Origin of the sequence: Streptomyces sp. col6 (assembly GCF_008042035.1) — a bacterium.
Taxonomy (GTDB): Bacteria; Actinomycetota; Actinomycetes; order Streptomycetales; family Streptomycetaceae; genus Streptomyces.
This window is the reverse complement of the sequence record NZ_RDBL01000028.1, coordinates 1-55,460: the sequence shown is the minus strand read 5'-3', so window position 1 is coordinate 55,460 and position 55,460 is coordinate 1. Positions and strand designations below refer to the sequence as shown.

Below are 55,460 nucleotides of genomic sequence, written 5' to 3'. Positions count from 1 at the left end.
TCCCGGAAGCCGGCCAGCCGCTCCTGCACCGCGGGCACGTCGAGCGGGCCGGTGATCGTCGCGATACGGCGGCACCCCCGGGCCAGCAGATGCTCGGCGGCCAGTCGCGCGCCGTCCTGGTGGGCGACGTCGACATAGCTGATCCGGGCCGCGCGGGCGGGCCGCGCGTAGAGCACGGCCGGCAGCCCGGCGTCCGTCAGCATGCCCGGCAGCGGATCCTCCGCGTGCGTCGAGACGACGAGCGCACCGTCCGCGCTGCCCTGGCGCAGGAACGCCACCACGTCCTCGCGGGCCCGTGACGTCTCGGCGAACATCAGGACGGGGTGCATCCCGCGCGGCCGCAGGTAGTTGACCACCCCGGTGACCACCCGGCCGAAGAAGGGGTCGGCGAAGACCTGCCCGGTGAACGACGAACCGTCGCTCCCCTCCGCGTCCTCGGGGGACATGCCCTCCTCCGGCTCCGTCTCGGTTTCGACGCCCGCGCCGGAGACCACCAGTGCGATGGCGTCGGTGCGCCGGGTCACCAGCGAGCGCGCCGCGCGGTTGGGCGCGTAGCCGGTGGAGGCGACCGCCCGCCGCACGGCCTCCTGGATCACCGGGTCGACATTCCGTACGCCGTTGATCACCCGGGAGACGGTGGCGCGGGAGACACCGGCCGCCCTCGCCACGTCCTCAAGGGTGGGTGTTCCGGCCGGTCGCAGATCATCCGTCATGAGCGCATTTATAGCATCAGCGGAGAGCGCTCTCCATCGTGCTCCGAACCGTTACCGGATCCTTTCCCGGCCGAGTCCGGGCCCGGCAGCGCCACGACCTCCGCGGTGAGCGGCAGATCACCCGCCGAAGGGCCGCCGAGCAGCGTGAAGGCACCCGGCTCCGTCTCCCACCCGTGGCGTGCGGGCGACCAGTGGGCCAGGGCCCGCCCGTCCACCCGGACCACCGCGACCACGCTCTCCCCGGGCTCCGCCTCGACCGCCGCGTACCCGATGAGCCCGCGCACCGGCCGCTCGACGGCGGAACCGCTCCGGGCCAGATAGACCTGGACCACCTCCCGGCCGCGCCGCCGCCCGCTGTTGCGCACCCGCACCCGCACGTCGAAGGGCTCTCCGGGCCGCACCGGCTCCGGGGCGGTCAGCTCCTCGTACTCCCAGGCCGTGTATCCGAGCCCGTGGCCGAACCAGTACGCCGGAGCGCCCCCGGACCGCAGCCAGGCCCGGTACCCGATGTGCGGGCCCTCCGCGTAGTGCAGCCGCCCGTCGGCGCCGGGGGCGGTCCCGAGCACCGGTACGTCGTCCTGGGCGGCGGCCCAGGTGGTCGGCAGCCGGCCGCCGGGCTCGGCGCGCCCGAACAGCACGTCGGCCAGCCCGTCCCCGGCCTCCTGGCCCGGGAACCAGGCGAGCAGCAGCGCGGGCACCCGCTCGTGCCAGGGCAGGGCGACCGGGCCGCCCGCGTTGACCACCACGACGGTGCGCGGGTTGGCCCGGACCACCGCCCGCACCAGCGCGTCCTGGCCCTCCGGCAGGTCCAGGCTCTCGCGGTCGTGCCCCTCCGACTCGCTCTGCTCCGTCGTGCCCACGACCACCACCGCGACGTCGGCCGCGCGTGCGGCGGCGACCGCTTCGGCGCGTGCGGCGTCCGCGTCACCGGCGGGCGGGGCGGCGGCGAGGACCGTGGCGACGCCCGAACCCGGGGCGAGTGAACGCCGTGCGACGACCTCCACCTCCCGGTCCGCCGTCATCTCCACGCCGACGGTGCGCAGCGGCGGGGCGACGTGCACCCGGGTCGGGTCGTCGCTGTCCAGCGGGAACGTGCCGGACAGCGCCTCGTGGCCGTCGACGGCCAGCGAGATGTCGCCCCAGCCGCCCACCGCCCAGGTCCACCTGCCGCTCTCGGTGGGCCGGAACAGCGCCCGGATCTCGACCAGCGCCGCGTCCCCGGCCGGCACCGAGGGCTCCACGATCCGGCCCGACAGCCGGTGCTCGGCATGGAGTTCGGCCCCGTGCGCGTCGAGCAGCCGCACGAGCACCCCGGGCTCGCCGTCCCGCGGATCGCGGGCCCGGTCCCGGCCGAGCGGCTGCGGCCGGGCCGACGGCGGGAGACCCGGCCGGTACGTCACCGACGCCACCCCCTCCAGTGCCCGCTCGACGCCGGCCAGCGGGGTCACCACGTGCTCGGGGAACACCTCCGCGCTGCCGCCGCCCTGGATGCGTACCGCCGTGGCGTGCGGACCGATGACGGCGACGGACCCGAGCGCCGCCGGGTCGAGCGGCAGCAGCCCGCCCTCGTTGCGCAGGAGCACCGCACCGGCGGAGACGGCGCGGCGCAGCAGGGCGCGCGCGGCGTCCGGAGCCATCGGGGGGCGGTGCGCGGGGCGGCCGGACCCGGTTCCGTTCACCCGGTGCGCCGGGCGGTCGGACCCGAAGGCGCCCAGGCCGTCCGCCCCGAGCGCGCCCACCCGGCGGGCCAGCCGCAACAGCCTGCGTACCTTGTCGTCGACGGCCTCGGCCGGCGCCAGCCCCTGTTCGAGCGCGGCGAGCAGTCCGGCCGCCCAGGGGCCGTCGGGGCCCGGCATCGCCAGGTCCTGGCCGGACCGGGCGGTCTCCAGCAGGGCGCGCACGCCACCCCAGTCCGAGACCACGAGGCCGTCGAAGCCCCAGTCCTCCTTGAGGGGGCGATCGAGGAGCGGGGACGCGGACATGGTCACGCCGCCGACCTTGTTGTACGCGGACATGACCGCCCACACCCCGGCCGACACGGCATCCTCGAACGGGGCGAGATACACCTCGTGCAGGGTGCGTTCGTCGATACGGACGTCCACGGTCAGCCGGTCGGTCTCGGCATCGTTGCCCACGAAGTGCTTGGCGGTGGCCGCCACTCCGCCCGACTGGATGCCCCTGATGAGCGCGGCCCCGGTGCGGCCGGTGAGCAGCGCGTCCTCGGAGAAGCACTCGAAATGCCGGCCGCCCAGCGGTGAACGGTGCAGATTCAGGGTGGGGGCCAGGAGCACGTCGACGCCCTTGCGGCGCGCCTCGGACGCGAGCAGCGCGCCGAGGTCCGTCAGCAGCCGCTCGTCCCAGGAGGCGGCGAGCGCGGTGGGGGAGGGGAGGACGAGCGAGGTCTCGCGTTCGTCCCACGTCTCGCCCCGTACGCCGGCCGGTCCGTCGGAGAGGGTGAGCGGCCGCAGCCCGACAGCGGGTTCGCCGTAGGTGCGCCAGGTGCTGGCGCCGGTGAGCAGACGGACCTTCATGGCCGCGTCGAGTTTGTCGAGCAGCGGTTCGGTCTCTTCGTCCGTCATGGCGGCCATGCTCCTTCGTGCACCGCGCTCCCACGCCTGCTGGAGAGCGCTCTCCCGGGCTGTCGCGCCCAGGGTCGCCGGTCGCCGCCGACCGTGTCAATGGGGGGCCGTGCGAGGCGCGTCCGGGCGCGGGCCAAGGGGTGGCGCCTAGTGCCTGTCGTCAAACTCCCCTCTGCCGTGCGACGCCTGGCACGCACTCTCGCCGCACCGGCCGAGATCCCAAGTACGTCCAGTACGAGGGATCGCTGCCGGCACGCCGAGAAGTGAGGTCTCCCCTGTTCGAGCGAAGCCGAGAACCTGGGGATGCACCAGACGCCGCACGGCCGCCCTCCGGGCGACGAGGGGAGTTTGACGACAGGCCCTAGGATGCCCCCGGCCTTGTCCTGGGGGGCGTGAGGCCGGGATACGTGAGGTCCGCGGGGGGATACATGGGATCCATACGCATCGCGGGCGTCCTCGCCCTCCTCGTCCTGGTGACGGCGTGCGGCGGCAACGCCCCCGCGCCGGCGCCGAGCCCGTTGGCCTCGCCGCCCGTGTCGGTGTCCCTGGAGAACATCGGCAGGGCGGGTGACACCTGGCTCGGGCTCGCCCTGCACCTCCACAACGACGGACGCACCCGCCCGGGAACCGTCGTACGGGTGCACATCGGGGAGGCCCGCGGCGGTGATCCCCTGCCGGGTCTGGAGGAGAAGACCGGTGCGGACTGGAAGGGCAGCGCGCTCACCGCCGACGCGGACGGCTCGGCCGGCACGTTCCGTATGACCCTGCCGAAGGGCGGCCTGCTCGGCTTCCTGGGCGTCACCCCGCACGTGGGCCCCCGGGTGGACGGGGACGAGATCCCGGTCGACGTCACCCTGCTCGACGGTGCGCGGACGCTCGCGCGCGGCCGCGGGGCGGTACGGCCGGCCGCCCTGTCGCTCGACCGTGCGGTCATGAAGGAGCCCGCGGCGCTGGGCCGGGGGCGCTGGACCGAGGTTACGTACACCGTCACCAACCGCTCGCACAGCGCGTACCCGCAGGCCCAGGTGCAGGCGGAGTTCGGCGCCTGCGAGTCCGGACCGGACAACCCCGCCGAGGGTGCGGCCTGCTCCGTGTCGCAACGCCGACGCGTGACCACGGAGTTGAGCACCCAGTGGTACGAGGGGGCCGCTGGAAGGACGTGTCCCCACCGGACGACGGCACCCTGCTGGCCGATCCGCTGACCCTGCCGCTGGGTGAACTGCCCGCGGACACACGGCGGAAGGTCCGGCTCAGGTTCGCCGGGACCGGACAGCTCGACGCCGCCGATGAGCACCTGCTCACGCTCACCGCCCGCGCCAACGGGAAGGCCACCGGCGCCTCGGAGCGCTCGCTCGGCATCGCCCCGCCGCTGACCTTCGCCCTGCGCTGACCGCGCACCGGCGGCCCTTCCCGGCCATGGCCGAAACGTACCGTGCTCTTGTGATCACCCAGTGTTCGCACATAAGTTGACCGTTTGCGACGTGTCCTACAGCAGTGGGGGAGCCCAGTCATGGCCGCGAACGGACGGCACCGCAGATACCAGCCGAGCCGCATCAACCGGGCCTCGCTCACCGTCACGGCAGGAGGCGCCGGCCTCGCGCTCCCGCTGCTCACGGCCGCGTCCGCGGGCGCCGCTTCGGCGGACGTGTGGGAGAAGGTCGCGGCGTGCGAGTCCACCGGCAACTGGCACATCAACAACGGCAACGGCTACTTCGGCGGCCTCCAGTTCACCCGCTCGACCTGGGCGGCGTACGGCGGCACGGTCTACGCGCCCCGTGCCGATCTGGCCACCAGGGACCAGCAGATCGCCATCGCGGAGAAGGTCCTGGAGGGCCAGGGGCCCGGCGCCTGGCCGGTCTGCTCCACCAAGGCGGGCCTGACCCGGGGCGGCGGCACGCCCGACGTGAGCCCGCAGAGCGAGCGCACCGCCCCTGTGACGACCCCGAAGAGCCCGGACAGCGCGTCCCCGTCGTCCCGTGCGCCGCAGACCACGCCACGGACCACCCGGGCGGCCACACCGACGACGGTGCCGGGCAAGCGGGAGTCGTACACCGTCACGCCCGGCGACTCGCTCTCCGGGATCGCGGCCGACCGGCATGTCCGGGGCGGCTGGCAGCGGCTCTACGCGGCGAACCGCGCGGTCGTCGGCGACGACCCCGACCTGATCTTCCCCGGCCAGCGCCTGAGCCTGACCAGCACCCCGAGAACGGCCGAGCCCGCACCGCGAACGGCGACGAAGAACGAGCCGAGGACCGCGAAGAAGGCGGAACCGAAGGCCGCTGCGAAGGCGGCCCCGAAGCCGGGCGCGAAGACCGCCGCGGAGAAGCAGCGCGAGCAGCGGGCCAAGCCGCAGTCGCACCCGCAGCCGAAGAAGACCCAGCCGCACAAGACCGAGTCCCGTAAGACCGAAACCCGCAGGACCGAGACGCACAAGACCGAGCACGCGAAGAAGACGCACAGCTCGCTCACCGCCCCCGTCGAGGCCCGCACCGGTACCCCGTACCACCAGGCCGGCTCCTGGTCGAGCGGCTACCACACGGGCGTCGACTTCCCCGTCCCCACCGGCACGTCGGTGAAGGCGATGGCGGCGGGCACGGTCGTCTCGGCGGGCTGGGCGGGGCCGTACGGCTACCAGATCGTCATCCGGCACAGCGACGGCAAGTACAGCCAGTACGCGCACCTGTCCTCGCTGCTCGTGCGCGGCGGGCAGCACGTCGGCGGCGGCCAGCGGATCGCCCGCTCCGGCGCCACCGGCAATGTCACGGGACCACACCTGCACTTCGAGGTCCGTACGGGCCCCGGCTACGGCTCCGACATCGACCCGCTGGCCTACCTCAGGGCGGGCGGCGTCAGGGTCTGAACGCCCCCGCCGTCAGCGGCCTCCCCGGCGGCGGTTCTGCGTCCGGCGCCCGGGGGAGGGCCGAACTCCACCCGGCCGGACAGCCCTTCCAGGGGCATCCGCACGGGCAGCGCCGGGGGAGGGGTCGGCCTGTCCGCGGCCCCGGAAGCGGCGACGGGAACCGGCTCCACCGGACGGGGCGAAACGCCCGTCGGGGCCGGCGCCCCGGCGGGCCCGGCGAAATCCGCGGCCTCCGCCACATCCCCGGAACCCCCGGTCTCCTCGATATCCGCGGCCTCCTCGCCCGCGGCCACAGCCTCGCCGTCGGCAGGTGCGGCGTCCTGCGCCGGCGCGTCCGTCCCCGCCTCCGTGGCCGCAGGCGCCAGGCGCTCCGTGCTCATCCGTTCCGCGGTCAGCATGATCAGCCCGCCGGCCGCGACCGCCCCGCACACCAGGGCGAGCACCGTGCCCGTGACCCCGTGCCGGAACTGCTCGCCGAACAGCGTGATGCCGACCGCCGCGGCCACCACCGGGTTCACCACGGTCACCGTGGCCAGCGGGGCCGTCAGGCCAGCGCCCCGGTAGGCCGCCTGCGCCAGCAGCAGCCCGGAGCCCGCGAGCGCCGCGATCACCAGCAGGGTGGGGAGCCCGGAGGTGACGGAGCCCGCCGTCCACTCCATGGCCACGGTCTTCGTGTACACCGACGCGATGCCGAACGCGACGCCCGCCGCCCCGGCCAGCACCACACTTCGCATCACCGGCCGGCGCATCGCCCGCGAGAGCAGGATCAGCGCGGCCACCGCACCGAAGGTCACGACGGCCAGCATCAGTTGCTCGGGGCCACCCAGGCTGTGCGCGTCGGAGCTGCCGGTCAGGGCGAGCAGCCCCGCGAGGCCGACCGTCGCCATGACCGCGCCGCGCCAGGCCGTCGCCCCCGCCCTGCGGTGCACGAACAGCGCGGCCATCGGCAGCGCGAAGACGATCGTGAGCGCCCCAAGCGGCTGGACGAGGCTCAGCGGGCCGTACGCGAGCGCCACGACGTGCAGGACGGCGCCCAGGCCGTTCAGCGTCACCGCGGCCCACCAGACCCGGTTGCGCAGGGGAGCGAGCGAGCGGCCGTCCGAGGCCGCGGCCACGCGCTCCTGGACGATCGCCCCGGCCGCGTAGGCGACCGCGGAGACCAGTGACAGCAGCACGGACAGCGCAAGGGAACTCATGTACACCACGATCCCCTTTTCCAGCCGCCGCGTCGTCGTCCCTGAGGCGGCGATCCGGCGTACTGCTTTGGTAGTACGGGAGTGGTCCCGGTGTCCTCCTCCTGACGGTAGTCCTCCAGGCGGCAGACGTCAGAAGGATCATGCGGGGCGGCCGCCTTCACCGGACCGACACGCAAGGCTCCTGTCCGACCCCTTGACGGGGGTCGCGGCCCGATCCAAGAATGATCGCGCTCTGACAACGTTGTCCAAAGGAGGAGTCACCCCATGCACCGGACCTCACGGCCGAGACTGCGCGGCCCGGCGGCCGCACTCGCCGCCGCCGCGCTCCTGGGCGGTGTCCTCATCCCCGGGGCCACGGCCGAGGCCGCCCCCCGGACCGACGGCCGGCTGACCGACCTGGTCAACCCGTTCATCGGCACCCAGAACGAGGGCAACACCTACCCCGGCGCCTCGGTGCCCTTCGGCATGGTGCAGCTCTCGCCGGACACCGGCCACAACACCGGTTACGACTACGGCGAGAACCACATCCGCGGCTTCTCCTCCGTCCACCTCTCCGGCGTCGGCTGCGGCCTCGGCGGCGACCTGCCGACGCTGCCCACCACCGGAGACGTCACCGAGACCGACTACGCGAAGTACGCCGCCGAGTTCAGCCACGACGACGAGAAGGCGAGCCCCGGCTACTACCGGGTCGGGCTGAAGACCGGCATCGACGCCGAGCTGACGGCCACTCAGCGCACCGGCGTGCAGCGCTACACCTTCCCGGCCACCGACAAGGCCAACGTCCTGCTCAACGCGGGCCAGTCGCTGCACAGGACGCTCTCGTCCGAGGTCGAGATCCTGGACAACCGCACCGTGCGCACCGCGATCACCGGCAGCGGCTTCTGCCAGGACACCAAGCCGTACACGGTCTACACGGTCACCCACTTCGACCGGCCCTTCACCACCTCCGGCACCTGGAACGGCGACACCGTCACCCAGGGCGCGAAGAAGTCCACCGCCACCGACGCCCGCAACGGCGCCTGGCTGCGGTTCGACACGACCAAGGACCGCACCGTCGAGGCCACCACGGCCCTCAGCTACGTCGACGCCAAGGGCGCCGCGCTCAACCTCCGCGCCGAGGGCGGCCGCGGCTTCGACCACGTCCGGCGCGCCGCCGAACGCACCTGGGAGGACCGCCTCGAAGGCGTGAAGGCCCAGGGCGGCAGCGACGAACTGCGCCGGACCTTCTACTCCTCCCTCTACCGGTCCTTCCTCGCGCCCAACGTGGGCAGCGACGTGGACGGCCGCTACACCGGCTGGGACCAGAAGAAGCACCGCGCCGTCTCAGGCAGGGGAACCTTCACGTACTACCAGAACTGGTCGCTCTGGGACACCTACCGCACCCAGGCCCAGCTGCTCTCGCTGCTCGCCCCGCGCGAGTCCCGCGACATGGCCATATCCGTCCTGCGCATCGACGCGGAGAGCGGCTGGCTGCCCAAGTGGGGCTACGGCACGGTCGAGACGAACATCATGACCGGCGACCCCGTCACCCCCTTCCTCACCAATGCCTACCAGCAGGGCCTGCTGAAGGGGTACGAGGAGGAGGCGTACCGCGCGCTGAAGAAGAACGCCGACGGGGTGCCCCCCACCGACTCCGCACCCGTGGGCCGGGAAGCCAACGTCCAGTACCTCAAGGACGGCTTCGCCCCGTACATCAAGGACCGGCCGCACGCCAAGCCCGGTGACTCCGACTTCGACCACGGCGCCTCCGCCACCCTGGAGTACGCCCTGGCCGACGGCATGCTCGCCGAGATGGCCCGCGACCTCGGCCACAAGGCCGACGCGGCGCGCTACGACGCCCGCGCCCAGAACTACCGGAAGATCTTCGACTCCTCCACGGGCTTCTTCCGCGCCCGTGACGCCGCCGGCGCGTTCACCGGCCCCGCAGACCCGGCCGAGAGCGAGGGCTTCCACGAGGGCACGTCCTGGCAGTACCAGTGGATGGTCCCGCAGGACATCCCCGGCATGGTCGACCTGATCGGCGGGAAGGACGCCGCCAACCAGCGGCTGGACTCCTTCTTCGCGTACGACAAGCTCCTCGCCGACCCCGCGAAGACCGCGCGCGAGGTGTGGGTCAACGGCCCGTACGCGTACTACAACGCCGACAAGTACAACCCGCAGAACGAACCCGACCTCATCGCCCCGTACACCTATCTCTCCACCGGCCAGCCGTGGAAGACGACCGACGTGGTCCACGCGGCCCTCACGCTCTTCACCAACGGCCCGACCGGCATGACGGGCAACGACGACCTCGGCACGATGTCCGCCTGGATGGTGCTGTCGTCCATCGGCGTCTTCCCGGTCCAGCCGGGCACCGACACCTGGGGCCTGTCCACGCCCGCGTTCGAACGCGTCGACATCAAGCTCGACCGGCGCTACTACCCGCGCGGCGCGCTGACCGTCAGCGCTCCCGGTACGTCGGACACCGACCGCTACATCCAGTCCGCCGGGCTGGACGGCGCGCAGCAGTCGCGTACGTATCTGACCACGGACGACATCCGCTCGGCCCGGTCGCTCTCCTTCACCGTGGGCGACGAGCCGTCGGCATGGGGCACCTCGCCCGAGGACGCCCCGCCCGCCCTGGGCTGACCGGCGACCGCACGACGAGCGCCCTTCCTCCCGGCCGGCCGGGAGGAAGGGCGCTTCGTGTTCGCGTCCCGCCTATGCGGGAAGCGGGGGGTCGATCGCCTCGGCGACGCTCGGGAAGACGGGGACCGCGCTGTCGAGTCCCAGAACGGAGATCAGCCGCTCCATGAAGACCGACGGCGAGGCGAGCCGCAGCCGGGGACCGAGTGCCGTCTGCCCCTGCAAGATGACGTTCACCGTTGTGGAGTCGGCGAAACTCACATCCGAGAGGTCGACGACGACCGGTCCGGAGCCCTCCCGCGACGCGTTCTCCAGCGCCGCGCCGAGGGGCGCGACGTTGTCGATGTCGAGGTCACCGGTTACCACGAGAACCAACGCCCCACGTTCGTGCCGTGGGACGATCTGCATGGCTCTGCCGGCGCTGGGCGGTGGAAGCACGTTCACCTCATGATGCACTGGGCGGCGGGGGTACCGCCGGGATCAGTAGGACGGTCCGATTCTGCTCCGTCCCTGCTCGCGGCGGGAATGCTCAACGATAAAAGTAACAGTTGCCATTTGACAACATTCTTCGTGGGGCAACAATCTGTACCGAACGATCAACGTGAGCGCCCGCCGAGCGGCGCCTCCGGAACGCGGAAGCAGGGGCGTGCATGAAGCTAGGCACTGTCCGCGACATCGTCGCGAAGCCGGGCGGCGGTACTCCGCTCGCCTGTGAGCCGCTGCGATGCCGCCGAGCGGAAGGCGGCGAGCCCCACGGCCAACGCCGCCACATCGGAGGGCTGCATCCTCTCCAGGACGGAGGTCAGCTCCCGCGTGCGGATCGCCCGGTACTCCTCCAGCAGCTCGCGGCCCTGAAGGGTCAGCCGCAGCTCGACCTCCCGGCGGCTCGTCGGACTCGGGTCCCGCTGCACCAGGCCCATGGCCTCCATCCGGTCGCACAGGCGGCTCACCGAGGGCGCCCGCGAGCCCAGCGCCTTGCCCAGCGAGCGCAGATTGCTCCCCTCCTGCTGCTCGATGACGAGGAGCGCGCGAAGCTGGGAGGGGGGTACCAGACCCCGGGCGGCGGCGTCCTGGCCACGCCCCCACAACACCTCCAGAAGTTCGGACGCGGCACAGACGTCCTCGGACACCTGTTCAGGGCGGTGAGGGAGTCCGGTGCGGTGGGGCATTCTTCCACTCTGTCACCCGTAGCGTGCTCCTGTCAGCCTGGCTCCGTTCCCGCCACTCACCGAAGAATGGGCGAAACAGCGTGAATGCCCCCACGGGGATCGAACGAGCGCTACGCGCGGCGCCACCGTATGCCCTGGTCCATACGGTGCGCGAGCTCCTCGCGCAGTCCTACGGAGCCCTCTCGGTACAACTGCTCCTGGCGGACTACGGAATGACCGTGCTCAACCCGGTCGACCCCGCCGACGGGCCCGCCCAGCCGCTTTCCCTGCACAACAGCACGCAGGGCCGCGCCTTCGGCAGCCAGCGCCCGCATCAGGGCCGGACCGGTTCCGACGACGCGGCCGACCACTACTTCCCGGTCACCGTCCGGGGCGAACGCCTCGGCATTCTCACGGTCCGGCTGCCCTCCGCGCGCTCCACGCCGCAGGTCATGGACGACCTCGCCCAGGTCGCCGATCTCCTCGCCCACGAGATCGTCGTCGCCGAACGGGACACCGACCACTACCAGCGGGCCCGGCGCACCACGCGTCTCACCCTCGCCGCCGAGATGCAGTGGCAGCTGCTTCCGGCCAGATCGTTCACCGCCGCCGAGTACGCCATAGGCGCCCAGCTCGAACCCGCCTACGCCATCCACGGCGACAACTTCGACTGGGCGGCGGAGAGCGACCAGCTCAGCGTCGCCGTCACCAACGGCATGGGCGAGGGCATCCGCGCCTCCCTGCTCACCAACCTGGCCGTGAATGCCCTGCGCAACGCCAGGAGGGCCGGGATCGGCATCGCGGACCAGGCGGCCCTGGCCGACCAGGCCATCTACGAACAGCACCGCGGCGCCGCCCACGTCTCGACCCTGCTGCTCCGCTTCGACCTGCCCACCGGATCGGTCGAGGCGGTGGACGCGGGCTCCCCGCAGCTGTGGCGCCTGCGCGGCCGAACGGTCACACGGGTGGCTCTCGACGCCCAGCTCCCGCTGGGGATGTTCGAGGAGTCCCAGTACGCCGTCCAGCGCCTTCAGGCGCGCCCCGGCGACCGGCTGCTGCTCGTCAGCGACGGGGTGTACGACGCGGTTTCCCCGCGCGGTGAGATGTTCGCGGAACGGGGGCTGGCCAGGGCCGTCCTCGCCACGCGGCTGCTGCCGGCGGCCGCAGTGCCGGGCGCAGTGCTGCGGGAACTGGCGGAGCACCGGGCGTCGGACACGCTCGACGACGCCCTGGTCATGTGCATCGACTGGTTCGGCCGGCCGGAGGCCGGGAGCTGACCTCTCGCGGGGGGCGGCGCGGGTCCGGCGCTCCCCGGCGGGTTCAGCTGCTCAGCGTGAACTCGGCCCGGATGCGCTTGCCGACCGGCACACGCTCGGCCGTGACGCGGTCACACAGGGCCACCACGATCTCCATGCCGTGACCGCCCAGGCGGCTCGGGTCGGGGGCGTAGAAGACGGGCAGCGCGCTGCTGCTGTCGTACACCGTGATGCTGATCCGCTCCGCCGTGCCTTCCAGCTCCAGCAGGTACGGGCCGTGGCTGTAGCGCTCCGCGTTGGTCACCAGCTCGCTCACGGCGAGCATCAGGTCGTTGCGGGTGTGGGTACCGAGCACGGCCATCCACTCGGACACCAGCCGGCCGAGGAAGCGGTCGGCCAGAGCACGTGCCTGGGCAATGCACCCCGGCTCGCCGTCGAACACTTCGGCGCTGTGCAATGCCTCCGTGGGCGGACAACTCCGGGCGGAGTCGTCCTGCCGGGAGATCGCCTGTTCGTTCATGTGCTCCAGCCAGGGCGCAGCGGGGAGGTCAGGGACCTCTTTCTTGTGATCGTGTACCCGCGTCGGGAGATCCCACTCCCATGCGTCGAAAGCGAATATTACGCGCGGCCGGGAAGCCGCACCACGGTGACGAAGAAGTCGTCGATCTGGCGGACGGCCGCGATGAACTGGTCCAGGTCGACCGGCTTGGTGACGTAGGCGTTGGCGTGCAGCTTGTAGCTGCGCAGGATGTCCTCCTCGGCGGAGGACGTCGTCAGCACGACGACGGGGATCAGCGCGAGCTCCGGGTCCCGCTTGATCTGCTCCAGCACCTGGCGGCCGTCGTACTTCGGCAGGTTCAGGTCGAGCAGGATCAGATCGGGGCGGGGGGCCTCGGTGTGGGCGCCGCGCCGGTAGAGGAAGTCGAGCGCCTCCTCGCCGTCGCGGACCACGTGGAGCGTGTTGCGGATCTTGTTGTCCTCGAACGCCTCACGCGTCATCAGCTCGTCGCCCGGGTCGTCCTCGACGAGCAGGACCTCGATGGGTTGTACGGGGGTGTTCACGTGGCGTCTCCGGAGATCTCGGCAGGGGAAGCGGTGTCGTTCGTTTCCGCGGGTTCGGGGTCGGCGGGCAGGGAGAAGTGGACCCGTGCCCCCTCACGGGAATCGGGATCGAGCCAGATCCTCCCACCGTGGAATTCGATGATCTTGCGGCACAGGGCGAGGCCGATGCCCGTACCGTCGTACTCGTCGCGGGCGTGGAGCCGCTGGAAGATGACGAAGACCTTCTCCGCGAACTCGGGCGCGATCCCGATCCCGTTGTCCGCCACGGTGAAGTGCCAGTCGTCGCCCTGCCGCTCGCACCCGACCGTGATCACACACGGCTCGTCGGGGCGGCGGAACTTCACGGCGTTCCCGATCAGGTTCTGCCAGATCATCGCGAGCGTCGTGGGGTCCCCGGTGACCGAGGGGAGCGGGGTCTCGCGGACGACGGTGGTGCCCGACTCCTCGATCACCATCCCCAGATTGGCCAGCGCCCGGTCCAGCGACCGGTCCAGCTCGACCGGGGTCCAGCTGTCGTGGACCCGGCCCACCCGGGAGAACGTGAGCAGGTCGTTGATGAGCACCTGCATGCGCTTGGCGCCGTCGACCGCGAAGTCGATGTACTGCTTGCCGCGGCCGTCGAGCTCGTTCCCGTACCGCTTCTCCAGCAGCTGACAGAAGGAGGCGACCTTACGCAGCGGCTCCTGGAGGTCGTGCGAGGCGACGTACGCGAACTGCTCCAGCTCGGAGTTGGACCTGCGCAGTTCCACCGCCTGCTGCGCGAGCACGTTCTCCCGCTCCTGCGTGGCATCCAGTTCCAGGACCAGCCTGGCCCGCATGTCCTCGACCGCGGCGGCCACCGCCCGCACGTCGGAGGGGCCGTCCACCTCGATCCGCTGATCGCGGAAGCTGTCCGAGCGGACCCGGCGGGACGCCTCGGCCAGGGCGTTCAGCGGCCGTCCCACCGTGCGCTGCAGCAGCACGCTGAGAGCGACCACGCAGAGCGCGAAGACGATCAGCAGGGCGATGAGCACCCGGTCGCGGGTGTGGCGGGCGTCGTCCAGCTGGGCGCGCGCCCGGTCCCGGGCGGCGTCGAGATGCGCCTGCTGGGTGCCGTACAGCCGGCGCAGCTTGTCGAAGGCGGCCTTGCTCTCGGCGGTCCGGTCGGACGAGCGTGCCCCGGGGCCGTCGCGCCGGACATCGGCGATCAGCGGGTCGGCGTGCACCCTGCGCCAGTCCGCGGCGGCGGCGGCGATCCGGTCCAGGTCGCGGTTGTACGGCTGGCCGTCGCCGATCGCGGAGCGCACCCGGGCCAGCCGGTCGGTCTCCTCCTTCTTGCCCGCGGCGAACGGCTCCAGGAACGAGGCGTCACCGGTGAGCGCGAAGCCACGTACCCCCGTCTCCTGGTTCAGCAGCGCGTTCTGCAACTGGAAGGAGGCGGAGCGGGCCGGCTGGACGCGGTCCACCAGCTCGGTGGTGCTGTCCGAGATCCGGGCCAGGACGAGCCCTCCCGCCACCACGCAGCCGCAGACGACGAGGACGAAGGCGCCCAGGATCAGGTGGACCCAGTTCTGGACGGACAGCCGTGCCCAGGTTCCGGCCGGTTTCGCGGTGGTGTCCGGTATCTCACTGTTCATGTGCGGTGCTTCTCCAGCCGAGGTGCAGGACGGCGACATCGTCGGCGAGGCCTCCGTGCGGGGCCGCTGCCTCCGTGGCGCCTGCGACCAGTGCGTCGACGTAAGGGCGGGCGGCGAGCGGGGCGAGGTCACGGGCCATGGCGAGCAGCCCGTCCTCACCGAGCCGGCTGTGCGGCCCGGTGCGGCCCTCGAAGAGCCCGTCGGTGAACAGGACCAGGGCCGCGTCGGGGGTAAGTTCCAGTTCGGTGACCGACCAGTGGCCGTGCCCGGGCAGCAGGCCGAGCGCCATACCGCCGTCGGGCTCCACCCACTCGACGCCCGTGCCGCGTCGCAGCAGCAGCCCCGGGTGACCGGCCCGCACGATCTGGACGCGGTCGCCGCCGGGCGGGAAGGCGAGCGTGGTGACGGTGGCGAAGAGGTGGGGGTCGGAGCGCTCGGCGACCAGGATCGACTCCAGCAGCCCGAGCTGCTGGAGCGGATCCGTCCCGCACAGCACGGCCGCCCGCCAGGCGACCCGTAGGCAGACGCCGAGCGCCGCCTCCGCCGCACCGTGCCCGGACACGTCACCGATGACCGCCCACACCGTGCCGTCGGCCGTCTGGACCACGTCGTAGAAGTCGCCACTGAGCAGCCCGTGGGCGCGGCCGGGCTCGTAGCGGGCGACGGCCTGGAAGGTGTCGTCGTTCAGCAGGGGGACGGGCAGCAGCCCGCGTTCGAGGCGCGCGTTCTCCTGCGCCATCAGCTGGGTGGCCTGCAGCGCGGACGCCGCTTGCTCGACCTGCTTGCGCTGGAGGGCGTAGCGGATCGCGCGCGCGAGGGCCTGCGGGTCGAGCAGGCCCTTCATGAGGTAGTCCTGCGCGCCGGTCGCCACCGCGGCGAGCCCCGCGTCGGCCTCCGCGAGGCCGGTGAGGACGACGATCGCCGCGTCCGGGGACGTCTCGACGATCTGTGTGACGGCGCTCAGGCCGTGCACGTCGGGCAGATGCAGGTCCAGCAGAACGCAGACGGGTGCCCGGTGCGACCGCAGGAAGGCCAGCGCCTCGGACAGGGTCTTGCACCAGGTCAGGGCCGGGTCCAGCTCACCGTCGGCGAGTATCTCCTCGACGAGGAGCGCGTCACCCGCGTCGTCCTCGACGAGGAGAATGGTGCCGCTGACGTCCCACACGGAGCCCCGTTCGCCCGCCTCGGAAGCCGCCTGGACCGGGAAGGCCCCTGCGGCTGGAGGTCGGGCCGGGGCGCCCATGCGCATCTCAGCCACGATTTCACTCTCTCCTCGCACCGTGCGGGCCACCCGCCGGTGTTGCGCAGCATATGTGAATGACGCCCGGCGATTCGCCGCCGGGCGTCATTCACAGCGTCTTCGGCCACACTCCGTCGGTGTGTGACCGATTCGATAGGGTGGTTCGGCCCCGGGACCGGTTACGCTCGCGCGCCCGAGGCCGGGGACGGATCAGGCCTCCACGGACATCCCCGCGCGCAGCCGCTTGACGATACGGGCGAGCAGCCGGGACACGTGCATCTGGGAGACGCCCAGCTCCGCGCCGATCTGGGCCTGCGTCATCTCCTCGCCGAAGCGCATCTGGACGATCCGGCGCTCGCGGGCGTCCAGCTTCTCCAGCAGCGGCGCCAGCGTGTGCAGGTTCTCGACGGTCTCCATACCGGGGTCGGCCTCGCCGATCACATCGGCGTACGAGCGCTGCTCGTTGCCGGAGTCTGTTTCCGAGCTGGGGGTGTCGAGCGAACCGGCGGAGTACCCGTTGGCCGCGACTAGGCCCTCGATGATCTCCTCCTCCGGCAGGCCGAGGTGAGCGCTCAGCTCGGCGACCGTCGGATCGCGGTCCAGCCGTGCCGACAGCGTCTCCTTCGCCTTGGCCAGGTCGACCCGAAGCTCCTGGAGCCGGCGCGGGACGTGCACCGCCCAGGTCGTGTCCCGGAAGAAGCGCTTGATCTCGCCGACGATGTAGGGAACGGCGAAGGTGGCGAACTCCACCTCGCGCGAGAGGTCGAAGCGGTCGATGGCCTTGATCAGACCGATGGTGCCGACCTGGATGATGTCCTCGGTGTCGTCACCGCCGCGGTTGCGGAAACGCGAGGCGGCGTACCGCACGAGCGAGAGATTCATCTCGATGAGGGTGTTGCGCGCGTACTGGTACTCGTGCGTCCCCTCCTCCAGCGTCTGCAGCCGGTCCAGGAACATCTTCGACAGCGCACGGGCGTCCTTCGGAGCGACCTTCCCGGTGTCCTCGATCCACGGCAGTTCCGTGGTCCCCGCACCGAGCGGCGCGCCATCCTGCCCGGAGAGCGTGCACGCCTCGCTCAGGACTCCGCCGGTCTGCTCCGTCGTGGTCGCCATGATGTGGACCCCTCCTTGTCGCCAAGTGCTTCGCACACCGCCTGCCCCGGATCGGCGAGGGCATGCACAACTGATGCGAATCTTTTTCGCGGTCGTTCCGCACGCCGCGCCCTACCCGAATGGAGCAGCCCGCGGATCATGGCAAACTTGACCGGGGCGTTCGGCCCGCAGTGAGGCCGGCGGCACGAGTACAGAGGAACGGCGATGACGGTGACAGAGAACGGCCCCGAGATCGTGGCCGGAACCGAGGAATTCGGTCCCGGTATCGACCCGGAGCGGCTGGCCGTCTGCCTGAGCGTGCTCGACGAACTCGACACCATCGAGGTCGACCACCCGGACGCCGTCGCGGTGCGCCGGGCCACCGCCGGGATCTACCGGACCGTGAAGCAGCGCCGCCGCCAGGAGCGACGGGCCGCCAAGACCGCGCACGACAAGGCGGTGACCGAGGCCACCGCCACCGGTTCGGCCGAGCGCATCGACGACGAGACCCAGGGGGTCCTGCCGTCTTCGTCCGCCACCAGCGAGATCGCCGGCATCCTCCAGCGGCCCCGCTCCTGCTACGTGTGCAAGACGCGCTACATCGAGGTCGACGCGTTCTACCACCAGCTCTGCCAGGACTGCGCCCGCGAGAACCGCGCCCGGCGCGACGCGCGCACCGACCTGACGGGCCGCCGCGCACTGCTCACCGGTGGCCGCGCCAAGATCGGCATGTACATCGCGCTGCGGCTGCTGCGCGACGGGGCGCACACCACGATCACCACGCGCTTCCCCAACGACGCGATCCGCCGCTTCAAGGCGATGGAGGACAGCGACGAGTGGATCCACCGCCTGAAGATCGTCGGCATCGACCTGCGCGACCCCGCCCAGGTCGTCGCCCTCGCCGACTCGGTGGCGGCCGAGGGTCCCCTCGACATCCTGATCAACAACGCGGCGCAGACGGTCCGCCGCTCGCCGCAGGCGTACAGCGAGCTGCTCTCCGCCGAGTCCGCCCCGCTGCCCGCCGGTGAGCTGCCCGCCGCCGAGGTGATCGGCACCTTCGGCAGCGGCAGCGTGGACCGCGTCGCCGCGCTGCCCGCGGCACGCAGCGAGCAGCTGAGCGCGCAGGACGTCACGGACCTGGCGCTGGTCAGCGGTTCGGCGTCGCCGGCCCGGATCGCCGCCGGGACCGCGATCGACGCGGGCGGGCTTGTACCGGACCTGCACGACACCAACAGCTGGATCCAGACAGTCGACGAGGTCGAGCCGATCGAGCTGCTGGAGGTCCAGCTCTGCAACTCGACCGCGCCGTTCATCCTGATCAGCCGGTTGCGCCCGGCCATGGCGGCGACCGCTGCCAAGCACGCGTACGTGGTCAACGTCTCCGCGATGGAGGGCGTGTTCGGCCGGGGCTACAAGGGGGCGGGGCACCCGCACACCAACATGGCCAAGGCCGCGCTGAACATGCTGACCCGCACCAGCGCCCAGGAGATGTTCGAGAAGGACGGCATTCTCATGACCGCCGTCGACACGGGCTGGATCACCGACGAGCGTCCGCACCCGGACAAGATGCGACTGGCCGAGGAGGGCTTCCACGCCCCGCTCGACCTGGTCGACGGCGCTGCCCGGGTCTACGACCCGATCGTGCGCGGCGAGGCGGGCGACGTGCTGTACGGCTGCTTCCTCAAGGACTACGCCCCCGCCAACTGGTAGGGGAGAGGGGCGTGCGCGCCCCCACCGTGCGAAGACCCGGCCGGGATGATTTCCTGGCCGGGTCTTTTCCGTACGCGGTGGCTGAAAGTGACTCACAGCACACGTTCCATCGAGCGCGGACGCGCTCATTTGGTTACTCTGATGTGAACGGACGTCATCGAGGAGTCCACGAACCTTCCTCGACCGTCCTGGGACAGGCTTGTCAACCAAGTCGCCGTCCCGCCCCGTACCCGGCGCCACCGCGACCGAACTGTTCCTGCCCCTGCCCCGCATGGGCGCCTGATTCCCGGCAATGAGAACCGGAGCGTCGGCAACGCCCGGGGCTACGCGACACGAAGGAGTGCGCGGTGACGACACCGGAATTGACGAAGCAAGAGGAGCGCCCGGCCGACCGGCGAGGAAAGCCGGGATCCGGCAGCGACAAGCTCCAGAACATCGAGGTCTGGGCCAGGTCCGCACCGATCCGGCTGGCCGGCTACGAGGACGACCTCGCCGAGCCGCACATCCTGCCCGGCATCGACTGAGCCTCGCAACGCGCTGTGGCCCGCCCCCGACGGGGGCGGGCCACAGCGCGTTGCCCCCGCCTGCCGCGCCCTCAGAACGCCGCACGCGCCACGGCGGCCCCGGCGAAGGAGAGCCCCACCCCGGCGCCGACGGTGAGCAGGAGGTAGCCCGCGGCCAGGCCGAGCCGGCGGGCCGAGTTCAGGGTGAGCAGCTCGTAGGAGAAGGTCGACCACGTCGACAGGGCCCCGCAGAAGCCGGTGGCCAGCAGCAGATTCAGCCGGTTGCCCAGATTGCCGTCCGTCGCCGCCTCCGCGACGAAACCGAGGATGAGCGCCGCGCCCGCGTTGGCGGCGAAGGTGCCCCAGGGGAAGACGCTGTGCAGGCGGAACTTCGCGTCCACGCCGAGCAGATAGCGCACCGGCGCCCCCACCAGGCCGCCGGCCAGGACGAGCAGCCAGTCGGTCATGATGCCTCGCCCTCGGTGCCGTAGGAGCGGCCGACGACGAAGTGCGCCGCGAACGCCCCCGCCGTCACGGCCGCCAGCGCCGCGGCCACGGTCAGCACCAGACAGCCGACCGCGTAGCCGGGCTGATGGTTGTCGAACAGCTGCCGGACGTTGTCCGCGTAGTGCGAGAACGAGGTGAACCCGCCGAGCACCCCGGTGCCGAGCAGCGGGCTGATCAGCCGGGGAGCACCGGGAAACCGCAGCTTCAGGGTGACCATCAGGATGCCCATCAGAAAGCACCCCACCGCGTTGACCAGCAGGATCGTCCAGGGGAAGGCGTAGGTGCCGGTCGGCCACAGGCGCTCGGCCGCGTACCGGGCGCAGGCCCCCGCGGCCCCGCCGACCGCGACGGCCACCACGACCGGGAGCTGTACGCCGGGATGGTGGTCGGGGTGACTGTGCCGGTGCAACCGCATCTTCTGCGCCATCCGGCGAACGTACGGAAGGTGGCCGGATGCCGAGGGTCCGGTGCGCGGCGTGCCCCCGCGGTGTACTCGAGTGGTCTACCCGGTCCGGCTCCGGCATGAGAACCACAAGGTTATGTGACTGTATGGCATATGACGGATTTGTCATGATCTCCGTCGCGCCCGGACCACACCCGCGACGAGCCGCTGGAGCCTGCCTTGTCCCTCGCCGAGCCTGACCTCGTGCGGCGGCTGGAGAGCCGTCAGCCGACCGCGTACCTCCTGGCATCGCTGCGAGGCGTCGGGCAGGTCGACTTCCAGGCCAGTCTGTTCACGGGGGCCGCGATCCTCGCCGGGCTGTGGGCGGCGGGCTGGCAGACCGGCCTGTTCGCCACGATGGGGACACTGATTGCCACCGCCACCGCCTACGTGCTGGCCGTCGACCGGGGAAGCATCGCGCTCGGCATGCAGGGGTTCGCGGGCTGCCTGACCGGTATCGCCCTCGTCTCCTCCCTGGGCAACCACCCGGCCACCTACGTGCTGACCGTCGTGGGCGCCGTCCTGTGCGTCATCCTCATGGCGTCCCTCGCCACCTTCCTCGCGCCGTACCACCTCACCCCCATGACCGCGCCCTTCTGCCTGGTCTCCGGCGTGATGGTGGTCGGGGCCCCGTCCTTCGACCGCGTCTGGCACGGTGCTCCGGCGGCGGTGTCCAGCACGACCAGTGGGGACACCGGGATCACGTGGAACGACCTGTGGCACGCCTTCTTCAACAACGTCTCGCAGATCTTCCTGGTCGAGAGCTGGTACGTCGGCCTGATCATGCTCGCCGGACTCGCCCTGGCCGGGCCGCGCGTCGGGTTCTACGCGGCGGCCGGCAGCGTCGCCGGGATCGTCGCCGCCTGGCTGCTGGGCGCGCCGACCGACCTGATCGCCAACGGCATCTACGGCTACAACGCGGTGCTCGTCGCCATCGGCCTCGGGGCCGTCTTCATGGCCAACACCGCCTGGACCGCGGTCTACGCGATGTTCGGCGCGATGGTCAGCACGGGCCTCACCGCGTCGCTGACCTCCTTCTTCAAACCGTTCGGCGGCCACACCTTCACCTGGCCGTTCATCCTCACCACCTGGACGCTGCTGGCGGCCGTCCCCCTGCTGCCGCGCCTGCGCCGCAGCTGACCCACCGCATATCCCGAGGAAGGTACCCCCGATGAACCTCGCCCCCCGCGAGATCGACAAATTGCTCGTGTACGTTGTGGCCGACCTGGCCCGCAAGCGCCAGGACCGTGGCCTCAAGCTCAACTACAGCGAGTCGGTCGCGCTGATCACCGAGGCGATCCTCGAAGCAGCCCGCGACGGGAAGAGCGTCGCGGACTGCATGGAGCTGGGCCGCCACATCGTGGGCGAGGACGCGACCATGCCCGGCGTACGGGAGATGCTCGGCCTCCTCCAGGTCGAGGCGTCCTTCGTGGACGGCACCAAGCTGGTCTCCGTCCACGACCCCATCGGCGGCTGACCATGGCCCGGAACGCGGCCGTCATCGCCGTCTGCGGCCACGAAGCCGCGTACGGCCGGGCGCTGGAGGGACGTCTCGACCCGGGCGTGGGTGTCGTCCCCAACGGGCGCGCCCTCTTCCGCGCCGTCGCCGCCCACCTGCGCCGGGGCGAGCGCGTCGTCGTCGTCCCGATGACCCTCGGCCGTGAACCCGGTCTCGTCGCGGACACCGCCCGCACCCTGCGCGCCGTGCCCGGCGCCGGCCCGGGAGAGGTGCTGCTCGGGGAGCCGTTCGGCACCGCCCAGCATCTCGTCGCCCATCTGCGGGCCGCCGCCGGCCGGGTGCCCGCCGACTCCGCGCTCCTTGTCAGCGCCCCGTCCGGCGACCCGTTCGAGGACGCCGAGCTGTACCGGGTCGCCGCCCTCGTACGCCGCTACGGGCGCCACGGCCTCGTCGAGGTCGCGTTCGACGGGGGCGACCCGGACCCCGCCCAGGGCGTCCGGCGCTGCGGGCTGCTCGGCGCGGCGAGCGTGGCGCTGCTGCCCGCCTCGTTCACGGAGGTGTGCCCGGTCGGCGAGGCGGCGGTGCCGGTGGCGGACGCGGGCCCTCTCGTGCCGGAATCCGCCCTGCGCCGCGTGCTGGACGAGCGCGCGGCCGACGCGCGCCGGCGCTGGAGCGAGCACGGTGACGACGGCATCACGACGGGCCTCGCGGCGGCCGACCACCACGGCCACGCGCACACCCACCCGCCGGGCGAGGGCCACGGTCACAGCCACGACCACGCGCACGGACACCCCCACGAGCACGGCCCCACGACCGGCCACCGGCATCACCACCACCCGTCCGCCGCTGGAGCGGACCGAGGCATCAGGAGCATCGCATGACGTTCCGTCAGCAGTATCTGTACGGGGACGGCCCCATCGAACTCAACGCGGGCCGCCGCACGCTCAAGGTCACCGTGAGCAACACCGGCGACCGGGCGGTGCAGATCGGGTCGCACTACCACTTCTTCGAGGTGAACTCGGCGCTCTCCTTCGACCGCGAGGCGACCCTCGGCATGCACCTCAACATCGCCGCAGGCACCTCCGTACGGTTCGAGCCCGGCGGAACGCGCGAGGTCGAGCTCTGCGCGTACGCCGGAACCGGCCGGCTCACCGGCTTCAGCGGACTGCTCAACGGCAGCCTCGCCTCCCACCCCGCACGCGTCGAAGCCGTCCGCAGGGCCATCGAACGCGGCTTCCAGGGGGCGCAGAACAAGCCCGCCGGGTCCGGCTCCAAGGCGCAGTCCAAGGGCGCGGGCAAGGACGGGGCCAAGGGTTCCAAGGCCGCCAAGGACAAGAAGAAGGGTTCGCGCTGATGCCCATCCTGCCCCGCAAGCAGTACACCGACATGTTCGGCCCGACGGTCGGCGACCGCTTCCACCTCGCCGACACCAACCTCGTCGTCGAGGTCGAGAAGGACTACAGCGAGGGCCTGTACGGCGACGAGGTCGTCTACGGCGGCGGCAAGACCATGCGCGACGGCATGGCCTCCGACCCGCAGGCCACCGCCGCCCAGGGCGCGCTCGACACCGTCATCACCAACGTGGTCGTCATCGACCCGATGGTGGGCGTCGTCAAGTGCGACATCGGCATCAAGGACGGCTTCATCGTCGGCATCGGCAAGTCCGGCAACCCGCAGACCCAGAACAACGTCGACCCGGACCTGGTCATCGGCCCCGGCACGGAGGCCATCGCCGGCGAGCACTTGATCGCCACCGCGGGCGCCATCGACAGCCACGTCCACCTGATCGCCCCGCAACAGGCCGAACAGGCGCTGACGAACGGCATCACCACCCTCATCGGCGGCGGCACCGGCCCCACGGACGGCTCCAACGGCACCACCTGCACCCCCGGCCCGTACAACATCGGTCTGCTGCTCCAGGCCGCCGAGACGCTTCCGGTCAACCTCGGCATCATGGGCAAGGGCAACGGCAGCCTGCCGGGCGCCCTGGAGGAGCAGGTCGTCGCGGGTGCCTGCGCGCTCAAGGTGCACGAGGACTGGGGCTCCACCCCGGCCGTGATCGACAACGCGCTGAACGTCGCGGACGAGCACGACGTCCAGGTGGCCATCCACACCGACAGCCTGAACGAGGGCGGGTTCTTCGAGGACACCCGCTCCGCCATCGACGGCCGCGCCATCCACACCTTCCACAGCGAGGGCGCGGGCGGCGGCCACGCCCCCGACATCCTGCGCGTCACCGGCGAGCCCAACGTCCTGCCGTCGTCGACCAACCCGACGCTGCCGTACACCAAGAACTCGGTGGACGAACTCCTCGACATGGTGATGGTCTGCCACCACCTGAGCCGCGAGATCCCCGAGGACGTCTCCTTCGCCGACAGCCGGGTGCGGGCCGAGACGATCGCCGCCGAGTCGGTGCTGCACGACCTCGGTGTGATCAGCATGTTCTCCTCCGACTCCCAGGCGATGGGCCGCATCGGCGAGTCGGTCACCCGGGCCTTCCAGACCGCGCACCACTGCAAGGACAAGCTCGGTGTGCTGGAGGGCGACTCGGAGCGCAACGACAACCAGCGGGTGCTGCGCTACCTCGCCAAGCTCACCATCAACCCCGCCATCGCCACGGGCATCTCCGACTACGTGGGCTCGATCGAGAAGGGCAAGCTCGCCGACATCGTGCTCTGGCCCATCCACTCCTTCGCCGCCAAGCCGAAGATGGTCATCAAGGGCGGCCTCGTCTCCTGGGCGCAGATGGGCGACCCCAACGCCTCGCTGCCGACCCCGCAGCCGGTCACCTACCGGCCGATGTTCGGCCAGTACGGCAAGGCGCTCCAGGCCACGCACGCCACGTTCATGTCGCAGGCGGGCATCGCCGCCGGCGTGCCGGAGCGGCTCGGGCTGGAACGCAAGGTCCTGCCCGTGCGCCGCACCCGCACCATCGGCAAGCACAACATGGTCCGCAACGACGTGCTGCCGGATGTCCAGGTCGACCCGGAGACGTTCAAGGTCACGCTCAACGGCAAGGTCGCCACCATCGACCCGGCCGAGAAGCTGCCCCTGAACCACCTCTACTTCCTGGTCTAGGGCCGATGTACCGCAAGGAGGGCGACACCGCGGGCGAACCCGGCCCGGCCGCGGCCACGGCCGCCACGGGCCTGGGACCGCTTCTCGTCAGTCTCCAGCTGACCGACTCGGCGTTCCCGAGCGGCTTCTACACGCTCTCGCACAGCCTGGAGGCCTACGCGCAGGCGGGCGCCGTGGACGCGGACAGCCTGCCGTCGCTGCTGGCGGACCTGCTGCTGCACGGGGTCGGCCCCGCCGACGCCACCGCGCTCGCCCTCGCCCACCGGGCGACCGCGGCGGGCGATCCGGAGGCGGTGGTCCGGATCGACGAGCACCTCTTCGCCACGAAGCTCGGCCGGGAGATGCGCCAGGCCGCGACCCGGACCGGGCGCCAGCTCCTGGACCTGGGCCACGAGGTCTTCGGCCGCCCGGAGATCGGCGACTACTACGAGCGGGTCGTGCGCCGGGAGGCCCCGGGCACCCAGGCGGTGGCGGCCGGTGTCGTCTACGCGGCGACCGGTGTCCCGGTCCGGCAGGCCGTCGCCGCCGACCTGTTCGCGTTCTGCGCCAGCTTCGCGGGCGCCGCCCTGCGGCTCCGGCTGACCGACCACCGTACGACGCAGACCCTGCTCAGGGGCGCCGCACCCGTCATCGAGGCCACCGCCGACGCGGCGCTGCGCAGGGAACTCGACGACGTCGGCGCCACCGTCTTCGCCTCGGACGTCATGTCGGGCCGTCATGAACGCGCCGAGGCACGCCTCTTCGCCAGCTGAGCACCCACCACGACACCCCAAGGAGCACCATGGACGACAACGTACTGCGGGTCGGCATCGGCGGACCCGTCGGCTCCGGCAAGACCGCGCTCATCGAGGCGCTGGTCCCGGTCCTCATCGCGCGCGGCCACCGCCCCGCCGTCATCACCAACGACATCTACACCCAGGAGGACGCCCAGCACGTGCGCCGCACGCTGGCCGGCGTCCTCGAACCCGAGCGCGTCGTCGGCGTCGAGACGGGCGCCTGCCCGCACACCGCTGTACGCGACGACCCGACGATGAACCTCGCGGCCGGCGCCGAGATGCTGGAGCGCTTCCCGGACACCGACACGCTCCTCTACGAGTCGGGCGGCGACAACCTCACCCTGACGTTCAGCCCGGCCCTGGTCGACCTCTTCCTCTTCGTGCTCGACACGGCGGAGGGCGAGAAGATGCCCCGCAAGCGCGGCCCCGGCATCACCGACTCCGACCTCCTGGTCATCAACAAGATCGACATCGCGCAGTACGTGCGTACGGACATCAACGTCATGGAGTCCGACGCGCACCGGGTCCGGGGCGACGGTCCCGTCGTCCTCACCGACTGCCTGACCGGCGTGGGCGTCGACGAGATCGCCGGCTACCTCGAATCCCGCCGCAAGGTGCTGATCTGACATGCCGCTCGCCCCGCAGCGGCCGAAGGCCGGCCGGCTCGACGCGGAGTACTACACCGCCGTCCGCGTCCCCCCGGACGTGGCGGCCCTGGCCTCCGTCCCGGACACACTGGCCCCCGGCTCCCCGGCCAAGGTCGGCATCCTCGACCTCGACTTCGCCGTACGGGGCGGGCGCACCGAACTCGTCGGGCGCTACCAGAAGACACCGCTGCAGATCATGAAGCCGCTGTGGATCGACCCCGCACAGCCCGGCATGGCGTACGTCTATCTGATGGCGACCGGCGGTGGCGTCGCCCAGGCCGACCGCTACCGGATGGACTTCCGCTGCGGCCCGGACACCCAGGTCCATCTGACGACCCAGGCCGCGACCAAGATCTTCCGGATGGAGCACGACTACGCGAGCCAGCGGGTGCACCTGACGGCCGATGCGGGCAGTTACGTCGAATACCTCCCCGACCCGCTGATCCCGTTCGCGGACGCGCGGTTCTACCAGAGCACCGAGATCACCGTCGCGCCCGGCGCCACGGTCCTGGCCGGTGACACCCTCACCGCCGGCCGGCTCGCCCGGGGCGAACGCCACGCCTACCGGACGCTCGCCACCGACCTGCGCATCAGCCGGCCCGACGGCACCCTCCTCGCAGTCGACACCCTGCGCCTGACGCCCCGGCAGCCGGGGGCCGGAGTCCTCGGCCCCGGGGTGTTCGCCGGCCACGACCACGTCGCCTCGCTGTTCGTGGTGACCGACCGCGTTCCCGCCGCCGCGCTCGCCGACACCCTGCACGAGTCACTGGCCGGGCTCGGCGTCCTGTACGGGGTGAGCGTCCTGCCCCGGGACTGCGGCGCGTGGCTCCGGCTCCTCGACGACAGCCCGGTCAGGGTCGCCGCCGCGCACCGGGCGGCCTGGGACGCCGTACGCCTGCTGCTCACCGGCCACCCGCCGCCCGATCTGCGCAAGCCCTAGCGCTTCCCGTCCCGCCCCTCTCCTACACGAGGTATTGCCGATGATCACCGCTCCCGCGCCCATGCCGGCCGCGTACGACTCCGGGGACACGGCCTGGCTGCTCGCCGCCACCGCCATGGTCCTGCTGATGACACCCGGCCTCGCGTTCTTCTACGGCGGCATGGTGCGCACCCGGCACGTGCTCATGATGATCAAGATGAGCTTCGCCGCGCTGGCCTTCGGCACCCTCGTCTGGTGGGTCATCGGCTACACCCTGGCGTTCGGGTCCGATGTGGGCGGCGCCGGGCTCATCGGGAACCTGGACCACGTGTTCATGAAGGGCATCGAACTGAACACGCTGACCGGGGCCATCCCCACGTACATCTACAGCACGTTCCAGATGGGCTTCGCCGTCATCACCGTGGCGCTGATCAGCGGTTCGATCGCCGACCGCGCCACCATGCGGGGCTGGCTCGTCTTCGTCGTGCTGTGGCTGCTGATCGTCTACATCCCCCTCGCGCACTGGGTGTTCGACAAGGACGGCTGGATCGTGAAGCACCTCGGCGCCCTGGACTTCGCCGGCGGGCTGCCGGTCGAACTCAACTCGGGGGTGGCCGGGCTCGCCGTCGCGCTGGTGCTGCGCGCTCCGCGCGACTTCGCCCGCCGTGAGGAGCGCCCCAACAACATCCCGCTCGTGGTCGTCGGCGTGGGACTCCTGTGGTTCGGCTGGTTCGGCTTCAACTCCGGCTCCGCGCTCACCGACCAGGGCACGGCCGCCGCGGCGTTCATCAACACCCAGCTCGGCGCGGCGGGCGCCATGGTGACCTGGCCGCTGGTCGAGAAGTGGCGCACCGGCCGGGTGACCACCATGGGCGTCGTCTCGTCGGCCGTCGCGGGCATGGTCGCCATCACTCCCGCGTGCGGCGAGATCAACACGCTGGGCGCGGTGATCACCGGTCTCGTCGTCGGTGCGGTGAGCGCGTACGCGATCACGCTCAAGTTCCGCTTCGGCGTGGACGACACGCTCGACGTGGTCGGGGTGCACGGCGTGGGCGGCCTGATCGGTCTGGTCATGGTGGGCCTCTTCGCCACCGCGCGCGTCAGCGGCAAGGAGGGCCTGTTCTACGGAGGCGGCTGGGGCCTGCTCGGCAAGCAGCTCGTCGCGATCGTCTCCGTGATCGCGTTCTCGTTCATCCTCACCTGGATCATCGCGAAGGCGGTCGACCTGACCGTCGGCTTCCGGGCGAAGGAGGAGTACGCCACCGTGCCCGGCGAAGAGGCCGAGCGCGCGTACGACTTCCAGACCGCCGAGCGCCTGGGCGCCCTGGTCTCCGGGCGGCGGGTGGCGAGCGACGACGAACTGGTCCAGCAGATCAGCCGGCTGCTGCGGGCCCGCGAGAGCGAGAAGTAGCCCGCTACGCCCTCGTGGGGCGCAGGAAGTCGCGTACGAAGGTGCGGTGCCACCAGCAGCCGGTGGCCCGCAGTTCGCGCCAGGTGGTGAAGCGGTAGCGGAAGACCCGGGCCCGGACCTGCGCCGGCGGGGCGTCCGGGAACGGGTTGTGCCGCAGCAGCCGCAGCGTGTCCCGGTCGTTCTCCAGCAGCCGCTCCACGAACGGGCCGAACCAGGACCGGGCGTACGCGGGCGAGAGCGCCGCGAACCACATCATCCAGTCCAGCCGCAGATGGTACGGGGCGAACTGGCGCGGCAGCCGGCGCGGATCACCCGGCTTGCCCTTGAAGCCGTACTCCTTCCACACCGTGCCCGGGTGGACCACCGCGTCCTCGGTGCCCTCCACCACCACCTCCAGGCGGACCCGGCTGATGCTGCCGAAAGCGCCGTACGTGTTGACCAGGTGCAGCGGGTCGAACGACCGGTTCATCACCTGGCGGCGGGAGACCAGGTTGCGGGCGGGGCGGTAGCTCAGTACCAGGACCAGCGCGGTGACGGCGACGACCAGTACCGCGTACCAGACGGGTGCGCCCCGCTGGGCGGGCGGCTCGGTCAGCGGCGACCAGTCGATGACCGGCAGGGCGAGCGTGATGGTCAGCCAGTTGAGCCAGGCGAAGTTGCCGGAGAGCACCAGCCACATCTGGGTGACGATCATCAGGCCCGCCGCGAAGCTCGCCACCGGCTGCGGGGTGAACAGCAGTACCGGGACCAGCAGCTGGGTCACATGGTTGGCCGCGACCTCGACGCGGTGCGCGGGCCGGGGGAGACGGTGGAAGAACCAGCTCAGCGGCCCCGGCATCGGCTGCGTCTCGTGGTGGAAGTCCAGACACGTCAGATTCCGCCAGCAGGAGTCACCGCGCCATTTGATGAGCCCGGCGCCGAACTCCAGCCGGAACAGCACCCACCGAAGCAGCCACAGCACGAGCACGGGCGGCGCGCTGCCCGCGTTCCCCAGGAAGACGGCGAGGAAACCCGTCTCCAGGAGCAGCGATTCCCAGCCGAAGCCGTACCACACCCCGCCCACCTGCACGATCGAGAGATACAGCAGCCACGGCAGCGCCCACAGCGCCATCGCGGCCCCCAGCGGCACATGGTTGTCCGCGCCCGCGATCAGTGCGACGGAGACGGCGCAGCCGGCCCAGGCGACCACGGCGAAGAAACGGTCGGAGAAGTGGAGGCGGAAGAGCCCCGGGGCGGTCCGCCAGTCCGTGCGCCGCAGGACCCCGCCGGCGGGCAGCATGCCGCGCTCACCGATCAGCGCCCGGAACTGCAGCGCCGCGGTGAGGAAGGCGGTCAGGTAGATGACGGCGAGGGCCTTCTGGAAGACCAGCCGGCCGAGCCAGTACCCGTCAGCGGTGAACCACTCCATCGGTACCAGTATCGGCCCGCCGGTGTTCCGGGGCTCACCGGTTCACCGGCTCGGCGCCTCGCGCCGCTCGCGCTCCTGCGTGACGATGCGGCGCAGGGTGCGGCCGAGCCGGCGGGCGTACCACCTCTGGAGCGGCGGTACGAGCGGACCGGCGAGCCGTGAGTACCAGCGGGCGGGCCGGCTGAACGCCATCACCCTGAACGAGACCGTGCCGTCCTCCGCGAGTTCGGCGACGAAGCACTCCTCGCCGCACTCGGGATGGCCGGTGACCGTCCCGTAGCCGAACCCGATCCGCGCGGGACCGTACTCGGCCCAGATCACCCGGCAGGGGACGGCGAGCCGCAGCGGTCCCGCCTGCACCGCCACCCGAACGGCCGTCCCCGCGTCGGCGCGTGGCGCGGACGCCTCGACGCGCGCCCCGGATCCGCGGTGCATGCGGAACTCGGTGATCGCCGCGCCGGCCGCCTCGAAGTCGGCGCGCCCGCGCCCGACCGTGGTGCGGTGGTGCAGGTGGTGGTAGCCGTCGGGGAGCGGGCCGAGACGGGTGGCGCCCGCCTCCGGGTAGCTGAGGCTGCTCATCGGGTGCTTCCTTCGTCGTGGTGGAGGTGCAGGCGCTGCCAGGCGAGGACCGAGCAGAGTGCGAAACCCAGGGCGTTGCCCACGCCGTGGGTGGCGGCCATCCAGAGCAGGCCGGGGTGCGGCAGCCCCGTCGCCTCGCCCAGCGCCCAGGTCAGGGCGAGGACCATGGTCACCGCGAGCACGGCGGCCGAAACGGCGAGCAGCAGGCGGGTGGCGCGGTCGCGGTGGGCGGGCCGGACCGTGCGCCAGGTCAGCAGCGCCACGGTCCACATGCCGGCGGTCAGGACGACTGCCCCGGCGAGTTCGGCCCAGTCGCCGATGAAGTAGCCGGCCAGTACGAACAGGGTGCCCAGGGGCACGCTGAGCGCGGCGAACCGGCCCGCCGGGCCGTCGGCCACCCGGCTCACCAGACCCGCGACCAGGGCGGCGGCGAACCCGGCGAAGTGGAAGTGCGGCACGGTCAGCGCCAGGATCCCGAGGCCGAAGCCGAAGAGCGGGTGCCCGGCGCGTTCGGCGACCAGCGCGGTGGCGGCGACGGCCGGGGTCACCAGCGCGGTGAGCAGGGCGATCTGGGCCGGCGCCGTCGTCCGGGACCGCAGCGGGCCGTCGTGGCGGGCGGCGCGCGGCACGGCGTGCAGCGCGAGGAGCACGGCCCCGATTCCGTAGCAGAGGGCCAGGACCGTGGCGGCCGTGCCGCGCGGCAGCCACAGCGAGATCGCGCCCGGGGCGGCGAACACCGGCCAGAACCGCCTGATCCGGTCCAGCTCCGGCGCGTCCGCGAGCCGCAGCCCGGCCGGCACGATCACCAGCATTCCCAGCATCACGATCAGCCCGACAAGGACCGACATGACTCACCATCCCCGAGTTGAACGCGTTCAAACCGTCGTCGCCGCAGACTCTACGGGGTTACTTGAACGCGTTCAAGACGGCAGTGGCGCACGCCTCCCGGGAGGCGGTTGGCTTGCGGGGCCGACCGATGTGCGGCAGACATGGGGGGAGCGACCGGGAGACCGGTGACCAGGCAGGAGACCTTCTCGTGCACTCACGCATACGACTGCGGCACACCGTGCTCGCCCTGCTCTCCGCCGGCTTCCTCCTCGCCACGGGCTGCACCCGGGACACCTCCGAAGGCGGCGGCCCCTCCACCGGGACGGCCGGCGCGGGCGACGTACTCCTCCAGCCCGCCGCCGACCCCGGCACCGCTCCCTTCACCGCCTCCATCGCGGGCGGTCCGGTCGTGCGGCCGGACGCCACGCGGTCCGGGGCGCCCCGTTCGCCGTCCGCGCCCGGCAAGGGAAAAGAGGTCACCCGCACCGGATCGACACCGGGGCTGTACGCCGGTACGCGCGCCGTTCCGTCCTGCGACGTCGAGGCCCTGATCCGGATGCTGGCTGTCGACCCGGCGAGGGAGGAGGCCTTCGCCCGCACCGTGTCGGTGCCGCGGGACCGTCTCGCCGGCTTTCTGCGCGGCCTGACCCCCGTCCAGCTGCGCGCCGACACGCTGGTCACCGGGCACGGCTTCCGGGCCGGGGCCGTCACCACGTACCAGTCCGTCCTCCAGGCCGGCACCGCGGTCATGGTGGACGGCCGGGGGCTGCCCCGGGTCCGCTGCGCCTGCGGCAACCCGTTGGCCCCGCCGACCGGAGAGGGGGGCGCCGCTGCCGGTGCGGGGGAGCGGTGGAAGGGGTTCGACCCGGCGCGCACCGTCGTCATCGAGCCCGCCGCGCGGCCGGTGGCGGAGCTGGTCATCGTCGATGTGGTGCACCACAGCTGGATCGCGCGGCCCGCCGGTGACGAGGGCGCCGGCGACCGCGAGCCCGAAGTGCCGCCGCCCTACGACCCCGGCACCGACATCACCGGCCCGCTCCCCGATCTGCCGCCCCCGAGTACGAGGAAGCCCGGGACGCCGAGCGCGTCCCCGCGCCCCGACAGGACGCCGGAGCCGTCACCGTCCCCCACCCGGCCGCCGGAGGACTGCCCGACGACGGACACGCCGACGCCGCCCGGTCAACCGGCTGTGGCCGGCGGTCTTCCCGCCCGGTCGCCCGGGGAGACACACTGCCCCACGCCGACCGGCGACCCCACGGACGAGCCGTCCGGCGATCCGTCGGAGCCGGACGAGCCGCCCGTGAGCGAGGCGCCGCCCACGTCCATCCGACTGCCCCGGGACGACTGATCACCAGGTCCTGTACGGGCCGACGCGCTCACTCCTCGGTCGGCAGCCAGTTCCCGTGGAGGCCCAACGGGACCCGGACCGGTATGCGCACCCGGGCCACCGGCCCCGACGCCGGGTCCTCGGACGGGATGACGAGCAGCCAGCTGCTCGCGTCGGTGCGGTCGGTGGCGTACGTCATCCAGTAACCGCCCTCACCGGGTCCGGTGCCCGGGACGGGGGCGAAGACCGGCTCGCCGACCGAGAGGTTCCCGGCCCGCCACGCGACATGCGTACCGGACGGGTCGTTGCCGTCGTACCAGCGCAGTTCGTCGAACTCGCCCGGCAGCAGGTCCGGGTCGCCCGAGTCCGAGGCCACGGCGAGCTGCCGGTGGCGCCTGCCGATCAGCCGGTCGTCGGTGCGGGGGAGTTCCATCCGGGCGTCGTCCAGCACCGTGCGGTGCATCGTGCCGGTCGCGGGGTCGATGACCGCGCGCACCAGGCCCGCGTGGTTGGGCGCCGCGCCCTCGACGGGCGCGCCCAGGGAGAGGCGGGTCCACTGCACATAGTCCAGCACCACGTCTCCGCCGCTGGGCTCGGAGTCGTACGCGTTGACCGTGTGCCACAGCCAGAAGGCGTCGTCCGAGGCCCAGCGCACCGGACTCCCGTCGCGCGGGATCAGGGCGACCCGGGTGCCGCGTTCGGGCCGCCAGTCGATCATGGAGCCGCCGCTCATGGCGGCCTCGATGTCGAAGAACACCGGCGCCAGCACCAGCACCAGGAAGCGCGGGGTGATCGCCATGTCGTGGATCATCATCGGCTCGTCGACCCCCTCGACGAGGGTGGGGCCGCTGACCACGTCGCCCAGCGGGCCGATCGCGGACCAGGTGAGGTACGGCGCCTCCAGGCCGTAGCAGAAGACGAGCATCTCGCCCGTGATCGGATCGGTCTTCGGATGCGCGGTGATGCCGGCCGGCAGCGCCCCGCCGAACGTCTCCTTGCCGACCGTCCGCAGGTCCGGCGTCATGAGGAACGGGCAGTCGGACTCGGCGAGCGCCAGCAGCCGTCCCCCGTGGCGGACCACGTTGATGTCGGGCATGTCGCGGAAGGTGCCGGCCAACTCCGGCTCGACGTCCGGCGCCTGGGGCAGGATCATCGACTCGATCCCGCCCCACAGCGCACGCCCGGCCCGCTCCTCGGCGACCACGGCGGGTGTCCGGACGAACCGGTTGCGGTAGCGGGCCCGGCCGCCGGAGATCCACACCCCGTGCAGCATGCCGTCGCCGTCGATCGGGTAGAGGTACGAACCGACCGGCGTGAAGCGGGGGTTGGGCCCGTTGCGCAGGAACACCCCGTCCAGCTCGTCGGGCAGGGCTCCCGTCACGTTCAGTTCGGCCTCGTCGACCTCCTCGGTGACGGGGGCGAAGCGGCCGGAGAGATGGACCACGCGGCTCGGGTCGAAGGCATGTGCGGCATGTGCGGCCATGGCGGCCTCCCTTGCCGGGACGTGGGGGCGCACCCGGATACGGGCCGGGCTGACTCTTCATTCAATCCCCGGCCCCGGTCCGCCGCAACGCGTCTCGCGGGTACGCGGAATGCGGCGTTCGCCTCCCGGGCCCACCATGGAAGACGCGGCACATCGCCGTTCCGGGCCACACCCTGGGAGGTGTCCGGTGGCTGAAACCCGTTCCGGGCGGCGGACCGGGAATCTGTTCTTCGCGTTCGCCCCGTGGATCATTTTCATCGTCGTGGCCTCTCCCAGTACCTGGGAGTACGCCGCACTGGCCGGTCTGGTGGCCGCCCTGGTGCTCAACCTGCCCGACATGCTCCGGGGCTCCTTCAAGGCCCTGGAGGTCACCGGCATCGTCTTCTTCGCGGTGCTGAGCGTGCTGGCGCTGTTCCTGGACCGTCAGGACCTCGACTGGGTGGAGAAGTACGCCCAGGTGCTGTCCAGTGCCGTGATCGCGGTGGTGGCGCTCGGCTCGCTGGCGTTCGTTCCGTTCACCGAGCAGTACGCCCGGGAGACCACACCCCGCGAGGTGTGGGACTCGCCGGTGTTCCACCACGTCAACCGGGTGCTCACGTTGCTGTGGGGCACGGTCTTCGCTGCGACCGCGCTGCTGGGTCTGCTCGCGCTGCACACCTCGTCCGGCCGTGACTGGTTCAACTGGATCATCCCGATCGTCCTGCTGGTGATCGCCGTCCGGGTCACCGAGAAGTATCCGGACCGGGTGCGTGAGCGGGCCCGCAACGAGCACGCCTCCCCATGAGGCACACCGGCCCCACTTTGGTCCAGACCTATTGACGGAAGGTCTGGACCACTTTACGTTGGGCGGCGTTCGTCATTCCGCTTGCGTGTTGTCAGGGGCATGCCATTCCAGGAAGAGGTCCCGCCATGTTCGGTCGCACATCACGTCTGCTGGGGGCCGGCCTCGCGGCGGCGTGCATCGTCCAGATGCTCGTCGCGGCCACGCCGAGTTCCGCGCAGGACGACACCTGTGCGGTCAAGTCGAAGCCGTCGGGCAAGGTGCTCCAGGGCTACTGGGAGAACTGGGACGGCGCCTCCAACGGCGTGCACCCGCCGCTGGGCTGGATCCCCGTCACCGACAGCCGCATCCCGCAACACGGCTACAACGTGATCAACGCGGCCTTCCCGGTCATCCTCTCGGACGGCACCGTCCTGTGGGAGGACGGGATGGACTCGACGGTCAAGGTGCCGACCCCCGCCGAGATGTGCCAGGCGAAGGCGTCCGGGCTGACCACCCTCATGTCGATCGGCGGCGCCACGGCGGGCATCGACCTCAGCTCCACCGCCGTCGCCGACCGCTTCGTCGACACGGTCGTGCCGATCCTCAAGAAGTACAACTTCGACGGCATCGACATCGACATCGAGACCGGCCTGACCGGCACCGGCAACATCAGCCAGCTGTCCGCCTCGCAGTCCAACCTGATCCGCATCATCGACGGCGTGCTCGCGCAGATGCCGTCCAACTTCGGCCTGACCATGGCGCCCGAAACGGCGTACGTCACCGGCGGCAGCATCGTCTACGGCTCGATCTGGGGTGCCTATCTGCCGGTCATCAAGAAGTACGCCGACAACGGCCGGCTCTGGTGGCTGAACATGCAGTACTACAACGGCAGCATGTACGGCTGTTCCGGCGACTCGTACTCCGCCGGGACCGTGGAGGGCTTCACCGCGCAGACCGACTGCCTCGACAAGGGCCTCACCATCCAGGGCACCACGATCCGGGTGCCGTACGACAAGCAGGTCCCCGGTCTGCCCGCCCAGCCCGGCGCCGGTGGCGGCTACATGTCGACGGGCCTCGTCTCGCAGGCCTGGAACCACTACGGCAACAGCCTCAAGGGCCTCATGACCTGGTCGCTGAACTGGGACGGCTCGAAGAACTGGACCTTCGGCGACAACGTGAAGGCGCTCCAGGGGCGCTGATCCCACAGACCCCCCTCAGGGCGAAGGCCCCGCACGCCCTTCTGGGTGTGCGGGGCCTTCGCCGTGGTGTCAGTGGCCGGCCTCCGAGGCGTCCAGCATCCCCTCGCGCTCCACGACCTTGATCCGCTCACGGTCCTGTGCGGCACCGAGGGCGCGCTCGTGGGCGTCGAGGCGGTACCAGCCCTCGCGGGTGGTGTAGCGGATGCCGCGCTCCTCCAGGAAGGCGGTGACGGCCTCGGGCTCGGGCCGCTCCGGGGCGGGCAGCCGGCCGGCGGCGTGGTCCTCCAGCAGGCAGGCGACCGTCTCGTTGGCGTCGCCCTTGGTGTGCCCGATCAGGCCGATCGGGCCCCGCTTGATCCAGCCGGTGACGTACACCGACTCCATCGGCTCGTCGCCCGCGAGCACCCGGCCCGCGGCGTGCGGCACCGTGCCGGACGCGATGTCGAAGGGCAGCTTCGGCAGCTCCTGCGAGTAGTAGCCCACCGCCCGGTAGACGCTCTGCACGTCCCAGTCGTGGAAGGCGCCGGTGCCCCGCACGTTGCCCGTGCCGTCCAGCTCGGTGCGCTCGGTGCGCAGCCCGGTGACCTTGCCGTCCTCGCCGAGGATCTCGACGGGCGACTCGAAGAAGTGCAGGAAGAGCTTGTGCGGGCGGTCGCCGATGTCGCGGATCGCCCAGTTCTCCAGCGTGGAGGCGACCATGTTGGCCTGCTTGTTCCCACGCCGGGTCTCGATCGAACCCGCGTCGTAGTCGATGTCCTCGGGATTGACGATGACCTCGATGTTCGGCGAGTGGTCCAGCTCGCGCAGCTCCATCGGGCTGAACTTGGCCTGGGCCGGACCGCGCCGCCCGAAGACGTGCACCTCCAGGGCCTTGTTCGCCTTCAGGCCGTCGTAGACGTTGGCCGGGATCTCCGTCGGCAGCAGCTCGTCGGCGGTCTTGGCGAGAATGCGGGCCACGTCCAGCGCGACGTTGCCGACGCCCAGCACGGCGACCTTCTCGGCCTCCAGCGGCCAGGTGCGCGGGACGTCCGGGTGGCCGTCGTACCAGGAGACGAAGTCGGCGGCACCGTAGGAGCCGTCCAGCTCGTTGCCCGGGATGTCCAGGGCGCGGTCCGCGTCGGCGCCGGTCGAGAAGATGACCGCGTCGTAGAACGTGCGCAGCTCGTCGAGGTCCAGGTCGTTCGGGTAGTCGACGTTGCCGAAGAGGCGCAGCTGCGGCTTGTCCAGGACCTGGTGCAGCGCCTGCACGATGCCCTTGATGCGCGGGTGGTCGGGAGCCACGCCGTAGCGGATGAGGCCGAAGGGGGCGGGCATCCGCTCGAACAGGTCGATGGAGACGCCCGGGTCGGCGGCCGCGTCGGATTTGAGCAGCGCGTCCGCCGCGTAGATGCCGGCGGGACCGGCTCCGACGATGGCGACGCGGACAGGGCGTGTCATGGCGAGCTGTTCCTTCGAACGGACGATCAGGAGCAGGGCCGGTTGGTAAGGCAAGGCTTAGTCGACCCCCGACGCACACGTTAGCCCCTGCTCAGGCCCGGTTTCGGGGCGGGGGTGGCGTTACCGGGCGGTATTCGCCCTCAGCCCCGGCTTCGAACGCCGGAAATCCTTGGGATCAGGCCCTGCCGGCGCTTCCGGGAATGTGTTCCATCGCACGTTCACCAAATGGACGGTTCGGTCGAAGATTCGGACAAATAGTGGCAGAGTGACGCATATGGATGATCGGGTAGCGGGTGCCCTGTCACTCCCGGACGACTGGCCCGCCCACCCGGATCTCAGCCTCGCCCTGAACCGAATGGGCAGCTTCGACTGGGATCTCGACAGCGGCCTCATGCACATGGACCGGCCCGCCCTCGAGGTGTTCGACCTGAGCGCCGACGAGTACGACAACCGGCCCCAGACGCTCGGGCTGCGCGTGCCGGCCGACGAGGGGGTCCGGCTGGACGCCATGGTCTCCGAGGTGCTGAAGAGCGGCCGCAGCAACTACGGTGCGTACTTCCGCCTCCAGTCGCGCGACGGGACGCTGCGCTGGGCGCATACCCAGGGCTTCGTACGGCGCGACGACAGCGGCCGGCCGCGCCGGATCATCGGCATCGTCCGGGACGCGGGCCCCGAGCTCGCCGAGTCCGCCGCCCGCCGGGAGCTGGACGAGGAGCTGAGGCGCCGGACCAGCCTGGTGGACGCCACCACGGCCGCGCTGGCCCACGCCCGTACCGTCAAGGACGTCATCGAGGTCCTCAAGAACTCCGAGGGCATGGTCCTGCTGGGCGCGACCAGCCTGGTCATGGGGCTGATCGAGGCCGGGCGCATTCATCTGGTGGCCGACGGGCCCGAGGGCTCGTTCGTACCGGGCACGCGGTACACCCGGACGGACGAGCAGTACCCGATGAGCGAGGTCGTCCGCACGCTCGGCCCCCGCTTCATCGAGTCGGCCGAGGACTTCGCGACCTCGTATCCCGTCCTGTGGCCGCACATCAGCCACCTCGGCATCACGTCCGCCGCCTATCTCCCGCTGATCGCCCAGGCCCGTCCCATCGGCGCGCTCGGCCTGCTCTACAGCGGCAAGGACGGCTTCACCGCCGACGAGCGGAACCTGCTGCTCGCCCTCGGCAGCTCCATCGCCCAGAGCCTCCAGCGCGCCATGCTCTATGAACAGGAGCACGACCTCGCCGAAGGGCTCCAGCAGGCCATGCTGCCGCGCCGGATCCCCGATGTGCCCGGCGCCCAGATCGCCGTGCGCTACCGCTCGGCACGGCTGGGCCGGGACATCGGCGGCGACTGGTACGACGTCATCCCGCTGCCCGGCGGCCGGGTCGGGGCCGTCATCGGGGACGTCCAGGGCCACGACACCCACGCGGCGGCCGTGATGGGCCAGCTCCGCATCGTGCTGCGCGCGTACGCCGCCGAGGGCCACAGCCCCGCGACGGTGATGGCGCGGGCCTCCGTCTTCCTGCACGAACTTGACACCGACCGCTTCGCGACCTGCACCTACGCCGAGGTCGACCTGACCACCGGCGTCGTCCAGCTGGTCCGCGCCGGCCATGTCGACCCGCTGGTGCGCGACGCCGACGGCGGCTGCCACCGGGTGCCGTCCGAGGGCGGGCTGCCGCTCGGGCTCTCCGCCGAGTTCGGCCGGCTGGAATACCCGGTCGGCACCGTCGAGCTGGACCCGGGGCAGACCATGGTGCTGTTCACCGACGGCCTGGTGGAGCTGCCGGGCGCCGATCTCGACGAAGGCACACAGCGGCTCACCTCCCTCATCACGAACGGCCCGCAGGATCTCGACCGGCTCGCCGACCGGCTCTGCGTCTCGGTGGACGAGCGGGGCGGCGAGGACGACGTGGCCATCCTGCTGCTGCGCCGCAAGGCCGCGCAGGCCCCCCAGCCGGGCGGCCGGCTCCAGCAGCACGTCGGGCAGAACGACCCCGAGGCGCTCAGCTCGGCGCGCCACATGATCCGCGCGGCGGTACGGGCCTGGGGCGCCAAGGACCGGGCCGACGAGGTCGAGCTCGCCGCCGACGAGCTGGTCACCAACGCCCTGATGCACACCGACGGCGGTGCCATCGTCACGATCCGGGTGCTCACCGGACCCGAGCGGCGGCTGCGGGTCGACGTCGAGGACCGGTCGAGCGCGCTGCCCCGCCGCCGGGACGCCGGAGAGGCCGGGGTCTCCGGCCGCGGCCTGATGCTCGTCGACCAGCTGGCGGATGCCTGGGGCGTCGAGTCCCGGGGGACCGGCAAGTGCGTCTGGAGCGAATTCGTCGTTCCGCCACGCGACTGACCCGGCGGTGATCCTTCGTCCGGACGGAGGAGGGGTTGAGCGCAACTGGATTGTAACTGAACGTAACCTGTCGGTACTTGACCGTGATGGACCGTCGGCGATTGACTGCGACCTGGTCGGTCTCCCCTCTTCGACACCATGAGGACCCGTTGGGCACTGAGCTACTGGCACCCCTCGATCTCGCCTTCTGGCACCTCGAGTCCGCTGCCCACCCCATGCATCTCGGCGCGCTCGCCGTCTTCGCCCCGCCGCCCGGCGCGGACCCCGGCCCCGACGCGCTCCTCGAACTCCTCGGCGCCCGCGCCGCCGCCGTCCCACGGCTGCGCATGCGGGTGCGCGATGTCCTGCTGCCCGTCGGCGGCGCGGCCTGGTCCGCCGACCCGGACTTCGACGTGCACCACCACGTCCGTCGCGTACGGCTGCCCGCCGACGGGACGGCGCCCGGCGGCGCGGACTTCATGGAGGCCGCGACGCGGCTGGCCGGCGAACTGATGGAGCGGCCGCTGCCGCGGGGTCTGCCGCCCTGGGAGATGTACCTCCTCGACGGACCCGGCGGCGGCCCCTTCGCCGTGCTCGTCAAGCTCCACCACGCGCTCGCCGACGGAATGCGGGCGGTCGCCATCGGCGCCGGGATCTTCGACCAGATCGCCCCCGCGACCGCCCGCACCCGTCCGGCCGCACGGCCGCGCCCGGTACCGCCCCGGTCCTGGATGCCGGGCCCGCGCCAGGTCGCCGGACTCGCCCTCGGCCGGATCGAGGACCTGGGCCGCGCCTTCGGTGTCGGCGCCTCGCTCGTGCGGGCCGGCCGCCTCGACCCGCGCGGCGCACCGGCGCTCAGGGCGGGCTCCAGCGGCACCCGCCGGCTGGCCACGGCCGACCTGGACCTGGAGGCTGTGCGACGCGTCCGCCGTGCGACCGGCGGCACCGGCAACGATGTGCTGCTCGCCGTCGTGGCGGGGGCGCTGCGCCGCTGGATGCTGGAGCGCGGCGAGAGCCCGCGGGGCGACGACCCGCGCGCCCTGGTCCCCGTGTCGCGGCGCCGGCCGGGCGGCGCGGCCACGGCCACCGGCAACCAGCTGTCCGCCTACCTCCTGGGCCTGCCCGTCTCGGAGCCCGACCCCCGTGAGCGGCTGCGCGCGGTGCGGGAGGCGATGGACCGCAACAAGGCGGCGGGTCCGTTGCGGGGGGCGGGTGCGGTCGCCGTACTGGCCGACCAACTGCCCCCGCTGGCGCACCGTTTCGGCGCGCCGCTCGCCGGGAGCGCGGCACGGATGCTCTTCGACGTCCTGGTCACCAGCGTGCCCCTGCCGCGCTCGCGGCTCTCGCTGGCCGGCTGCCCGCTGAGCGCGCTCTACCCGATGGCTCCGCTGGCCCGGGGACAGTCTTTGGCCGTCGCGCTGACGACGTACGGCTCGCGCGTGCACGTCGGTCTGGTGGGCGACGGCAAGGCGCTGCCCGACCTGGAACGGCTGGCGCGGTGCGCCGACGAGGAGATGGCCGCCCTCGTCGCTGAGGTGCAGGAGAGCCAATGATCAGAACATAGATCGGACAGGTGGTCCCTGGATCGCCGGGATTAGTGGTGTCAGGGGTGTTGACGCACTCAAGTGGTCCGATGAATATTCGCTGTGTGGCAGCGATCATCGGAGAGGGCGGCGACAGGATGCGGCGCAGCGGGCTGGGCGACAGCGCGGTCGAGATCACCGAACTCTCCTTCGGCGCGGCCGCCATCGGCAACCTCTTCAGCGAGGTGGAGCCGGAGCGGGCCGCCGCCGCCGTGGACGCCGCCTGGGACGTGGGCATCCGCTACTTCGACACCGCGCCGCACTACGGACTCGGCCTGTCCGAACGCCGCCTCGGCGAGGCACTGCGCCACCGCCCGCGTGACGCCTACACGCTCTCCACCAAGGTCGGCCGCGTGCTCGACCCGCTCCCGCCCGGGGCGACCGCCGCCTCCGACGGACTTTCCGAGGGCTTCGCCGTACGCGCCACGCACCGCCGCCGCTGGGACTTCAGCGCCGCCGGCGTCCGCCGCAGCATCGAGGACAGCCTCGACCGCCTCGGCCTCGACCGCATCGACATCGCCTACCTCCACGATCCCGACGACCACGCCGAACCCGCCTTCCGCGAGGCGTACCCGGAACTGGAGAAGCTGCGCGCCGAAGGGGTCGTCGGGGCGATCGGCGCGGGCATGAACCAGACCGCGATGCTGACCCGCTTCGTACGCGACACCGATGTCGACGTGGTCCTGTGCGCCGGCCGGTTCACCCTCCTCGACCAGGCGGCCCTCGGCGACCTCCTGCCGGCCGCCTTCGCACGGGGCCGGAGCATCGTCGTCGGCGGGGTCTTCAACTCGGGCCTTCTCGCGGACCCGCGCCCCGGCGCCACCTACGACTACGCCACCGCCCCGCTGAACCTGCTGGACCGGGCCCTGCGCCTGAAGGGCGTCACCGAGGCCCACGGTGTGCCGCTGCGAGCCGCCGCCCTGCACTACCCGCTCACCCACCCGGCCGTCGCCGGGGTGCTCGTCGGCACCCGCTCCCCGGACGAGGTGCGCGACGCCGCCGCACAGCTGAACCGGGCGATCCCCGACGCGCTCTGGGACGACCTGCGCGACCAGGGCCTGCTGCCCGGGAACGGACACTGACATGCGTATCGCCCTGCACACCAAGGTCCGCGCCGACCGCGTCGCCGCGTACGAGGCCGCGCACCGCGAGGTCCCGCCGGAGCTGACCCGCGCGATCCGGGCGGCGGGCGCCGGCTCCTGGACGATCTGGCGCAGCGGCACCGACCTCTTCCACCTCATCGAGTGCGACGACTACGCACGCCTCCTCGCCGAACTGGAGCGGCTGCCCGTCAACGTCACCTGGCAGGCCCGGATGGACGAGCTTCTGGACGTCGCCCACGACTACTCGGCCGAGGGCGCCGAAGCCGGGCTCCCCGTCGTCTGGGAGCTGTGAGATGAGCGCCCGGCCCCGCGTCGTCGACGCCCACCACCATGTGTGGGACCTCTCGGTGCGCGACCAGGAGTGGATCACCGGCGAGGCGCTGGCCCCCCTGCGCCGCGACTTCACCCTCGCCGACCTGGAACCCGAGGCCCGCGCGGCCGGGGTGGGCGCCACCGTGCTCGTCCAGACCGTCACCGTGGCTGCGGAGACGCCCGAGTTCCTCGCGCTCGCCGACGGCAGCGACCTGGTCGCCGGCGTCGTCGGCTGGAGCGACCTCACGGCACCGGACATCGCCGACACCCTGGCCGCCCTGCGCGAACTCCCCGGCGGCGACCGGCTCGTCGGCCTGCGTCACCAGGTCCAGGGCGAACCCGATCCCGACTGGCTGCTGCGGCCCGACGTGCTGCGCGGCCTGGCCGCCGTGGCCGACGCCGGGCTCGTCTACGACCTGGTGATCCTGCCCCACCAGCTGCCCGCCGCCACCCGGGCGGCCGCCGCGCTCCCCGGCCTCGTGTTCGTGCTCGACCACGCGGGAAAGCCACCTGTGGCCACCGGGCGGACCCACCCTTGGGCGGACGATCTGCGCGCCCTCGCCGCCCTCCCCAACACCGTCTGCAAGCTCTCCGGACTCGTCACCGAGGCGGACTGGCGCACCTGGAGCACCGACGACCTGCGCCCCTATGCCGAGGCCGTCATCGACGCCTTCGGACCCGGTCGGCTCATGTTCGGCTCCGACTGGCCGGTGTGCCGGCTCGCGGCGACGTACGGAGAGGTCCTGGACACCGCCCGCGCCCTGATCGAGGGCCTGGGCGAGGGGGATCGGGACGCTGTGCTCGCCACCACCGCCGAACGCGTGTACGGCCTTCGGTAGGCGTCCCGGGCGGGGCTGCGGCAGGCTGGGACCATGCCTGAACTGCCGGAAGTCGAAGCCCTGCGGCTCTTCCTCGACGACCACCTCGTCGGCAAGGAGATCGACCGCGTCCTGCCGCTCGCCATCAGCGTCCTCAAGACGTACGACCCGCCGCTCACCGCCCTGCACGGCGGCACGGTCACCGACGTACGGCGGCACGGGAAGTTCCTCGACATCGGCGTCGGCCCGCTCCACCTGATCACCCACCTCGCGCGGGCCGGCTGGCTCCGCTGGAACGACGCCTTCCCGGCGGCCCCGCCCCGCCCCGGCAAGGGCCCGCTCGCCCTGCGTACCGTCCTCACCGGCGGCGACGGCTTCGACCTCACCGAGGCCGGCACCACCAAACGCCTCGCCGTCCACCTGGTCCACGATCCCGCCGAGGTGCCCGGGATCGCCCGCCTCGGGCCCGATCCGCTCGGCCCCGGGTTCGACCGGGACGCGTTCGCCGCACTGCTCGCCGGGGAACGGCGCCAGATCAAGGGCGCCCTGCGCGACCAGTCCCTCATCGCCGGCATCGGCAACGCCTACAGCGACGAGATCCTGCACGTAGCGAAGATGTCGCCGTTCAAGCTCACTGCGAACCTCACCGACGACGAGATCACCCGGCTCCACGACGCGATGCGCTCCACGCTGCTGGACGCCGTCGCACGCTCCGGCGGCGTCGAGGCGGGCCGGCTGAAGGCCGAGAAGAAGAGCGCGATGCGCGTCCACGGACGCACCGGACAGGCCTGCCCGGTCTGCGGGGACACCGTCCGCGAGGTCTCCTTCAGCGACTCCTCGCTCCAGTACTGCCCTACCTGCCAGACGGGCGGCAAACCGCTCGCGGACCGCCGTATGTCCAGGCTCCTCAAGTAGGGGAGCCATCGGCAGGGACAGGCCCTACACTCCGGCCTCATGCTCCGCGTACTCGCCGTCGACGACGAAGAACCCGCACTGGAGGAACTCCTCTACCTCCTGCGCGCCGACCCCCGCATCCGCAGCGCCGAGGGAGCCACCGGGGCCACCGAGGCGCTGCGCCGCATCGGCGGCGCCGTCGACGCGGGGCCCGACGACCCGTCCGCCATCGACGTCGTCTTCCTCGACATCCACATGGCCGGGCTGACCGGCCTCGACGTCGCCCAGCTCCTCGCCGGCTTCGCCGCGCCGCCGCTCATCGTCTTCGTCACCGCCCACGAGGGCTTCGCCGTGCACGCCTTCGACCTCAAGGCCGTCGACTACGTCCTCAAACCGGTCCGCCGCGAACGCCTCGCCGAGGCCGTGCGGCGCGTCGCCGAGCAGGTCGGGGACCGCTCCGCCCCCGTCCACGACACCGCACACGACCAGATACCCGTCGAACTGGGCGGCGTCATCCGCTTCATCCCGATCGACGACATCGCCTACGCAGAGGCCCAGGGCGACTACGCCCGGCTGCACACCGCCACCGGCAGCCACCTCGTGCGCGTCCCCCTGACCACCCTGGAGGAGCGCTGGCGCACCCGGGGCTTCGTCCGCATCCACCGCCGCCACCTCGTAGCCCTCGGCCGGATCGACGAACTGCGTCTGGATGCCGGCAGCATGAGCGTGCGCATCGGCACCGCCGAACTCGCCGTCAGCCGCCGCCACACCCGCGCGCTGCGCGACCTCCTGATGCGCCGGACCGGCCGCTGACCAGCGGCTACCCCGATCCAACCCCCTTCCCAGCGGGGCCGGGTGCCGCCTACACTCCGGCCCCATGTCCGCAGAGCCCATACCCCGGCGCGAAGTGGTGACGGGGGAGCCCCGGCGGGTGCGCCCGCTGCCGCGCTACCGCACCCAGTCGGAGATCGACGAGCAGACCGCGCTCGGTGGCGCCTACGTCCGTTCGCTGATGCGCGGACAGCTGCGGGCCGGGCTGACCGCCTTCGCGGTCCTCGCCGCCGTCGTGGGGACCCTGCCCCTCGTCTTCGAGGCCCTGCACAGTTCCGCCGTCGTCTGGGCCGTCCTCGGCTTCGCCGCCTACCCGCCGCTCACCCTGCTCGCCTGGTGGTACGTGCGCCGTGCCGAGCGCAACGAGAGCGATTTCGCCCGGCTCGTGGAAGGCCGCCCCGCCCCGTGAGCCGCACGTACGCGGTGACGGCCGTCGCCGTCGTCGTCCTGGCGACCGTCCTCGTCGGCGGATTCGGACTGCGCATCTCCCGCACCACCTCCGACTTCTACGTGGCCTCCCGCACCGTCCGCCCCCGGCTCAACGCCGCCGCGATCAGCGGCGAATACCTCTCCGCCGCCTCCTTCCTCGGCATCGCGGGCCTGGTCCTCGTCCACGGGCCCGACATGCTCTGGTACCCGGTCGGCTACACCGCCGGTTACCTGGTCCTGCTGGTCTTCGTCGCCGCCCCGCTGCGCCGCTCGGGGGCGTACACCCTGCCCGACTTCGCCGAAGGGCGCCTGGAGTCCCGGCAGGTGCGCAGACTCGTCAGCGTGCTCGTCGTCGGCGCGGGCTGGCTCTACCTCGTGCCCCAGCTCCAGGGCGCGGGACTCACCCTCAAGATCCTCACCGGGGCGCCCGGCTGGCTCGGCGACGTGCTGGTCGCCTCCGTCGTGGTCCTCGCCGTCGCCGCCGGCGGCATGCGCTCGATCACCTTCGTGCAGGTCTTCCAGTACTGGCTGAAGCTGACCGCGCTCCTGGTCCCTGCGATCTTCCTGGTGCTGGCCTGGCAGGGCGACGGACAGCCCCGCATCAGCTTCGACGAACAGCTCTCCCCCTTCCGCGCCGACCACCCGCTGTACGCCACCTACGGCCTCATCGTCGCCACCTTCCTCGGCACCATGGGACTGCCGCACGTCGTCGTCCGCTTCTACACCAGCCCCAACGGCCGCGACGCCCGCCGCACCACCGTCGCCGTCCTCGCCCTCATCGGCGTCTTCTACCTCCTGCCGCCCGTCTACGGAGCGCTCGGCCGGCTTTACGCCCCCGAGCTGATCCACGGCGGCGACGCGGACGCCGCCGTGCTCCTGCTGCCCGGCCGGGTCATCGGCGGAATCGGCGGCGACCTGCTCGGCGCGCTCGTCGCCGGCGGCGCGTTCGCCGCGTTCCTGTCCACCGCGTCCGGGCTGACCATGGCCGTCGCCGGGGTCATCACCCAGGACGTGCTGCCCTCGCGCGGGGTCCGGCACTTCCGGCTGGCCACCGTCCTCGCCATCTCCGTGCCGCTGGCCGGCTCGCTGATGGTCAGCAGGGTCCCCGTCGCCGACTCCGTGGGCATGGCCTTCGCCGTCTCCGCCTCCTCCTTCTGCCCGCTGCTGGTCCTCGGCATCTGGTGGCGCAGACTCACCCCGCCCGGAGCCGTCGCCGGCCTCCTGCTGGGCGGCGGCTCGGCGCTGCTGTCCGTCGCCATCACGGTCAGCGGCGCGGTACGCCCGCCCGGCTGGCCCCACGCGCTGCTGGCCTGGCCCGCCGTCTGGTCCGTACCCGTCGGCTTCCTCGCCATGATCCTGGTCTCGCTCGCCACACCGAGCCGGATACCCCCCGGCACCAACGCCGCCATGACCCGCTTCCACCTGCCCGAAGCACTCACCACCGGGAGGCACCGGTGACCGGGGCCGGATACGCCGTCATCGTGCTGCTCGCCCTCCTGCTGTTCGGAGGCGGCCTGCTGCTCGGCCGCCGCACCGCCAGACCCGTACGCACCAGCGATGTCGGTACGCCCGTGGAGCACGCCACCTTCGAGACCCTGCACACCGCGTCCCTGGCCGCGCCACCCCTGCGCGCCGGGCTCACCGAGGACAGCGCCCGCCGGTCGGCCCGCCGGCTGCGCTCTCTGCTGGGCACCGACGCGCTGTGCCTCACCGACCGCGACGGGGTCCTGGTCTGGGACGGCGAGGGCGACCACCACGGCCGGCACGTCATGGACCAGGTCGCGGGCGTCCTGGAGACCGGCCGCGACACCGCCTTCCGCAGCGACTGCGAGGACCTGGACTGCCCACTGAGGTGGGCCGTCGCCGTGCCCCTGACCGTCGACCACCGGGTCCTCGGCACCCTTGTCGCCTACGCCCCGCGTGAGTCGGCCGTCCTGGCCCGTGCAGCGGGCGAGGTCGCCCGCTGGGTCTGCGTCCAGCTGGAACTGGCCGAACTCGACCGCTCGCGCACCCAGCTCATCGAGGCCGAGATCAGGGCCCTGCGCGCGCAGATCTCCCCGCACTTCATCTTCAACTCGCTGGCCGCCATCGCCTCCTTCGTCCGCACCGACCCGGAACAGGCCCGCGAACTACTGCTGGAGTTCGCGGACTTCACCCGCTACTCGTTCCGCAGCCACGGCGACTTCACCACCCTCGCCGACGAACTGCACTCCATCGACCAGTACCTCGCCCTGGTCCGCGCCCGCTTCGGCGAACGGCTCTCCGTCACCCTCCAGGTCGCCCCCGAGGTCCTGCCCGTCGCCCTGCCCTTCCTCTGCCTCCAGCCCCTCGTCGAGAACGCCGTCAAACACGGCCTCGAAGGCGCCGTCACCTCCAGCCGCATCACCATCAGCGCCCTGGACGCCGGCTCCGAGGCCGAGGTCGTCATCGAGGACGACGGCACCGGCATGGACCCCCAGCGGCTGCGCCACATCCTGCGCGGCGAGGGCGGCAAGTCCACCGGCATCGGCCTGCTCAACGTCGACGAACGGCTCCGCCAGGTGTACGGGGACGAGTACGGGCTCGTCATCGAGACGGGCATCGGCGCCGGGATGCGGATCACCGTACGGCTGCCGAAGTACCGCGCCGGGGTGCACGGTTCCTGACCGGACGCCGTCACCGACGCTTCAGTACAGGTGCACCGCGAGATGCCCCAGCGGCAGGCCCAGCTGCCATGCCGGGGTCCATACCTGTACGGCCTCCTCGACGTCCCGCTCCGCGCCGTCCGCCGGCCCCCACGGCGGCGGGCCGATGGCCTCCAGGTCGGCCGCGAGCAGCTCCGTCTCCTCCAGCCAACGCCAGGCCGCCCGCGCCAGCGCCAGGTCCGCGCCCGTGCAGGACCGTGCCGGGGCGTGCAGCCGCTCGCACACCCAGCCGCGCCAGGAAGCCCCGTATGCGGTGAGCAGGCGCAGCTCGTCCACCCGCGCGGCCGGCAACCGCCCGGCCACCGCACCGTCCAGCAGGAAGATGGTCAGCGCCAGCGCGTCCCGGCCCGCCCGGTACTCCAGCGTCGCCGGCTCCATCAGGTCGCCGGTGCGCAGCAGTTCGTCGGCGAGGTACTCCGCGTACATCCAGGCCATCGGCACCGACAGCTCGCCCTCGCCGGACCCCTCATGACGTTCCGGAGGCATCCCGTATCGCCTCATTCCTCGTTCTCGTGGGCCGTACGGTCCACGCAGCATTGAACCGGGGGAGCGCGCCCCGCGTGGCCAGAAGAGCAGGATCCGCCGGACCCGATCCGTCACAGACATGAGGTGTCGATGACCGCCGACCCCGGGGAGGGACCGCACGTGCGGCAGTCGCTCGGTGCCTATGTCCTGGACGCGCTGACCGACGGCGAGGCCCGCGCGGTCGCCCGTCACCTGCGCGGCTGCGACCGGTGCGCCGCCGACTACGCGGCGACCGCGGAGGCCGCGGAACTGCTGGCGCTGCTGCGGGAGGAGGACCTGCTGGAGTAGCCGGGAAGGCGCCCGGAGAGCAGCCGCAGCGCATAGTACGAACGCGACTTGACCGTGCCCGCCGGTATCCCCAGCACCTCGGCGGTCTCGCCCACGCTCAGCCCCCGGAAGTAGATCTGCACGAGGACCGACCGGTGCTCCGGACTCAGGGCACGCACCGCCTCGCGGACATCGAGCGCCGCGACCGCGGACTCCGCGGTGTCGCCCCCGGCCGGGGCGCATTCCAGGACCACGTCGCTGACCTCGGCCGGACGGGCCAGCCGGGAGCGCCGGGCGTCGATCGCCAGCCGGCGCGCGACGGTGAACAGCCAGGGCCGCATCGACTCGTACGGGCCGTCGAAGGCCTCCGGGTGCTGCCACGCCCGCACCAGCGTCTCCTGGAGCAGGTCCTCGGCGCGCTGCCGGTCGCCGAACGTCAGGCCGAGCAGGAAGTGGAACAGGGCCGGCCCGTGTTCACGCTGGAGCTCGGCGAGGGCCCGCTCATCGGTCGTCGTCGTGGTCATGGTGAACGCCCTTCCCGCCAAGTTCCTGCCGCCTCGTTGCCGACCTGGCGTATACGAGCGCATTCAGGCCACGAGGAACAGGACAAACGCGGCTCCGTGCGACGAGCGGTCGCTCAGAGCGGCGAATGGTGCGGTGAGCGGTCGGACGGCACCCGGGGCGGGGCCGCGGAACCACGGCGGGGAGGGCTACGGCACGACGGTGACCGGCCAGCGACCCGCCTTCACCAGACGGACGGCCACCGAGCCGATGAAGCGGTGGCCCGCCGATTCCGACGCGCCCACCACGACGGCGTCCGCCTTGAGTTCGTCGGCGGCGGTCACCAGACCGTTGTAGGGGTCACCGCGGAAGGTGTGGAACTCCCAGCGCACATCCCATATGTCCTTCATCCGGGCCGTCGACGCCCGGATCTCCTCCACCAGGCCCTCCGCCACCTCGGCGGTCGCGTCACCGACCGGAGCCCCGAGCGCCGCTCCCGCCGCCAGCACGGGCTGGACGTACACCAGGGCCAGCATGGCCCTCTGGCGACGGGCGAGGCCGGCCGCGTAGGCCGCGGCGCGCATCGACGACTCGGAACCGTCGAGGCCCGCGACGATGACCTTCGGGCCGTCCGTGCCACGTTCGAACTGGTGGGAGTGCTGATCTGTCACGGCAGGAGGCTATCGGCTCGCTCCGCGGCCCCCCGCCCGGCCTCCCGGGCGCCGTGCTCCGCTCACCGGGTGTGCGGACGCGTTCCCGCCATCCGGGTCGTTCCCGCCATCCGGGTGCGAAACACCTGGCGAGCGGTGTCGCTGAAGCGGGTCGCCCGGCGGACGTGCGAGCAGTGGGGGATGAAGAGTGATCACAGGCCGACCCCGCGCAGAACCGTCCTGCGGCTGGCCGCGGGCCTGGGAGCCGCCACCGCCGTGGGCCTGGTCGTCGCGGACCCCGGCACCTCCCCGGCCCGTCAACCGGCGAACCCCGTGCCGGGGGCGGCCGGATCGCAGGCCGCCGCCTTCCGTGCCCGGCCCCTGGCCTACCGGCTCCAGCCCATGACGGGACACGCGCCGCTGCGCTACCGTCCGGCGGCTCCGCCGGTCCGCACCCGGCCGTTCGAGCAGCTGACCGACGTGGGCCGTGCCATGGTGCTGACCTTCGACGACGGCCCCGATCCGCTCTACACCCCGCACATCCTGGACACCCTGCGCGAGCACGGCGTACGGGCCATGTTCTTCCTCTGCGGGGAGATGGCGAACGACAACCGAGACCTCGTCCGCCGGATCGCCGACGAGGGGCACACCCTCGGGAACCACTCGTGGACGCACCCGCTGGTCACCAGGCTCTCCCGGGCCGGGACCACCGACGAGCTGGGCCGTACCAGCGACGTCATCGAGGAGATCACCGGCGAGGCGCCGCTCTGGTACCGCGCGCCCTACGGGGCCTGGAACCGCAACTCCTTCGAGATCGGCGCCGCCCTGGGCATGGAGCCGATGGCCTGGACCGTGGACACGCTGGACTGGACCGTGCCCGGCACCGACACCATCGTCCGGCGGGTGAGGCAGGGGGCGGGGCCCGGCGTCGTGGTGCTCGCGCACGACGCGGGCGGCAACCGCTCGCAGAGCGTGGCGGCGCTGCGCCGGTATCTGCCGGAGCTGCTGGACGACGGATACCGGCTCACGGTGCCGCAACGGCGGTGAACGCCGCGGTCCGTCGGGCCGGTACCCGTGGACCGGCCCGACGGACCCCGGCGTTCAGCGGGTGTCCACCAGGCGCGCGAAGACCACCACGTTGCCGTCGTATCCGTTGGCCTTGGTGTAGCCGCCGCCGCAGGTGATGACCCGCAGCTCGGCCTGCCCGGTGTCGCCGTACACCCGGGCGCCGGGGAAGTCGTTCTTGGCGAAGACCTCGACCCCGTACACCTCGAAGACGGCCACCCGGTCGTCGCTGCGGTCCACCTCGACGTGGTCGCCCTTCTTCAGCGAGCCCAGGCCGTAGAACACCGCGGGGCCCGCCTTGTTGTCGACATGGCCGACGATGACGGAGGTGCCGGTCTGACCCGGGGCGATGCCGTTCTGGTACCAGCCCGCCAGGTTGGGGTCCTCCGGTGGCGGGGTCTCGATCCAGCCGTCCGGGTCCAGGTTCACGTCGATGACCGGTGCGTCGACCTGGATCGAGGGGATGGCCACACGGGCGACGGGCGCGTAGGGGAGGGGCTTGACCGCCGGGCCCGCCACCGGGGCGACGGGGGCGTTCTTCTGGTGGCCCACCGAAGCGGCGGCGACCGGCTGCGGCGGGCCGGGGGAGAAGTCGGCTCCGTTGCGCATCAGTGCCAGACCGGTGAGGGCCGCCAGGGCGAGCGCGCCCCAGGGCGAGTATCTGATCCGTTCCGGTCGCCAGTTGTCCCGGCCCATGGTTCTCCCTTCGTCGCGACGAGCAGAACGCTAGGCGCGGTGCGACCGGGCGGCGATCAGAGAAGGGCGAACGGGTGGCGGCGACGCACCCGGATGCTTATCGGAGTAGCGCGGAGATAAAACTTCTGACGGCCCGTGACCTGCGAGTCCGTCAGCCGCAGGGCCGTTCGCGCGGCGTGTCGGATCACCGGTGTGGAGCAGTGCCGAAATGCGGTGGATCAAGGATCTGGTGAGGGTTCGTCATGGGAGGCGTTCTCGTCGATCCATACCGGTGCACAGAGCCCCGGGGCGCTTCCCGGTGGAGGTTCGAACGATGCGTGCTACACGCGCTCTCGTTGTCGCCGCGGCCGCCGTCGCCGCCCTCGGGGTCGGTGCCCCGATGGCGGCCGCCGGCGGAGACGTCGGGAACAACCAGAACAACAACCAGAACAACGGGAACAACCAGAACGACTGGAACGACCCGGACGGCTGGAACAACGGCAACAACAACGGCAACGGGAACGGCAACAACAACGGGAACAACAACGGCAACGGGAACGGGAACAACAACGGGCGCAACAACGGCCCGAACAACGTGACCGTCGACCCCGAGCGCGTGCACCAGGGCGCGGCCATGCAGGTCAGCGCCGAGGGCTGCGGCCGGGGCGGCAGCGTCTCGTCCAACGCCTTCCGGACCACCCGGCTCTCGGCCGGCCGGGTCGGCCACGCCCGGGTCCGCATCTTCAACGACGCGACCCCCGGCACGTACAACCTGACGGTCCGCTGCGACGGCACCGACCGGACGGCCGGCCACCGCTTCACCGTGCTCGACAGCCGGGGCGCCCAGGGCGGGCTCGGCGGCTCGATGGCCGCCACCCCGGCGGAAATGGGTGTCGGCGCGGGCCTCGTCGCCTCGGCGGCCCTCGGCGGGGGCATGTACGTCATGCGCCGCCGCAGGACGGGTCATGGGGCGGCCTGACCGCAAGGACGCCTCCGCCGGACCGATAACCGAAGTCGCCCCGAGTCCTGTGACAGGACCCGGGGCGACTCTCGTTGCCCATCCGCTCGTACCGGTCAGTGCGAGCGGCTCTCCCTGCGGCGACGCACGAAGAACACGACACCGGCACCGGCGGCCACGGCGAGCGCGGTGCCCGCCACGATCTCACCGGAGTTCGCGCTGTCGATGCTGCCGCCGAGACCGCCCTGCACCCCGGCCGGCGAGGCCGTGGCCGCGCCCGTGCTCGTCGAGCTCGTGGTGGGCGTGCCCGTGGCCGCGCTGATCGTGAGATTCACCTTGGCCGTGGAGCTGGGTGAGGTGTTGCAGATGAACGTCACCTCGTAGGCGGCGCCCGGCTTGGCGTCCCAGTCGACGGTGGCCTGGCTGCTGCCGTTCGCCGGGATGGTGACGGTGTCGAAGACCCCCGACGACGCCGTGGCGGTCGTCGAGCACCCCCGGGCCGCCAGGGTGACCTTGCCCCCGGGCGCGACCACCGACGGCGTGACGGTGTATCCGTTTCCGCCGCCCGACGGTCCGCCCGTGGTCGCGGCATACGCGGTCACGGCCGGGGCGGTGAGAGCGAGTGCTGCGGCGCCGAGCAGAGCGACGGGGGCGACACGTATTGCGCGCATGGTGAATCCTCCGGGTCCCCGAGGAGCAGCTGCGGAACGGATTTCCACAAAGCGTCAGAAATGCACCTCGAATGGGTCCCACGCTAGAAGTGGTGCATTTCGCCCGCGATCGGGGTCCGGCGAATGGGGCACCGCTGTCCCCCGGGCGGCGCACCGGTCCGGACGGGGCGTCCGCTACCCGCCCGCCGCTCCCGGGAAGAGATCGAGGAAGGGTGCGGCGGTGGCCGAGAAGCCCCGCCCGAACGGTGAGTCGAAGTCCCAGATCAGGAAGAGGAGGAAGGCGATCAGCACACTGAAGAGGCCCGCCAGCAGGAGTTCCCTGAAGGTCCGGCGGATCTGGAGCGTGAAGATCAGTCCGACGGTCACCAGGGCGCCGATGATCAGCCCGAACCACACCACCCCGGGCATGGTGGCGCCGGCGCTCTGTCCGCGCGAGCTGCGGGCGTCGTCGGCGGCGGACACCTGGTCGACCAGCGGCTGGTACGCCTCGCCCTCGTGGTCCGTCGCCGGCCGGTAGTCCGTGACGTCGGCGCGCACCTTGTCGAGCAGCTCGGCCCCGCGGTCGCTGAGCGTCCCGTGCTTCGTCATGGTCCGCCACTCGTCGTGCACCACATAGCTCACGTACGCGTCGATATCAGCCCGGATACGGGTGCGCACCTCCTGCGGATAGACGGAGGAACGCGCGCTCACCTCGTGCAGGGCCTGGGCCTCCTGGCGTACGTACTCCTGCGCGGCACTCCGGCCCTCCCAGACTCCTGCGATGGCGAGGCCCAGCACGATCGCGTAGATCACGCCGATCATCATCGTCATGTACTCGATGACGTCGGGGGTTTCGGACGGGTCGTCGTCCTCCGGGAGCCTGCGGTTGCTGAGGACGGCGATGGTCAGGACGACGGCGGTGGCCGCGACCATGGCGAGGGTGAGAACGAGCCATTCCGACATGAGCGTCTCCGGGGTTCATCGGGAACGGGGCCGCAGTACGGCGACGGCGAACACGGCGGGGGCGGTGATGACCAGGGTGAGTGTGACCAAGGAGGTGTGGCGCTCCGGTGTCTTCCGCACGGGGCGGCGGTACGCGGGGAGCGCTACGTGGACCGACGGCGAGGGACGCACGGACGGCGACGGCGAGGGCTTCGGTTTCGGCTCGGGCTTCGGTGTGGGGGAGCACGGCGGCGTCCGCGTCGCCGCCGTGGATCAGCTCGGGGGCGTAAAGCCGGCCGAGCGCTCCGTAGACGGGCGGCAGGAGGTAGAAGACGCCGATGAGGGCGAGGACGGCGACGGTGGTGCGGCGGGCGTCGCGGCCGTTGGGGC

56 protein-coding genes (1 of these 56 running past the window's edge) are annotated in these 55,460 nt (G+C 71.9%); 33 read left to right on the top strand and 23 right to left on the bottom strand.

Annotation, left to right across the window (positions count from 1 at the left end; all coding sequences use genetic code 11):
* Together EAO73_RS29150 and EAO73_RS29145 are read right to left on the bottom strand one after the other, a co-directional pair.
* Positions 1–713, bottom strand: the 5' portion of a protein-coding gene (locus EAO73_RS29150) for a LacI family DNA-binding transcriptional regulator (RefSeq protein ID WP_147974536.1). Its footprint begins 385 nt before the window's first position; only the first 713 of its 1,098 coding nucleotides appear in the window; its start codon is at positions 711–713; its stop codon lies beyond the left edge, outside the window.
* An 8-nt stretch (positions 714–721) separates the two neighbouring features.
* Positions 722–3,301, bottom strand: coding sequence for a glycoside hydrolase family 3 C-terminal domain-containing protein (locus EAO73_RS29145; RefSeq protein ID WP_147974535.1), 2,580 nt, complete (start codon positions 3,299–3,301; stop codon positions 722–724).
* A 419-nt stretch (positions 3,302–3,720) separates the two neighbouring features.
* Here EAO73_RS29145 and EAO73_RS29140 point away from each other — a divergent pair, with 419 nt between their 5' ends.
* The 3 genes from EAO73_RS29140 (at position 3,721) to EAO73_RS29135 (ending at position 6,152) form a co-directional block, all read left to right on the top strand.
* Complete coding sequence (locus EAO73_RS29140; protein WP_224756512.1) at positions 3,721–4,494, top strand: hypothetical protein; 774 nt, start codon at positions 3,721–3,723, stop codon at positions 4,492–4,494.
* On the top strand, positions 4,452–4,682 hold the full coding sequence (locus EAO73_RS36920; RefSeq protein WP_224756511.1) for a hypothetical protein: 231 nt from the start codon (positions 4,452–4,454) through the stop codon (positions 4,680–4,682). Before EAO73_RS29140 ends, EAO73_RS36920 begins: the two co-directional genes overlap by 43 nt.
* Before the next feature lie 120 nt (positions 4,683–4,802).
* Positions 4,803–6,152 carry a transglycosylase family protein gene (locus EAO73_RS29135; RefSeq protein ID WP_147974534.1) on the top strand — a complete coding sequence of 450 codons (1,350 nt, stop codon included), beginning with the start codon at positions 4,803–4,805 and terminating at the stop codon, positions 6,150–6,152.
* Here EAO73_RS29135 and EAO73_RS29130 read toward each other — a convergent pair.
* On the bottom strand, positions 6,122–7,357 hold the full coding sequence (locus tag EAO73_RS29130; RefSeq protein ID WP_147974533.1) for a DMT family transporter: 1,236 nt from the start codon (positions 7,355–7,357) through the stop codon (positions 6,122–6,124). The two genes, EAO73_RS29135 and EAO73_RS29130, sit on opposite strands and share 31 nt — an antisense overlap.
* Positions 7,358–7,612: 255 nt before the next feature.
* On the opposite strand from EAO73_RS29130, the gene EAO73_RS29125 reads away from it, so the two are divergent.
* Positions 7,613–9,976, top strand: coding sequence for a GH92 family glycosyl hydrolase (locus EAO73_RS29125; RefSeq protein ID WP_147974532.1), 2,364 nt, complete (start codon positions 7,613–7,615; stop codon positions 9,974–9,976).
* A 72-nt stretch (positions 9,977–10,048) separates the two neighbouring features.
* Here the strand turns inward: EAO73_RS29125 and EAO73_RS29120 are convergent, their stop codons facing one another.
* Positions 10,049–10,381, bottom strand: a complete 333-nt coding sequence (locus EAO73_RS29120; RefSeq protein ID WP_147974531.1) for an STAS domain-containing protein — start codon at positions 10,379–10,381, stop codon at positions 10,049–10,051.
* A gap of 248 nt (positions 10,382–10,629) precedes the next feature.
* Positions 10,630–11,142: a MarR family transcriptional regulator gene (locus tag EAO73_RS29115; protein ID WP_147974530.1), complete on the bottom strand. Its 513-nt coding sequence runs from the start codon at positions 11,140–11,142 to the stop codon at positions 10,630–10,632.
* Positions 11,143–11,222: 80 nt separating this feature from the next.
* Here EAO73_RS29115 and EAO73_RS29110 point away from each other — a divergent pair, with 80 nt between their 5' ends.
* Positions 11,223–12,398: a PP2C family protein-serine/threonine phosphatase gene (locus tag EAO73_RS29110; protein WP_191134276.1), complete on the top strand. Its 1,176-nt coding sequence runs from the start codon at positions 11,223–11,225 to the stop codon at positions 12,396–12,398.
* 43 nt (positions 12,399–12,441) lie between these two features.
* On the opposite strand, the gene EAO73_RS29105 is transcribed toward EAO73_RS29110, so the two are convergent.
* From EAO73_RS29105 to EAO73_RS29085, 5 genes are all read right to left on the bottom strand, one after another.
* Complete coding sequence (locus tag EAO73_RS29105) at positions 12,442–12,897, bottom strand: ATP-binding protein (RefSeq protein WP_147974529.1); 456 nt, start codon at positions 12,895–12,897, stop codon at positions 12,442–12,444.
* A 98-nt stretch (positions 12,898–12,995) separates the two neighbouring features.
* Positions 12,996–13,439, bottom strand: a complete 444-nt coding sequence (locus EAO73_RS29100) for a response regulator (RefSeq protein WP_147974528.1) — start codon at positions 13,437–13,439, stop codon at positions 12,996–12,998.
* Entirely contained in the window at positions 13,436–15,055 is a 1,620-nt protein-coding gene (locus tag EAO73_RS29095; RefSeq protein WP_147974527.1) for a sensor histidine kinase, read from the bottom strand. Before EAO73_RS29095 ends, EAO73_RS29100 begins: the two co-directional genes overlap by 4 nt.
* The gene (locus EAO73_RS29090) at positions 15,045–16,304 is read right to left on the bottom strand and encodes a PP2C family protein-serine/threonine phosphatase (protein WP_147974545.1); all 1,260 of its coding nucleotides are present in this window, start codon (positions 16,302–16,304) and stop codon (positions 15,045–15,047) included. The genes EAO73_RS29095 and EAO73_RS29090 overlap by 11 nt, the downstream gene beginning before the upstream one ends.
* A 201-nt stretch (positions 16,305–16,505) precedes the next feature.
* Positions 16,506–17,408 (bottom strand): RNA polymerase sigma factor SigF, encoded by a 903-nt coding sequence (locus EAO73_RS29085; RefSeq protein ID WP_147974526.1) that lies wholly within the window; start codon positions 17,406–17,408, stop codon positions 16,506–16,508.
* Positions 17,409–17,612: 204 nt separating this feature from the next.
* Between EAO73_RS29085 and EAO73_RS29080 the strand changes: the two genes are divergently transcribed.
* Together EAO73_RS29080 and EAO73_RS36180 are read left to right on the top strand one after the other, a co-directional pair.
* Positions 17,613–19,097: an SDR family NAD(P)-dependent oxidoreductase gene (locus tag EAO73_RS29080; protein WP_147974525.1), complete on the top strand. Its 1,485-nt coding sequence runs from the start codon at positions 17,613–17,615 to the stop codon at positions 19,095–19,097.
* Between the two features lie 347 nt (positions 19,098–19,444).
* A complete protein-coding gene (locus EAO73_RS36180) occupies positions 19,445–19,621 on the top strand; it encodes a hypothetical protein (RefSeq protein WP_191134275.1) in 177 nt (58 codons plus the stop codon).
* Positions 19,622–19,692: 71 nt separating this feature from the next.
* On the opposite strand, the gene EAO73_RS29075 is transcribed toward EAO73_RS36180, so the two are convergent.
* Together EAO73_RS29075 and EAO73_RS29070 are read right to left on the bottom strand one after the other, a co-directional pair.
* Complete coding sequence (locus EAO73_RS29075; RefSeq protein ID WP_147974524.1) at positions 19,693–20,067, bottom strand: fluoride efflux transporter FluC; 375 nt, start codon at positions 20,065–20,067, stop codon at positions 19,693–19,695.
* Positions 20,064–20,534: a fluoride efflux transporter FluC gene (locus tag EAO73_RS29070; RefSeq protein WP_147974523.1), complete on the bottom strand. Its 471-nt coding sequence runs from the start codon at positions 20,532–20,534 to the stop codon at positions 20,064–20,066. Before EAO73_RS29070 ends, EAO73_RS29075 begins: the two co-directional genes overlap by 4 nt.
* 195 nt (positions 20,535–20,729) lie before the next feature.
* Here EAO73_RS29070 and EAO73_RS29065 point away from each other — a divergent pair, with 195 nt between their 5' ends.
* From EAO73_RS29065 to EAO73_RS29025, 9 genes are read left to right on the top strand one after another with little or no spacing between them, the layout of a single operon-like run.
* Positions 20,730–21,689, top strand: coding sequence for an urea transporter (locus EAO73_RS29065; RefSeq protein WP_147974522.1), 960 nt, complete (start codon positions 20,730–20,732; stop codon positions 21,687–21,689).
* Between the two features lie 31 nt (positions 21,690–21,720).
* Complete coding sequence (locus EAO73_RS29060; protein ID WP_018523064.1) at positions 21,721–22,026, top strand: urease subunit gamma; 306 nt, start codon at positions 21,721–21,723, stop codon at positions 22,024–22,026.
* A gap of 2 nt (positions 22,027–22,028) precedes the next feature.
* Positions 22,029–22,889 (top strand): sirohydrochlorin chelatase, encoded by an 861-nt coding sequence (locus EAO73_RS29055; protein WP_147974521.1) that lies wholly within the window; start codon positions 22,029–22,031, stop codon positions 22,887–22,889.
* Positions 22,886–23,362: an urease subunit beta gene (locus EAO73_RS29050; RefSeq protein WP_147974520.1), complete on the top strand. Its 477-nt coding sequence runs from the start codon at positions 22,886–22,888 to the stop codon at positions 23,360–23,362. The genes EAO73_RS29055 and EAO73_RS29050 overlap by 4 nt, the downstream gene beginning before the upstream one ends.
* Entirely contained in the window at positions 23,362–25,086 is a 1,725-nt protein-coding gene (ureC, locus tag EAO73_RS29045; RefSeq protein ID WP_147974519.1) for an urease subunit alpha, read from the top strand. Before EAO73_RS29050 ends, ureC begins: the two co-directional genes overlap by 1 nt.
* A gap of 5 nt (positions 25,087–25,091) precedes the next feature.
* On the top strand, positions 25,092–25,838 hold the full coding sequence (locus EAO73_RS29040) for an urease accessory protein UreF (protein WP_147974518.1): 747 nt from the start codon (positions 25,092–25,094) through the stop codon (positions 25,836–25,838).
* A gap of 29 nt (positions 25,839–25,867) precedes the next feature.
* Positions 25,868–26,488: an urease accessory protein UreG gene (gene ureG / locus EAO73_RS29035; protein WP_147974517.1), complete on the top strand. Its 621-nt coding sequence runs from the start codon at positions 25,868–25,870 to the stop codon at positions 26,486–26,488.
* Between the two features lies 1 nt (position 26,489).
* Positions 26,490–27,449, top strand: coding sequence for an urease accessory protein UreD (locus tag EAO73_RS29030; protein WP_147974516.1), 960 nt, complete (start codon positions 26,490–26,492; stop codon positions 27,447–27,449).
* 40 nt (positions 27,450–27,489) lie between these two features.
* Positions 27,490–28,839 carry an ammonium transporter gene (locus EAO73_RS29025; RefSeq protein WP_147974515.1) on the top strand — a complete coding sequence of 450 codons (1,350 nt, stop codon included), beginning with the start codon at positions 27,490–27,492 and terminating at the stop codon, positions 28,837–28,839.
* 4 nt (positions 28,840–28,843) lie between these two features.
* Here the strand turns inward: EAO73_RS29025 and EAO73_RS29020 are convergent, their stop codons facing one another.
* Genes EAO73_RS29020 through EAO73_RS29010 form a run of 3 tightly spaced genes read right to left on the bottom strand, consistent with a single transcriptional unit; the run spans position 28,844 to position 31,674 of the window.
* Entirely contained in the window at positions 28,844–30,247 is a 1,404-nt protein-coding gene (locus EAO73_RS29020) for a lipase maturation factor family protein (RefSeq protein ID WP_147974514.1), read from the bottom strand.
* Between the two features lie 42 nt (positions 30,248–30,289).
* Positions 30,290–30,826, bottom strand: coding sequence for a DUF1990 family protein (locus EAO73_RS29015; RefSeq protein ID WP_147974513.1), 537 nt, complete (start codon positions 30,824–30,826; stop codon positions 30,290–30,292).
* Positions 30,823–31,674, bottom strand: coding sequence for a YndJ family protein (locus EAO73_RS29010; RefSeq protein WP_147974512.1), 852 nt, complete (start codon positions 31,672–31,674; stop codon positions 30,823–30,825). The genes EAO73_RS29015 and EAO73_RS29010 overlap by 4 nt, the downstream gene beginning before the upstream one ends.
* Before the next feature lie 188 nt (positions 31,675–31,862).
* On the opposite strand from EAO73_RS29010, the gene EAO73_RS29005 reads away from it, so the two are divergent.
* Entirely contained in the window at positions 31,863–33,002 is a 1,140-nt protein-coding gene (locus EAO73_RS29005; protein ID WP_147974511.1) for a DUF6777 domain-containing protein, read from the top strand.
* A 28-nt stretch (positions 33,003–33,030) separates the two neighbouring features.
* Here EAO73_RS29005 and EAO73_RS29000 read toward each other — a convergent pair whose 3' ends face one another.
* Positions 33,031–34,464, bottom strand: a complete 1,434-nt coding sequence (locus EAO73_RS29000; RefSeq protein WP_147974510.1) for a carotenoid oxygenase family protein — start codon at positions 34,462–34,464, stop codon at positions 33,031–33,033.
* A gap of 187 nt (positions 34,465–34,651) precedes the next feature.
* On the opposite strand from EAO73_RS29000, the gene EAO73_RS28995 reads away from it, so the two are divergent.
* Both EAO73_RS28995 and EAO73_RS28990 read left to right on the top strand, forming a co-directional pair.
* Positions 34,652–35,248, top strand: coding sequence for a hypothetical protein (locus EAO73_RS28995; RefSeq protein ID WP_147974509.1), 597 nt, complete (start codon positions 34,652–34,654; stop codon positions 35,246–35,248).
* A gap of 125 nt (positions 35,249–35,373) precedes the next feature.
* The gene (locus tag EAO73_RS28990) at positions 35,374–36,426 is read left to right on the top strand and encodes a chitinase (protein ID WP_147974508.1); all 1,053 of its coding nucleotides are present in this window, start codon (positions 35,374–35,376) and stop codon (positions 36,424–36,426) included.
* Between the two features lie 69 nt (positions 36,427–36,495).
* Here the strand turns inward: EAO73_RS28990 and EAO73_RS28985 are convergent, their stop codons facing one another.
* A complete protein-coding gene (locus EAO73_RS28985; RefSeq protein ID WP_147974507.1) occupies positions 36,496–37,863 on the bottom strand; it encodes an FAD-dependent oxidoreductase in 1,368 nt (455 codons plus the stop codon).
* 274 nt (positions 37,864–38,137) lie between these two features.
* On the opposite strand from EAO73_RS28985, the gene EAO73_RS28980 reads away from it, so the two are divergent.
* The 10 genes from EAO73_RS28980 to EAO73_RS28935 all read left to right on the top strand — a co-directional run bounded on the left by EAO73_RS28980 (position 38,138) and on the right by EAO73_RS28935 (position 48,798).
* The gene (locus tag EAO73_RS28980) at positions 38,138–40,204 is read left to right on the top strand and encodes a SpoIIE family protein phosphatase (protein ID WP_191134274.1); all 2,067 of its coding nucleotides are present in this window, start codon (positions 38,138–38,140) and stop codon (positions 40,202–40,204) included.
* 149 nt (positions 40,205–40,353) lie between these two features.
* Positions 40,354–41,736: a wax ester/triacylglycerol synthase family O-acyltransferase gene (locus EAO73_RS28975; RefSeq protein ID WP_147974506.1), complete on the top strand. Its 1,383-nt coding sequence runs from the start codon at positions 40,354–40,356 to the stop codon at positions 41,734–41,736.
* Between the two features lie 128 nt (positions 41,737–41,864).
* Positions 41,865–42,848 carry an aldo/keto reductase gene (locus EAO73_RS28970; protein ID WP_147974543.1) on the top strand — a complete coding sequence of 328 codons (984 nt, stop codon included), beginning with the start codon at positions 41,865–41,867 and terminating at the stop codon, positions 42,846–42,848.
* Position 42,849: 1 nt separating this feature from the next.
* Positions 42,850–43,161: an L-rhamnose mutarotase gene (locus EAO73_RS28965; RefSeq protein ID WP_147974505.1), complete on the top strand. Its 312-nt coding sequence runs from the start codon at positions 42,850–42,852 to the stop codon at positions 43,159–43,161.
* A gap of 1 nt (position 43,162) precedes the next feature.
* Positions 43,163–44,020: an amidohydrolase family protein gene (locus tag EAO73_RS28960; RefSeq protein WP_147974504.1), complete on the top strand. Its 858-nt coding sequence runs from the start codon at positions 43,163–43,165 to the stop codon at positions 44,018–44,020.
* A 33-nt stretch (positions 44,021–44,053) separates the two neighbouring features.
* Positions 44,054–44,914: an Fpg/Nei family DNA glycosylase gene (locus EAO73_RS28955; RefSeq protein WP_147974503.1), complete on the top strand. Its 861-nt coding sequence runs from the start codon at positions 44,054–44,056 to the stop codon at positions 44,912–44,914.
* A gap of 39 nt (positions 44,915–44,953) precedes the next feature.
* Positions 44,954–45,706, top strand: a complete 753-nt coding sequence (locus tag EAO73_RS28950) for a LytR/AlgR family response regulator transcription factor (protein ID WP_147974502.1) — start codon at positions 44,954–44,956, stop codon at positions 45,704–45,706.
* A gap of 64 nt (positions 45,707–45,770) precedes the next feature.
* Positions 45,771–46,133 (top strand): hypothetical protein, encoded by a 363-nt coding sequence (locus EAO73_RS28945; protein WP_147974501.1) that lies wholly within the window; start codon positions 45,771–45,773, stop codon positions 46,131–46,133.
* A complete protein-coding gene (locus tag EAO73_RS28940; protein ID WP_147974500.1) occupies positions 46,130–47,611 on the top strand; it encodes a cation acetate symporter in 1,482 nt (493 codons plus the stop codon). Before EAO73_RS28945 ends, EAO73_RS28940 begins: the two co-directional genes overlap by 4 nt.
* Entirely contained in the window at positions 47,608–48,798 is a 1,191-nt protein-coding gene (locus tag EAO73_RS28935) for a sensor histidine kinase (RefSeq protein WP_147974499.1), read from the top strand. The genes EAO73_RS28940 and EAO73_RS28935 overlap by 4 nt, the downstream gene beginning before the upstream one ends.
* A gap of 21 nt (positions 48,799–48,819) precedes the next feature.
* On the opposite strand, the gene EAO73_RS28930 is transcribed toward EAO73_RS28935, so the two are convergent.
* On the bottom strand, positions 48,820–49,323 hold the full coding sequence (locus EAO73_RS28930) for a hypothetical protein (RefSeq protein ID WP_147974498.1): 504 nt from the start codon (positions 49,321–49,323) through the stop codon (positions 48,820–48,822).
* 129 nt (positions 49,324–49,452) lie between these two features.
* On the opposite strand from EAO73_RS28930, the gene EAO73_RS28925 reads away from it, so the two are divergent.
* Positions 49,453–49,650, top strand: a complete 198-nt coding sequence (locus EAO73_RS28925) for a zf-HC2 domain-containing protein (RefSeq protein WP_147974497.1) — start codon at positions 49,453–49,455, stop codon at positions 49,648–49,650.
* Here the strand turns inward: EAO73_RS28925 and EAO73_RS28920 are convergent.
* Together EAO73_RS28920 and EAO73_RS28915 are read right to left on the bottom strand one after the other, a co-directional pair.
* Positions 49,584–50,153 (bottom strand): sigma-70 family RNA polymerase sigma factor, encoded by a 570-nt coding sequence (locus EAO73_RS28920; RefSeq protein ID WP_147974496.1) that lies wholly within the window; start codon positions 50,151–50,153, stop codon positions 49,584–49,586. The two genes, EAO73_RS28925 and EAO73_RS28920, sit on opposite strands and share 67 nt — an antisense overlap.
* Positions 50,154–50,339: 186 nt before the next feature.
* Positions 50,340–50,801 (bottom strand): universal stress protein, encoded by a 462-nt coding sequence (locus EAO73_RS28915; RefSeq protein WP_026243150.1) that lies wholly within the window; start codon positions 50,799–50,801, stop codon positions 50,340–50,342.
* 180 nt (positions 50,802–50,981) lie between these two features.
* Here EAO73_RS28915 and EAO73_RS28910 point away from each other — a divergent pair, with 180 nt between their 5' ends.
* On the top strand, positions 50,982–51,827 hold the full coding sequence (locus EAO73_RS28910; protein ID WP_147974495.1) for a polysaccharide deacetylase family protein: 846 nt from the start codon (positions 50,982–50,984) through the stop codon (positions 51,825–51,827).
* Positions 51,828–51,881: 54 nt separating this feature from the next.
* On the opposite strand, the gene EAO73_RS28905 is transcribed toward EAO73_RS28910, so the two are convergent.
* Positions 51,882–52,541, bottom strand: a complete 660-nt coding sequence (locus EAO73_RS28905) for a class F sortase (RefSeq protein WP_147974494.1) — start codon at positions 52,539–52,541, stop codon at positions 51,882–51,884.
* A 313-nt stretch (positions 52,542–52,854) separates the two neighbouring features.
* On the opposite strand from EAO73_RS28905, the gene EAO73_RS28900 reads away from it, so the two are divergent.
* Positions 52,855–53,499, top strand: a complete 645-nt coding sequence (locus tag EAO73_RS28900; protein WP_147974493.1) for a hypothetical protein — start codon at positions 52,855–52,857, stop codon at positions 53,497–53,499.
* Positions 53,500–53,594: 95 nt separating this feature from the next.
* Here EAO73_RS28900 and EAO73_RS28895 read toward each other — a convergent pair whose 3' ends face one another.
* Complete coding sequence (locus EAO73_RS28895; protein ID WP_147974492.1) at positions 53,595–54,149, bottom strand: hypothetical protein; 555 nt, start codon at positions 54,147–54,149, stop codon at positions 53,595–53,597.
* 174 nt (positions 54,150–54,323) lie between these two features.
* Complete coding sequence (locus EAO73_RS28890) at positions 54,324–55,091, bottom strand: DUF4239 domain-containing protein (RefSeq protein ID WP_147974491.1); 768 nt, start codon at positions 55,089–55,091, stop codon at positions 54,324–54,326.
* Between the two features lie 67 nt (positions 55,092–55,158).
* On the opposite strand from EAO73_RS28890, the gene EAO73_RS28885 reads away from it, so the two are divergent.
* The coding region (locus EAO73_RS28885; RefSeq protein WP_224756509.1) for a hypothetical protein at positions 55,159–55,460 on the top strand (302 nt) is incomplete at its 3' end.

What these genes read in the sequence shown, in the direction of transcription:
- EAO73_RS29050 (WP_147974520.1), top strand. Translation starts at nt 22,886, where the DNA reads ATGACGTTCCGTCAGCAGTATCTGTACGGGGACGGCCCCATCGAACTC.
- EAO73_RS29090 (WP_147974545.1), bottom strand. Translation starts at nt 16,304, where the DNA reads ATGCGCATGGGCGCCCCGGCCCGACCTCCAGCCGCAGGGGCCTTCCCG.
- EAO73_RS29015 (WP_147974513.1), bottom strand. Translation starts at nt 30,826, where the DNA reads ATGAGCAGCCTCAGCTACCCGGAGGCGGGCGCCACCCGTCTCGGCCCG.
- EAO73_RS29075 (WP_147974524.1), bottom strand. Translation starts at nt 20,067, where the DNA reads ATGACCGACTGGCTGCTCGTCCTGGCCGGCGGCCTGGTGGGGGCGCCG.
- EAO73_RS29115 (WP_147974530.1), bottom strand. Translation starts at nt 11,142, where the DNA reads ATGCCCCACCGCACCGGACTCCCTCACCGCCCTGAACAGGTGTCCGAG.
- EAO73_RS29125 (WP_147974532.1), top strand. Translation starts at nt 7,613, where the DNA reads ATGCACCGGACCTCACGGCCGAGACTGCGCGGCCCGGCGGCCGCACTC.
- EAO73_RS28920 (WP_147974496.1), bottom strand. Translation starts at nt 50,153, where the DNA reads ATGACCACGACGACGACCGATGAGCGGGCCCTCGCCGAGCTCCAGCGT.
- EAO73_RS29060 (WP_018523064.1), top strand. Translation starts at nt 21,721, where the DNA reads ATGAACCTCGCCCCCCGCGAGATCGACAAATTGCTCGTGTACGTTGTG.
- EAO73_RS28985 (WP_147974507.1), bottom strand. Translation starts at nt 37,863, where the DNA reads ATGACACGCCCTGTCCGCGTCGCCATCGTCGGAGCCGGTCCCGCCGGC.
- EAO73_RS29010 (WP_147974512.1), bottom strand. Translation starts at nt 31,674, where the DNA reads ATGTCGGTCCTTGTCGGGCTGATCGTGATGCTGGGAATGCTGGTGATC.
- EAO73_RS28910 (WP_147974495.1), top strand. Translation starts at nt 50,982, where the DNA reads ATGAAGAGTGATCACAGGCCGACCCCGCGCAGAACCGTCCTGCGGCTG.
- EAO73_RS29025 (WP_147974515.1), top strand. Translation starts at nt 27,490, where the DNA reads ATGATCACCGCTCCCGCGCCCATGCCGGCCGCGTACGACTCCGGGGAC.
- ureC (WP_147974519.1), top strand. Translation starts at nt 23,362, where the DNA reads ATGCCCATCCTGCCCCGCAAGCAGTACACCGACATGTTCGGCCCGACG.
- EAO73_RS28930 (WP_147974498.1), bottom strand. Translation starts at nt 49,323, where the DNA reads ATGCCTCCGGAACGTCATGAGGGGTCCGGCGAGGGCGAGCTGTCGGTG.
- EAO73_RS29000 (WP_147974510.1), bottom strand. Translation starts at nt 34,464, where the DNA reads ATGGCCGCACATGCCGCACATGCCTTCGACCCGAGCCGCGTGGTCCAT.
- EAO73_RS28945 (WP_147974501.1), top strand. Translation starts at nt 45,771, where the DNA reads ATGTCCGCAGAGCCCATACCCCGGCGCGAAGTGGTGACGGGGGAGCCC.
- EAO73_RS28990 (WP_147974508.1), top strand. Translation starts at nt 35,374, where the DNA reads ATGTTCGGTCGCACATCACGTCTGCTGGGGGCCGGCCTCGCGGCGGCG.
- EAO73_RS28925 (WP_147974497.1), top strand. Translation starts at nt 49,453, where the DNA reads ATGACCGCCGACCCCGGGGAGGGACCGCACGTGCGGCAGTCGCTCGGT.
- EAO73_RS28950 (WP_147974502.1), top strand. Translation starts at nt 44,954, where the DNA reads ATGCTCCGCGTACTCGCCGTCGACGACGAAGAACCCGCACTGGAGGAA.
- EAO73_RS29030 (WP_147974516.1), top strand. Translation starts at nt 26,490, where the DNA reads ATGCCGCTCGCCCCGCAGCGGCCGAAGGCCGGCCGGCTCGACGCGGAG.
- EAO73_RS29145 (WP_147974535.1), bottom strand. Translation starts at nt 3,301, where the DNA reads ATGGCCGCCATGACGGACGAAGAGACCGAACCGCTGCTCGACAAACTC.
- EAO73_RS28895 (WP_147974492.1), bottom strand. Translation starts at nt 54,149, where the DNA reads ATGCGCGCAATACGTGTCGCCCCCGTCGCTCTGCTCGGCGCCGCAGCA.
- EAO73_RS28900 (WP_147974493.1), top strand. Translation starts at nt 52,855, where the DNA reads ATGCGTGCTACACGCGCTCTCGTTGTCGCCGCGGCCGCCGTCGCCGCC.
- EAO73_RS29080 (WP_147974525.1), top strand. Translation starts at nt 17,613, where the DNA reads ATGACGGTGACAGAGAACGGCCCCGAGATCGTGGCCGGAACCGAGGAA.
- EAO73_RS29095 (WP_147974527.1), bottom strand. Translation starts at nt 15,055, where the DNA reads ATGAACAGTGAGATACCGGACACCACCGCGAAACCGGCCGGAACCTGG.
- EAO73_RS29105 (WP_147974529.1), bottom strand. Translation starts at nt 12,897, where the DNA reads ATGAACGAACAGGCGATCTCCCGGCAGGACGACTCCGCCCGGAGTTGT.
- EAO73_RS29120 (WP_147974531.1), bottom strand. Translation starts at nt 10,381, where the DNA reads ATGCAGATCGTCCCACGGCACGAACGTGGGGCGTTGGTTCTCGTGGTA.
- EAO73_RS28905 (WP_147974494.1), bottom strand. Translation starts at nt 52,541, where the DNA reads ATGGGCCGGGACAACTGGCGACCGGAACGGATCAGATACTCGCCCTGG.
- EAO73_RS28965 (WP_147974505.1), top strand. Translation starts at nt 42,850, where the DNA reads ATGCGTATCGCCCTGCACACCAAGGTCCGCGCCGACCGCGTCGCCGCG.
- EAO73_RS29085 (WP_147974526.1), bottom strand. Translation starts at nt 17,408, where the DNA reads ATGGCGACCACGACGGAGCAGACCGGCGGAGTCCTGAGCGAGGCGTGC.
- EAO73_RS28890 (WP_147974491.1), bottom strand. Translation starts at nt 55,091, where the DNA reads ATGTCGGAATGGCTCGTTCTCACCCTCGCCATGGTCGCGGCCACCGCC.
- EAO73_RS29055 (WP_147974521.1), top strand. Translation starts at nt 22,029, where the DNA reads ATGGCCCGGAACGCGGCCGTCATCGCCGTCTGCGGCCACGAAGCCGCG.
- ureG (WP_147974517.1), top strand. Translation starts at nt 25,868, where the DNA reads ATGGACGACAACGTACTGCGGGTCGGCATCGGCGGACCCGTCGGCTCC.
- EAO73_RS29040 (WP_147974518.1), top strand. Translation starts at nt 25,092, where the DNA reads ATGTACCGCAAGGAGGGCGACACCGCGGGCGAACCCGGCCCGGCCGCG.
- EAO73_RS29135 (WP_147974534.1), top strand. Translation starts at nt 4,803, where the DNA reads ATGGCCGCGAACGGACGGCACCGCAGATACCAGCCGAGCCGCATCAAC.
- EAO73_RS29070 (WP_147974523.1), bottom strand. Translation starts at nt 20,534, where the DNA reads ATGGCGCAGAAGATGCGGTTGCACCGGCACAGTCACCCCGACCACCAT.
- EAO73_RS28960 (WP_147974504.1), top strand. Translation starts at nt 43,163, where the DNA reads ATGAGCGCCCGGCCCCGCGTCGTCGACGCCCACCACCATGTGTGGGAC.
- EAO73_RS28970 (WP_147974543.1), top strand. Translation starts at nt 41,865, where the DNA reads ATGCGGCGCAGCGGGCTGGGCGACAGCGCGGTCGAGATCACCGAACTC.
- EAO73_RS29020 (WP_147974514.1), bottom strand. Translation starts at nt 30,247, where the DNA reads ATGGAGTGGTTCACCGCTGACGGGTACTGGCTCGGCCGGCTGGTCTTC.
- EAO73_RS28955 (WP_147974503.1), top strand. Translation starts at nt 44,054, where the DNA reads ATGCCTGAACTGCCGGAAGTCGAAGCCCTGCGGCTCTTCCTCGACGAC.
- EAO73_RS29140 (WP_224756512.1), top strand. Translation starts at nt 3,721, where the DNA reads ATGGGATCCATACGCATCGCGGGCGTCCTCGCCCTCCTCGTCCTGGTG.
- EAO73_RS28980 (WP_191134274.1), top strand. Translation starts at nt 38,138, where the DNA reads ATGGATGATCGGGTAGCGGGTGCCCTGTCACTCCCGGACGACTGGCCC.